General features: G+C 66.7%; 49 protein-coding genes, 3 tRNA genes and 3 rRNA genes (2 of these 55 only partly in view). 28 read left to right on the top strand and 27 right to left on the bottom strand.

The window, feature by feature from the left end; all coding sequences use genetic code 11:
* On the top strand, positions 1 to 278 hold the final stretch of the coding sequence (locus tag LPH33_RS01305) for a prephenate dehydrogenase (protein ID WP_419957095.1). Its footprint begins 685 nt before the window's first position; 278 of the gene's 963 nt are visible here — the last part of the coding sequence; its start codon lies beyond the left edge, outside the window; its stop codon occupies positions 276 to 278.
* Positions 266 to 1612, top strand: a complete 1347-nt coding sequence (locus LPH33_RS01300; RefSeq protein ID WP_160876154.1) for an amidase — start codon at positions 266 to 268, stop codon at positions 1610 to 1612. The genes LPH33_RS01305 and LPH33_RS01300 overlap by 13 nt, the downstream gene beginning before the upstream one ends.
* Here LPH33_RS01300 and LPH33_RS01295 read toward each other — a convergent pair.
* Together LPH33_RS01295 and LPH33_RS01290 are read right to left on the bottom strand one after the other, a co-directional pair.
* Positions 1609 to 2208 (bottom strand): putative glycolipid-binding domain-containing protein, encoded by a 600-nt coding sequence (locus LPH33_RS01295; RefSeq protein ID WP_081314818.1) that lies wholly within the window; start codon positions 2206 to 2208, stop codon positions 1609 to 1611. The genes LPH33_RS01300 and LPH33_RS01295 overlap by 4 nt on opposite strands.
* 87 nt (positions 2209 to 2295) lie before the next feature.
* Positions 2296 to 3315 (bottom strand): hypothetical protein, encoded by a 1020-nt coding sequence (locus tag LPH33_RS01290; RefSeq protein ID WP_160876156.1) that lies wholly within the window; start codon positions 3313 to 3315, stop codon positions 2296 to 2298.
* A gap of 112 nt (positions 3316 to 3427) precedes the next feature.
* Here LPH33_RS01290 and LPH33_RS01285 point away from each other — a divergent pair, with 112 nt between their 5' ends.
* Positions 3428 to 4588 carry a GIY-YIG nuclease family protein gene (locus LPH33_RS01285; protein WP_026061283.1) on the top strand — a complete coding sequence of 387 codons (1161 nt, stop codon included), beginning with the start codon at positions 3428 to 3430 and terminating at the stop codon, positions 4586 to 4588.
* A gap of 138 nt (positions 4589 to 4726) precedes the next feature.
* On the opposite strand, the gene rrf is transcribed toward LPH33_RS01285, so the two are convergent.
* From rrf to LPH33_RS01270, 3 genes are all read right to left on the bottom strand, one after another.
* Positions 4727 to 4843: ribosomal RNA gene (gene rrf / locus LPH33_RS01280) — 5S ribosomal RNA — on the bottom strand.
* 106 nt (positions 4844 to 4949) lie between these two features.
* A 23S ribosomal RNA gene (locus LPH33_RS01275) occupies positions 4950 to 8081 on the bottom strand.
* Positions 8082 to 8379: 298 nt separating this feature from the next.
* Positions 8380 to 9901 (bottom strand): 16S ribosomal RNA (locus tag LPH33_RS01270).
* The 16S, 23S and 5S rRNA genes sit together here, the layout of an rRNA operon.
* A 631-nt stretch (positions 9902 to 10532) precedes the next feature.
* On the opposite strand from LPH33_RS01270, the gene LPH33_RS01265 reads away from it, so the two are divergent.
* Together LPH33_RS01265 and LPH33_RS01260 are read left to right on the top strand one after the other, a co-directional pair.
* Positions 10533 to 11678, top strand: coding sequence for a DNA cytosine methyltransferase (locus tag LPH33_RS01265; protein WP_024102730.1), 1146 nt, complete (start codon positions 10533 to 10535; stop codon positions 11676 to 11678).
* A gap of 11 nt (positions 11679 to 11689) precedes the next feature.
* On the top strand, positions 11690 to 12139 hold the full coding sequence (locus tag LPH33_RS01260) for a very short patch repair endonuclease (protein ID WP_267499185.1): 450 nt from the start codon (positions 11690 to 11692) through the stop codon (positions 12137 to 12139).
* Between the two features lie 30 nt (positions 12140 to 12169).
* Here the strand turns inward: LPH33_RS01260 and LPH33_RS01255 are convergent, their stop codons facing one another.
* Positions 12170 to 13318 (bottom strand): acyl-CoA dehydrogenase family protein, encoded by a 1149-nt coding sequence (locus tag LPH33_RS01255; RefSeq protein ID WP_229566810.1) that lies wholly within the window; start codon positions 13316 to 13318, stop codon positions 12170 to 12172.
* Positions 13318 to 14550, bottom strand: coding sequence for an acyl-CoA dehydrogenase family protein (locus LPH33_RS01250; protein ID WP_059382197.1), 1233 nt, complete (start codon positions 14548 to 14550; stop codon positions 13318 to 13320). The genes LPH33_RS01255 and LPH33_RS01250 overlap by 1 nt, the downstream gene beginning before the upstream one ends.
* 356 nt (positions 14551 to 14906) lie before the next feature.
* Here LPH33_RS01250 and LPH33_RS01245 point away from each other — a divergent pair, with 356 nt between their 5' ends.
* Entirely contained in the window at positions 14907 to 15800 is an 894-nt protein-coding gene (locus LPH33_RS01245) for a TIGR03619 family F420-dependent LLM class oxidoreductase (RefSeq protein ID WP_016692677.1), read from the top strand.
* Between the two features lie 70 nt (positions 15801 to 15870).
* On the opposite strand, the gene LPH33_RS01240 is transcribed toward LPH33_RS01245, so the two are convergent.
* Both LPH33_RS01240 and LPH33_RS01235 read right to left on the bottom strand, forming a co-directional pair.
* A tRNA-Arg gene (locus LPH33_RS01240) sits at positions 15871 to 15943 on the bottom strand.
* A 37-nt stretch (positions 15944 to 15980) separates the two neighbouring features.
* Positions 15981 to 16072: transfer RNA gene (locus LPH33_RS01235), tRNA-Ser, on the bottom strand.
* A gap of 148 nt (positions 16073 to 16220) precedes the next feature.
* On the opposite strand from LPH33_RS01235, the gene hisC reads away from it, so the two are divergent.
* Complete coding sequence (hisC, locus tag LPH33_RS01230; RefSeq protein WP_160877284.1) at positions 16221 to 17300, top strand: histidinol-phosphate transaminase; 1080 nt, start codon at positions 16221 to 16223, stop codon at positions 17298 to 17300.
* Positions 17301 to 17399: 99 nt separating this feature from the next.
* On the top strand, positions 17400 to 19097 hold the full coding sequence (locus LPH33_RS01225; RefSeq protein WP_016692675.1) for a bifunctional metallophosphatase/5'-nucleotidase: 1698 nt from the start codon (positions 17400 to 17402) through the stop codon (positions 19095 to 19097).
* 21 nt (positions 19098 to 19118) lie between these two features.
* On the opposite strand, the gene LPH33_RS01220 is transcribed toward LPH33_RS01225, so the two are convergent.
* Together LPH33_RS01220 and LPH33_RS01215 are read right to left on the bottom strand one after the other, a co-directional pair.
* A complete protein-coding gene (locus LPH33_RS01220) occupies positions 19119 to 20117 on the bottom strand; it encodes an alpha/beta hydrolase (RefSeq protein WP_026061225.1) in 999 nt (332 codons plus the stop codon).
* A 173-nt stretch (positions 20118 to 20290) separates the two neighbouring features.
* A complete protein-coding gene (locus tag LPH33_RS01215; RefSeq protein WP_229566809.1) occupies positions 20291 to 22132 on the bottom strand; it encodes an NAD(P)/FAD-dependent oxidoreductase in 1842 nt (613 codons plus the stop codon).
* Between the two features lie 147 nt (positions 22133 to 22279).
* On the opposite strand from LPH33_RS01215, the gene LPH33_RS01210 reads away from it, so the two are divergent.
* From LPH33_RS01210 to LPH33_RS01190, 5 genes are all read left to right on the top strand, one after another.
* Positions 22280 to 23542 (top strand): helix-turn-helix domain-containing protein, encoded by a 1263-nt coding sequence (locus LPH33_RS01210; RefSeq protein ID WP_229566807.1) that lies wholly within the window; start codon positions 22280 to 22282, stop codon positions 23540 to 23542.
* 56 nt (positions 23543 to 23598) lie between these two features.
* Positions 23599 to 24255, top strand: a complete 657-nt coding sequence (locus LPH33_RS01205; protein WP_157788872.1) for a hypothetical protein — start codon at positions 23599 to 23601, stop codon at positions 24253 to 24255.
* 99 nt (positions 24256 to 24354) lie between these two features.
* A complete protein-coding gene (locus LPH33_RS01200; RefSeq protein WP_016692671.1) occupies positions 24355 to 24753 on the top strand; it encodes a flavodoxin domain-containing protein in 399 nt (132 codons plus the stop codon).
* A 30-nt stretch (positions 24754 to 24783) separates the two neighbouring features.
* Positions 24784 to 25527, top strand: a complete 744-nt coding sequence (locus LPH33_RS01195) for an MBL fold metallo-hydrolase (RefSeq protein ID WP_016692670.1) — start codon at positions 24784 to 24786, stop codon at positions 25525 to 25527.
* A gap of 62 nt (positions 25528 to 25589) precedes the next feature.
* Complete coding sequence (locus LPH33_RS01190) at positions 25590 to 26090, top strand: hypothetical protein (RefSeq protein WP_037190414.1); 501 nt, start codon at positions 25590 to 25592, stop codon at positions 26088 to 26090.
* 48 nt (positions 26091 to 26138) lie between these two features.
* On the opposite strand, the gene LPH33_RS01185 is transcribed toward LPH33_RS01190, so the two are convergent.
* Both LPH33_RS01185 and LPH33_RS01180 read right to left on the bottom strand, forming a co-directional pair.
* A tRNA-Ser gene (locus LPH33_RS01185) sits at positions 26139 to 26226 on the bottom strand.
* Positions 26227 to 26277: 51 nt separating this feature from the next.
* Positions 26278 to 26748 (bottom strand): MarR family winged helix-turn-helix transcriptional regulator, encoded by a 471-nt coding sequence (locus LPH33_RS01180; protein ID WP_016692668.1) that lies wholly within the window; start codon positions 26746 to 26748, stop codon positions 26278 to 26280.
* 119 nt (positions 26749 to 26867) lie between these two features.
* Between LPH33_RS01180 and LPH33_RS01175 the strand changes: the two genes are divergently transcribed.
* Positions 26868 to 27854 carry an NAD(P)H-quinone oxidoreductase gene (locus LPH33_RS01175; RefSeq protein WP_160877292.1) on the top strand — a complete coding sequence of 329 codons (987 nt, stop codon included), beginning with the start codon at positions 26868 to 26870 and terminating at the stop codon, positions 27852 to 27854.
* On the opposite strand, the gene LPH33_RS01170 is transcribed toward LPH33_RS01175, so the two are convergent.
* The gene (locus LPH33_RS01170) at positions 27851 to 29050 is read right to left on the bottom strand and encodes a cysteine desulfurase-like protein (RefSeq protein WP_016692666.1); all 1200 of its coding nucleotides are present in this window, start codon (positions 29048 to 29050) and stop codon (positions 27851 to 27853) included. The two genes, LPH33_RS01175 and LPH33_RS01170, sit on opposite strands and share 4 nt — an antisense overlap.
* Before the next feature lie 147 nt (positions 29051 to 29197).
* Here LPH33_RS01170 and LPH33_RS01165 point away from each other — a divergent pair, with 147 nt between their 5' ends.
* The 3 genes from LPH33_RS01165 (at position 29198) to LPH33_RS01155 (ending at position 31594) form a co-directional block, all read left to right on the top strand.
* Complete coding sequence (locus tag LPH33_RS01165) at positions 29198 to 29782, top strand: bacterial proteasome activator family protein (RefSeq protein WP_016692665.1); 585 nt, start codon at positions 29198 to 29200, stop codon at positions 29780 to 29782.
* A gap of 77 nt (positions 29783 to 29859) precedes the next feature.
* On the top strand, positions 29860 to 30711 hold the full coding sequence (locus LPH33_RS01160) for an ABC transporter ATP-binding protein (protein ID WP_085989369.1): 852 nt from the start codon (positions 29860 to 29862) through the stop codon (positions 30709 to 30711).
* Complete coding sequence (locus LPH33_RS01155; protein ID WP_229566806.1) at positions 30704 to 31594, top strand: glycosyltransferase; 891 nt, start codon at positions 30704 to 30706, stop codon at positions 31592 to 31594. The genes LPH33_RS01160 and LPH33_RS01155 overlap by 8 nt, the downstream gene beginning before the upstream one ends.
* 12 nt (positions 31595 to 31606) lie before the next feature.
* Here the strand turns inward: LPH33_RS01155 and LPH33_RS01150 are convergent, their stop codons facing one another.
* Both LPH33_RS01150 and LPH33_RS01145 read right to left on the bottom strand, forming a co-directional pair.
* Positions 31607 to 32095: a hypothetical protein gene (locus LPH33_RS01150; RefSeq protein WP_160877298.1), complete on the bottom strand. Its 489-nt coding sequence runs from the start codon at positions 32093 to 32095 to the stop codon at positions 31607 to 31609.
* On the bottom strand, positions 32092 to 34551 hold the full coding sequence (locus LPH33_RS01145) for a molybdopterin oxidoreductase family protein (RefSeq protein WP_229566804.1): 2460 nt from the start codon (positions 34549 to 34551) through the stop codon (positions 32092 to 32094). Before LPH33_RS01145 ends, LPH33_RS01150 begins: the two co-directional genes overlap by 4 nt.
* Positions 34552 to 34694: 143 nt before the next feature.
* Here LPH33_RS01145 and LPH33_RS01140 point away from each other — a divergent pair, with 143 nt between their 5' ends.
* Positions 34695 to 36476: an AMP-dependent synthetase/ligase gene (locus LPH33_RS01140; RefSeq protein ID WP_229566802.1), complete on the top strand. Its 1782-nt coding sequence runs from the start codon at positions 34695 to 34697 to the stop codon at positions 36474 to 36476.
* 56 nt (positions 36477 to 36532) lie between these two features.
* On the opposite strand, the gene LPH33_RS01135 is transcribed toward LPH33_RS01140, so the two are convergent.
* The 4 genes from LPH33_RS01135 to LPH33_RS01120 all read right to left on the bottom strand — a co-directional run bounded on the left by LPH33_RS01135 (position 36533) and on the right by LPH33_RS01120 (position 41508).
* The gene (locus LPH33_RS01135; RefSeq protein WP_229566801.1) at positions 36533 to 39025 is read right to left on the bottom strand and encodes a response regulator; all 2493 of its coding nucleotides are present in this window, start codon (positions 39023 to 39025) and stop codon (positions 36533 to 36535) included.
* Positions 39026 to 39184: 159 nt separating this feature from the next.
* The gene (locus tag LPH33_RS01130; protein ID WP_229566799.1) at positions 39185 to 39568 is read right to left on the bottom strand and encodes a hypothetical protein; all 384 of its coding nucleotides are present in this window, start codon (positions 39566 to 39568) and stop codon (positions 39185 to 39187) included.
* A gap of 28 nt (positions 39569 to 39596) precedes the next feature.
* The gene (locus LPH33_RS01125; protein ID WP_229566798.1) at positions 39597 to 40244 is read right to left on the bottom strand and encodes a trimeric intracellular cation channel family protein; all 648 of its coding nucleotides are present in this window, start codon (positions 40242 to 40244) and stop codon (positions 39597 to 39599) included.
* Positions 40245 to 40257: 13 nt separating this feature from the next.
* Positions 40258 to 41508 carry an amidohydrolase gene (locus LPH33_RS01120; protein ID WP_229566796.1) on the bottom strand — a complete coding sequence of 417 codons (1251 nt, stop codon included), beginning with the start codon at positions 41506 to 41508 and terminating at the stop codon, positions 40258 to 40260.
* A gap of 188 nt (positions 41509 to 41696) precedes the next feature.
* On the opposite strand from LPH33_RS01120, the gene LPH33_RS01115 reads away from it, so the two are divergent.
* Positions 41697 to 42545: an ABC transporter permease gene (locus LPH33_RS01115; protein WP_006553471.1), complete on the top strand. Its 849-nt coding sequence runs from the start codon at positions 41697 to 41699 to the stop codon at positions 42543 to 42545.
* On the opposite strand, the gene LPH33_RS01110 is transcribed toward LPH33_RS01115, so the two are convergent.
* The 3 genes from LPH33_RS01110 to rfbB form a co-directional block, all read right to left on the bottom strand.
* On the bottom strand, positions 42533 to 44038 hold the full coding sequence (locus tag LPH33_RS01110; protein WP_229566794.1) for a glycosyltransferase family 39 protein: 1506 nt from the start codon (positions 44036 to 44038) through the stop codon (positions 42533 to 42535). The genes LPH33_RS01115 and LPH33_RS01110 overlap by 13 nt on opposite strands.
* A 3-nt stretch (positions 44039 to 44041) precedes the next feature.
* On the bottom strand, positions 44042 to 45946 hold the full coding sequence (locus LPH33_RS01105) for a glycosyltransferase (RefSeq protein ID WP_039583435.1): 1905 nt from the start codon (positions 45944 to 45946) through the stop codon (positions 44042 to 44044).
* Between the two features lie 143 nt (positions 45947 to 46089).
* Positions 46090 to 47097, bottom strand: coding sequence for a dTDP-glucose 4,6-dehydratase (rfbB, locus tag LPH33_RS01100; RefSeq protein WP_229566793.1), 1008 nt, complete (start codon positions 47095 to 47097; stop codon positions 46090 to 46092).
* 69 nt (positions 47098 to 47166) lie between these two features.
* On the opposite strand from rfbB, the gene rfbA reads away from it, so the two are divergent.
* From rfbA to LPH33_RS01085, 3 genes are all read left to right on the top strand, one after another.
* Positions 47167 to 48042, top strand: coding sequence for a glucose-1-phosphate thymidylyltransferase RfbA (gene rfbA, locus LPH33_RS01095; RefSeq protein WP_160877310.1), 876 nt, complete (start codon positions 47167 to 47169; stop codon positions 48040 to 48042).
* Positions 48043 to 48645 carry a dTDP-4-dehydrorhamnose 3,5-epimerase gene (gene rfbC, locus LPH33_RS01090; RefSeq protein ID WP_229566791.1) on the top strand — a complete coding sequence of 201 codons (603 nt, stop codon included), beginning with the start codon at positions 48043 to 48045 and terminating at the stop codon, positions 48643 to 48645. It begins immediately after the preceding gene.
* A 71-nt stretch (positions 48646 to 48716) separates the two neighbouring features.
* Positions 48717 to 49160 carry a hypothetical protein gene (locus LPH33_RS01085; protein WP_059382152.1) on the top strand — a complete coding sequence of 148 codons (444 nt, stop codon included), beginning with the start codon at positions 48717 to 48719 and terminating at the stop codon, positions 49158 to 49160.
* Between the two features lie 47 nt (positions 49161 to 49207).
* On the opposite strand, the gene LPH33_RS01080 is transcribed toward LPH33_RS01085, so the two are convergent.
* Together LPH33_RS01080 and LPH33_RS01075 are read right to left on the bottom strand one after the other, a co-directional pair.
* Positions 49208 to 50083, bottom strand: a complete 876-nt coding sequence (locus LPH33_RS01080) for a DUF559 domain-containing protein (protein WP_059382151.1) — start codon at positions 50081 to 50083, stop codon at positions 49208 to 49210.
* Positions 50084 to 50177: 94 nt separating this feature from the next.
* Entirely contained in the window at positions 50178 to 50711 is a 534-nt protein-coding gene (locus LPH33_RS01075) for a GtrA family protein (protein WP_226950042.1), read from the bottom strand.
* A 19-nt stretch (positions 50712 to 50730) separates the two neighbouring features.
* Between LPH33_RS01075 and LPH33_RS01070 the strand changes: the two genes are divergently transcribed.
* Both LPH33_RS01070 and LPH33_RS01065 read left to right on the top strand, forming a co-directional pair.
* Positions 50731 to 52155, top strand: coding sequence for an FAD-binding oxidoreductase (locus LPH33_RS01070; protein WP_145691287.1), 1425 nt, complete (start codon positions 50731 to 50733; stop codon positions 52153 to 52155).
* Positions 52155 to 52916 (top strand): decaprenylphospho-beta-D-erythro-pentofuranosid-2-ulose 2-reductase, encoded by a 762-nt coding sequence (locus LPH33_RS01065; RefSeq protein ID WP_016692644.1) that lies wholly within the window; start codon positions 52155 to 52157, stop codon positions 52914 to 52916. The genes LPH33_RS01070 and LPH33_RS01065 overlap by 1 nt, the downstream gene beginning before the upstream one ends.
* A gap of 60 nt (positions 52917 to 52976) precedes the next feature.
* On the opposite strand, the gene LPH33_RS01060 is transcribed toward LPH33_RS01065, so the two are convergent.
* Positions 52977 to 53297, bottom strand: a complete 321-nt coding sequence (locus tag LPH33_RS01060) for a hypothetical protein (protein ID WP_060652252.1) — start codon at positions 53295 to 53297, stop codon at positions 52977 to 52979.
* Between the two features lie 156 nt (positions 53298 to 53453).
* Between LPH33_RS01060 and LPH33_RS01055 the strand changes: the two genes are divergently transcribed.
* Positions 53454 to 55382 (top strand): arabinofuranosyltransferase, encoded by a 1929-nt coding sequence (locus LPH33_RS01055; protein ID WP_222430086.1) that lies wholly within the window; start codon positions 53454 to 53456, stop codon positions 55380 to 55382.
* Here LPH33_RS01055 and LPH33_RS01050 read toward each other — a convergent pair.
* Positions 55357 to 55797, bottom strand: coding sequence for a DoxX family protein (locus LPH33_RS01050; RefSeq protein WP_145691286.1), 441 nt, complete (start codon positions 55795 to 55797; stop codon positions 55357 to 55359). The genes LPH33_RS01055 and LPH33_RS01050 overlap by 26 nt on opposite strands.
* A gap of 124 nt (positions 55798 to 55921) precedes the next feature.
* On the opposite strand from LPH33_RS01050, the gene LPH33_RS01045 reads away from it, so the two are divergent.
* The 3 genes in view from LPH33_RS01045 to LPH33_RS01035 are tightly spaced (each overlapping or abutting the next) and all read left to right on the top strand, a layout consistent with a single transcriptional unit that may run on beyond the window.
* Entirely contained in the window at positions 55922 to 56224 is a 303-nt protein-coding gene (locus LPH33_RS01045) for an SAV_915 family protein (RefSeq protein WP_145691285.1), read from the top strand.
* Positions 56221 to 56496 carry a hypothetical protein gene (locus tag LPH33_RS01040; protein ID WP_145691284.1) on the top strand — a complete coding sequence of 92 codons (276 nt, stop codon included), beginning with the start codon at positions 56221 to 56223 and terminating at the stop codon, positions 56494 to 56496. Before LPH33_RS01045 ends, LPH33_RS01040 begins: the two co-directional genes overlap by 4 nt.
* Positions 56493 to 57339 carry the 5' portion of a hypothetical protein gene (locus LPH33_RS01035; RefSeq protein WP_229566789.1) on the top strand. Its footprint extends 314 nt past the window's final position, so only the first 847 of its 1161 coding nucleotides appear in the window; its start codon is at positions 56493 to 56495; the stop codon falls past the right edge of the window. Before LPH33_RS01040 ends, LPH33_RS01035 begins: the two co-directional genes overlap by 4 nt.

The raw sequence follows: 57339 nt of genomic DNA, 5'->3' as shown, positions 1-57339 counted from the left end.
GGGTCGCAGCGACGGCCCCGCCTCTGGTGGACGCGATGTGCGAGGGCAACGCCGAGGCTCTGCTGGTCGCGCTGGACGAGACGCTCGAGGTGCTGAGGACGGCCCGGGAACAACTGGCCGACCGCAGCACCTCCGACCTCACCCGCGCCGGTCACGCGGCCCGGACCCGCTACGAACAGCGTCGTCGCGACCCCATCGTCGGCACGCAGCCCGGCGACGAGGGCTGGATCGAGACATTCCGCGAAGCCGGACGACGTGGTGGAGTGTGGACGCGATGAACCTCCGCGACATCGCCTCGGCGCTGACCACCGGCAAGACGACCCCGAGCGAGCACGTCCGCTCGGTTCTCGCCGGACTCGACGCCCTCGTCGGAACGCCTTGGGAGAACGCCGTCGCCGCCCGCAACGACGAGGCGGCACTCGAAGCCGCAGCGCTCGCCGACGAGCAGATCGCCGCCGGAAACTGGATCGGTCCCCTGCACGGTGTCGCGGTCGCGGTGAAGGACAACATCGACGTCGCCGGGTTCCCCACCCGCTGCGGCAGCGCGGTCCTCGCCGATGCGCCTCCGGCCCGGCGCGACGCTCGAGTCATCGAGAAGCTCCGCGAAGCCGGAGCCATCGTGGTGGCGAAGACCCATCTCCACGAGTTCGCCTACGGACCCACCGGGTTGATCAATGTGTCCGGCGCGGCCCCCCATCCCCACAACCCGGACCTGATCAGCGGTGGTTCGTCGTCGGGCTCCGCAGTGCTGGTCGCGAGGGGAATCGTGCCCGTCGCGCTGGGAACCGACACCGGCTGCAGCGTCCGCACCCCGGCGGCGCTGTGCGGGATCGTCGGATTCAAGCCCGGTTTCGGTGTTCTTCCCGAGCAGGGCGTGTTCCCGCTGTCGACGACCTTCGACCACGTCGGTCTGCTCACCGCCGACGCCCTGGACGCCTCGCTCGCATGGGGCGCGCTTCCGGGTATCGCGCACCTGCGCACTCCGGTCTCCGAACTGCGCATCGGACGCCTGCGGGGCGGCATCTGGGATCTGTCGCCCGTCTTCGACGAGGCCGTCGAGACGGCGTGCCGCACCCTCACAGATCTGGGCGCCCGCGTCGTCGACGTGGAACTGCCCGAGACCGACGAGATGCTCGAGCTGTATCCCGTGGTCACCGGCTCGGAAGCGTACGAGACACATCGCGCCTGGTTCGAAGCCGACCCCGGCCGTTACCAGCCTCCGACGGCCGCCTTGCTCGCCGCGCAACGCGCCCGGCCGGCCTACGAGTACATCCACGCCGCCCGGGCGGTGGCGCGACTGCGTCACGACGTCGTGCACCGCCTCCGCACCGTGGACAAGCTCGACGCGCTGATCACCGTCACCACCGGCGTGCGTTCGGCGCCGCTGACGAGCGATCCCGTCGAGCTGCGCGCACCGCTGCTGCAGATGTGCATCCCGTTCAGCGTCCTCGGTGTCCCGGCCGTGTCGGTGCCGGCCCCGGACGGCGGGTCGTCGCCGGTCGGACTCCAGATCGTCGGCCTCACCGGCGGCACGCACGGGCACGGCAGCCACCCCGCCGAATCGGCCGCGTTCGCCGTGGCCATGGCGGTGGAGGCGTCGGGGCAGCCCTAGATTCGGGACGCGAGTCCTCGGTACTCGAGGACGAAGCCGTCCTCGTCGACGGTCACCGACGACGAGGAGCGCGGCGACAGTACGTGGATGCCGTCGGACGCACTGCTGTAGACGACCGTGGCCTCCTCGATGCTGAGATCGATGAGGTTGACGTAGACGACGGGCACCTCCACGTCGTCGGCTCCGGCCTGCAGGTCGTGCCGGCGGATGGGCAGGGCGTTGAAGAACGGGCTGAACACCACGTCGACGTCCAACGCCCCGCCGAAGGTGGACCGCTGATGGTTGATGCCGTTGTCGGACATCCAGATGCCCTCTTCGGACCGGGTGAGGGACATGTGCCGCTCACCCGAAGCGAGGGTGGTGCGCACCGACAATCGGCGGGTGACGCCGTTCTCGTCCGTCACCAGGTCGTACGACGCGCTGAAGGCCGGATGGTCGGTGCACTCCGCACCCACGATGCGACCGGACGCCTTGATGCGGCGGCCGGAGAGCTGTACTCGTACCGACTCCATCCGAGACACATCGGCCGCACGCCACGTGAGTAGCGCGGGCCAGGTCGACGCGGAACCGGTGGCGTCAGAGGCTGGGGTGCTCACGGTCTATACGGTATGCGACGAAGCGCACACGGTGGGCAGCGGCGCCGTGATTCGTCCGCCACGGTCTCGACACAAGTGCTCACCTGCTCACGCCGTGTCGGGCAGCGCCTCGTGCCGGGACACCTGACGCAGGTGGTGTGAGAACACGGACAGCGCAGCAGCACCCACGGCGACATTGAGCAACGCCCCGAACTCCTGCACGGCGAACTCGACCACGTCGACGAAGAAGACGGTGATCAACGCGGCCGTCCGCAGAGCACGCACCGCCCACCTCCGCCGGCGCCACAGGCCCACCGATCCCACCACGCACAACAGGACGGTGACACCGGAACCGACGAGCTGGATCACGGTCACCACGTCGCTCGTCCGCGCGGCGAGATCCTCCTCGAAGGTGGCGGCCGCGTTGATGAGGATGCCGACGGAGAACACGGTGAGCAGCGCCGCCGCGACGCGGACGCTGCGCTCACCCCGCAGCGGCTCCGGCAGCCGGAGCGACACCCACGAGAAGCGCGACGGCACCTCCCGGCACCGGGCGAGCAGGAGATCGATCTGTTCGACGACTTCGGGATCGACTCCGCCCTCCCGAGCGCGTTCGAGTTGCACTCGCGCCTGGTCGCGATCGGTCGGGGTCAGGCCGTGGGTGAGCCCGTCCGTCGCCGTGAGCGCGGCGTTGGCGAGATACTCGTCGGGCGAGGGCCCGCGACGGAGATGCACCGCTCGATTGACGACGAGCAGCAGCACGACCACCACGTACATGATCGCCACCGAGGGCCGGTAGAAGTAGTCGTTGGTCTTCGTGACGAACTTGCCGACCTCGTCGAGGAACAGACCGAACCCGATGCCGCCGAGCACCACCGCGATACGGTCGGGAGCCCGGCCGATGAAGGTCATCGAGACCATCAACGCGGCGACCATGAGCAGACCGCCCCACAGCACGTGAGCGATGTGCAGGACCGACCCGCCGACCTGCGGATAGCCCGTCAGGTGCAGGTACAGACGTGTGACGAGGATGGTCGCGACCGCGATGATCAGGAGTGCTTCGACCTGCGCGGACGACGCGGTGTCCCGCAACAATCGAGAACGGGAACGGGTCCGCACCGCTGTCATGGCACGCGAGCTTATCCCGCCCGGGTTCGCCTCGGGTTCTTCCTCCGGATTCGGCGGCGCGGCGCCTGCGCGGAGCGGCTCCCCAATCTTGTGTGTGGCCTAGAGTCGCTCTATGCGCACAGTGTGGACAGTTCCTCCGAACATTGCCCAAACTCTGCTGGAATCTCCCGAGATCCAGATGTTCCTGACCAGCAACGAGTTGCCGGATACAGCGGACGATCCACGCCAGAGACTTGCGGAGTTCACCCACGCGCTCGGCGCCCTCAGCCGTCACATCGGACGCACCTTCGGCTCCGTGGACGCAGCCAACCGCGAACTGTTCGGCGGGTCCGCCGGCAAGGTCCCCGTGGCGCTGCGCCTGACGGTCCTGCGTGCTCTCGTGAACCATGTCGAGGACCGCGCTCCCAGCCCGAAACTGCTTCCGAAGAACATCTGCGATCAGCTCGGCGCCTACGTCTACGCCCTGCTCGACCCTCGTGATCGGAGCATCTTCTACGTCGGCGCCGGACGCGGAAATCGCATCTTCACCCTCGTCTGGACGGCGCTCGGAGAGACCTCGAAGCTGACCGAGGCCGGTGAGAAGACACCGCTGGCCACACCCGAGACCGAGGCGGCTCTGCGGCGCATCCGAACCGTCTACGAGTCCGGCTACGCGGTGGAGCACTTCGTCGTCGCCGACGCGCTGAACCCGAAGACCGACGCCGACCACACCGCCGCAGTGACGGCCGAAGCGGTCATCGCGGCACTGGGACTGACCGAACCGCACCGCGGCGAATGCGTACTCACCAACCTGGCGGGTGCAACAGAGGAGTCGGAAGCCGACCGCGCCGCCATCCCGATCGCCGAGCTCGTTCGTCAGTACTCGGCCTCCCCCGCTCCCGAACTGCCGACGCCGTGCGTGGTGCTGCGGGTCAACGAGGCGAAGAAGGCGTCGCCGGCGGCGGTGCGCGAACTCGCGTCGAAGCCGTGGCCGGCGGGATCGGCAGCGCGTGGGATCGACGGGCTGCCCATCATCGTCGTCGCCGACAACATCGTCCGCGCGGTCTATCGAGCCACCGGGTGGGAGGCGGCCGCTCGCACGGAGGAGAACGGCGGCACGATCCTCTACCGGTTCGTCGGGGAGGCCGACGAAGAGCTCGAAGGCAAGTTCGTCAACACTCGCGTCACGCCGGACCGGCTGGGTCTCAAGCGTTGGCCGTCGCACGGTTGGGCTCCGCGTCTGACGCGTGCTCTGCCGCGGCCGGTCGCGCGTCCGAAGGCGCCGCGCCCCTGATTCTCCGGCTGCTTCCCGGTTCGTCTGCGAACCGGGAAGCAGCTCGTGCCGGTTCTCGAAAACCGTTGGGCCGGCACATTTTCTGCATACGAAAACACGAAAGGGGACCCACAGTGTGGGTCCCCTTTCGGAACGGGTGTTCGGCGGTGTCCTACTCTCCCACACCCTGTCGAGTGCAGTACCATCGGCGCAGACAGGCTTAGCTTCCGGGTTCGGAATGGGACCGGGCGTTTCCCTGTCGCTATGGCCGCCGTAACTCTATGAAACATTTACGCATCAGGAGTATCGAAAACCCGTGTCGGGCTTCGATATCTGATGTGTGTGTTGTTTCAGATACCGCACAGTGGACGCGTAACATCTTCGTGGTAAGTCCTCGGCCTATTAGTACCGGTCACCTCCACCCATTGCTGGGCTTCCAGTTCCGGCCTATCAACCCGGTGGTCTGCCGGGGGCCTTACCCCCTCGAGGGGGTGAGAAACCTCATCTTGGAACAGGCTTCCCGCTTAGATGCTTTCAGCGGTTATCCCTTCCGAACGTAGCCAACCAGCCATGCCCCTGGCGGGACAACTGGCACACCAGAGGTTCGTCCGTCCCGGTCCTCTCGTACTAGGGACAGCCTTCCTCAAGTTTCTAACGCGCGCGGCGGATAGAGACCGAACTGTCTCACGACGTTCTAAACCCAGCTCGCGTGCCGCTTTAATGGGCGAACAGCCCAACCCTTGGGACCTACTCCAGCCCCAGGATGCGACGAGCCGACATCGAGGTGCCAAACCATCCCGTCGATATGGACTCTTGGGGAAGATCAGCCTGTTATCCCCGGGGTACCTTTTATCCGTTGAGCGACACCGCTTCCACATGCCGGTGCCGGATCACTAGTCCCGACTTTCGTCCCTGCTCGACCTGTCAGTCTCACAGTCAAGCTCCCTTGTGCACTTGCACTCGACACCTGATTGCCAACCAGGCTGAGGGAACCTTTGGGCGCCTCCGTTACATTTTGGGAGGCAACCGCCCCAGTTAAACTACCCACCAGGCACTGTCCCTGAACCAGATCATGGTCCGAGGTTAGAGGTCCAATACGATCAGAGTGGTATTTCAACAACGACTCCACAACCACTGGCGTGGCCGCTTCACAGTCTCCCACCTATCCTACACAAACCGAACCGAACACCAATACCAAGCTATAGTGAAGGTCCCGGGGTCTTTTCGTCCTGCCGCGCGTAACGAGCATCTTTACTCGTAATGCAATTTCGCCGAGTCTGTGGTCGAGACAGCAGAGAAGTCGTTACGCCATTCGTGCAGGTCGGAACTTACCCGACAAGGAATTTCGCTACCTTAGGATGGTTATAGTTACCACCGCCGTTTACTGGGGCTTAAATTCTCAGCTTCGCCACCGAAATGGCTAACCGGTCCTCTTAACCTTCCAGCACCGGGCAGGCGTCAGTCCGTATACATCGTCTTACGACTTCGCACGGACCTGTGTTTTTAGTAAACAGTCGCTTCTCTCTGGTCTCTGCGACCACCCCCAGCTCGGACCGCAAGGGCCGTCACCGGGCGTGGTCCCCCTTCTCCCGAAGTTACGGGGGCATTTTGCCGAGTTCCTTAACCACAGTTCTCTCGATCGCCTCGGTATTCTCTACCTGACCACCTGTGTCGGTTTGGGGTACGGGCCGTGTACCAACTCACTAGAGGCTTTTCTCGGCAGCATAGGATCACTGAATTCCCCTCAACGGGTACGCATCACCTCTCAGGCTGTATGAATGGCGGATTTGCCTACCATTCGCCCTACCGGCTTACACCAGGTATTCCATCACCTGGCCCAGCTACCTTCCTGCGTCACCCCATCGCTTGACTACTACAATCGGGGTCCCGTGCAGCCATCCCCACAGTTCCCGAAGGAACAGCGGAGACTTTTGGACGGTTAGCACAACTGATTCGCCATTGGGCGCGGATACACGGGTACGGGAATATCAACCCGTTGTCCATCGACTACGCCTGTCGGCCTCGCCTTAGGTCCCGACTCACCCTGGGCGGATTAACCTGGCCCAGGAACCCTTGGTCATCCGGCGGACGAGTTTCTCACTCGTCTTTCGCTACTCATGCCTGCATTCTCACTCGCGCAGCCTCCACACCTGGATCACTCCGGCGCTTCCACGGCTGCACGACGCTCCCCTACCCACCCACACCACTGCCGGAAAAGTCGTAACCCTTCCGGGGTGTTGTGTGAGTGCCGCGGCTTCGGCGGTGTACTTGAGCCCCGCTACATTGTCGGCGCAGAACCACTTGACCAGTGAGCTATTACGCACTCTTTCAAGGGTGGCTGCTTCTAAGCCAACCTCCTGGTTGTCTCAGCGATCCCACATCCTTTTCCACTTAGTACACGCTTAGGGGCCTTAGCCGGCGATCTGGGCTGTTTCCCTCTCGACTACGAAGCTTATCCCCCGCAGTCTCACTGCCGCGCTCTCACTCACCGGCATTCGGAGTTTGGCTGATTTCGGTAAGCTTGTGGGCCCCCTAGACCATCCAGTAGCTCTACCTCCGGTGAGAAACACGCGACGCTGCACCTAAATGCATTTCGGGGAGAACCAGCTATCACGGAGTTTGATTGGCCTTTCACCCCTACCCACAACTCATCCCCTCAGTTTTCAACCTAAGTGGGTTCGGGCCTCCACGACGTCTTACCATCGCTTCACCCTGGCCATGGGTAGATCACTCCGCTTCGGGTCTAGAACATGCCACTAGATGCGCCCTATTCGGACTCGCTTTCGCTACGACTACCCCACACGGGTTAACCTCGCGACATGCCACTAACTCGCAGGCTCATTCTTCAAAAGGCACGCCATCACCCCCAGCAGCAAGCTGCTCGAAGGCTCTGACGGATTGTAAGCGCACGGTTTCAGGTACTATTTCACTCCCCTCCCGGGGTACTTTTCACCTTTCCCTCACGGTACTAGTCCGCTATCGGTCACCAGGGAGTATTCAGGCTTATCGGGTGGTCCCGACAGATTCACACCGGATTTCACGGGCCCGGTGCTACTCGGGTACTTCTCACGAGAGCCGGCAAGTTTTCGTCTACGGGATTCTCACCCTCTACGACAGGCCGTTCCAGACCACTTCGACTAACCAACCGGTTTCTTACTCTCGCCCGTCATGACAGTGACGGGAAGAAAAGCCCCACAACCCCACGGATGCAACGCCTGCCAGCTATCACACACCCATGGTTTAGCCTCATCCGCTTTCGCTCGCCACTACTCACGGAATCACTGTTGTTTTCTCTTCCTGTGGGTACTGAGATGTTTCACTTCCCCACGTTCCCTCCACACACCCTATATATTCAGGTGCGGGTAACACGACATCACTCGTGCTGGGTTTCCCCATTCGGAAATCCTCGGATCACAGCTCGGTTGACAGCTCCCCGAGGCATATCGCAGCCTCCCACGTCCTTCATCGGCTCCTGGTGCCAAGGCATCCACCGTACGCTCATAAACACTTACAACAAAGATGCTCGCGTCCACTGTGCAGTTCTCAAACAACACACAACAACCCCTACCGCAAGAAACCCTGAGGTTCTTGTTTCGCGGATCATCGTCGCTGATCAAACACATTGCGTGTTCTCTCAGGACCCAACAGTGCACCGATATAGCTCCCCGGATTTCTTCAGGTGAAGAAACCTGTTCGAGAAGCGATTGTCAGCGTTCCACCCATGAGCAACCGTGTCCCACGATCGGGGACAATCGGTCTCTGGCCGCACACCACACCCGACAATTCGGGGTGTATGGGCAGATGCTCCTTAGAAAGGAGGTGATCCAGCCGCACCTTCCGGTACGGCTACCTTGTTACGACTTCGTCCCAATCGCCGATCCCACCTTCGACGGCTCCCTCCCACGAGGGGTTAGGCCACCGGCTTCGGGTGTTACCGACTTTCATGACGTGACGGGCGGTGTGTACAAGGCCCGGGAACGTATTCACCGCAGCGTTGCTGATCTGCGATTACTAGCGACTCCGACTTCACGGGGTCGAGTTGCAGACCCCGATCCGAACTGAGACCGGCTTTAAGGGATTCGCTCCACCTCACGGTATCGCAGCCCTCTGTACCGACCATTGTAGCATGTGTGAAGCCCTGGACATAAGGGGCATGATGACTTGACGTCGTCCCCACCTTCCTCCGAGTTGACCCCGGCAGTCTCCTGCGAGTCCCCACCATCACGTGCTGGCAACACAGGACAAGGGTTGCGCTCGTTGCGGGACTTAACCCAACATCTCACGACACGAGCTGACGACAGCCATGCACCACCTGTCTACCGGCCACAAGGGAAACCACATCTCTGCAGTCGTCCGGTACATGTCAAACCCAGGTAAGGTTCTTCGCGTTGCATCGAATTAATCCACATGCTCCGCCGCTTGTGCGGGCCCCCGTCAATTCCTTTGAGTTTTAGCCTTGCGGCCGTACTCCCCAGGCGGGGCGCTTAATGCGTTGGCTACGGCACGGATCCCGTGGAAGGAAACCCACACCTAGCGCCCACCGTTTACGGCGTGGACTACCAGGGTATCTAATCCTGTTCGCTACCCACGCTTTCGCTCCTCAGCGTCAGTTACTGCCCAGAGACCCGCCTTCGCCACCGGTGTTCCTCCTGATATCTGCGCATTTCACCGCTACACCAGGAATTCCAGTCTCCCCTGCAGTACTCGAGTCTGCCCGTATCGCCTGCAAGCCCGCAGTTGAGCTGCGGGATTTCACAGACGACGCGACAAACCGCCTACGAGCTCTTTACGCCCAGTAATTCCGGACAACGCTCGCACCCTACGTATTACCGCGGCTGCTGGCACGTAGTTGGCCGGTGCTTCTTCTGCAGGTACCGTCACTTGCGCTTCGTCCCTGCTGAAAGAGGTTTACAACCCGAAGGCCGTCATCCCTCACGCGGCGTCGCTGCATCAGGCTTGCGCCCATTGTGCAATATTCCCCACTGCTGCCTCCCGTAGGAGTCTGGGCCGTGTCTCAGTCCCAGTGTGGCCGGTCGCCCTCTCAGGCCGGCTACCCGTCGTCGCCTTGGTAGGCCATTACCCCACCAACAAGCTGATAGGCCGCGGGCTCATCCTGCACCGAAAAACTTTCCACCCCAGGACATGCATCCCGAGGTCATATCCGGTATTAGACCCAGTTTCCCAGGCTTATCCCAGAGTGCAGGGCAGATCACCCACGTGTTACTCACCCGTTCGCCACTAATCCACCCAGCAAGCTGGGCTTCATCGTTCGACTTGCATGTGTTAAGCACGCCGCCAGCGTTCGTCCTGAGCCAGGATCAAACTCTCCGTTGAAGACTCACAATCACCCCGAAGGGGTAATCAGTCAAAGACATCGAGTCAAATCACTAGCATAAAAACTCAAACTAGCTAAACACTGGATCACCGCAGACGGAAGAATGCGATGTCCAGCAACAACCACCCACAAAAAGTGAAGTGGTCGCACCAAATATTATTTGGCACTGACATTCATCGGCACACTGTTGAGTTCTCAAAGAACACGCGCACATCATCACGCTCCGGACTGACGTCCGACCCGCTCTGAGGCAACTGTTCCAGCCTACTTCCTCATCCTCACGAACGCAAGTCCGTGTGGTTTTCGGAACCAGGGGCGGCTCGAAACCTTACCAGAAGGTTCGTAGCCATCACATTCGCAGGCGCCTTCGTCCAACCTCGTTGTCCCGTTCCTCTCGGCCCGGGTCGGTGTCCGTGTCGCTCTGACCTGGAATAAGTTACGCGAACATCTCCCAGAACACCAAATCGCCAGGTCATCGGCGGTTTCGGTGGCCCGGCGCCCTTTGCAGGAGGGGTAGGAGGACCCCTCCATCGTGGTGCTCGTCGCGTCCGCTCACGGATCGTCCTACTTCTCGAGTAACGTTCACCGTTGAGCTGAGCGAGGAAGGGTGCCGTGACGTCGACGGGGAACATGGTGGGGTTGTTCGCCGGTATCGGCGGACTGGAGCTCGGACTCGGGCGACACGGGTGGAACACCGAACTCCTCTGCGAGATCGAGCCGGGTGCTCAGGCAGTACTACGTACGCGCTTCCCCGACGTTCCGCTTCATCCGGACGTCACGCGTCTCCGCTCTCTCCCCCGCGATACCGAACTGGTCGCCGCAGGCTTCCCGTGCCAGGACCTCTCCCAGGCCGGACGCACGGCCGGCATCACGGGATCGAAGTCCGGGCTCGTCGACGAAGTGTTCCGTCTCGTGAAGCGTAAGAACGGGCCGCGCTGGCTCGTCGTCGAGAACGTTCCCTTCATGCTGCAGCTCGGCCGCGGTGCGGCGATGCGCCACATCACCGACGCGCTCGAGGAACTCGGCTACATGTGGGCCTATCGCGTCGTCGATGCCCGCGCCTTCGGTCTCCCCCAGCGTCGGCACCGCGTCCTGATGGTCGCCTCACGCACGGACGATCCCCGCACGGTGTTGTTCGGCCAGGACGCCGGCATGCCCATGGAGGGCAATCCCGATCTGTTCCCCTGCGGCTTCTATTGGACCGAGGGTGTGCGCGGTCTCGGATGGGCAGTCAACGCCGTGCCCACGCTCAAGGGCGGTTCGACCCTCGGTATCGCCAGCCCGCCGGCGGTGCGACTGCCGTCCGGCGAGATCGTCACCCCCGGCCTGACCGACGCGGAGAGACTCCAGGGATTCGATGCCGACTGGACCGCCCCTGCCGTCGAGGCGCCCGGCGTCCGTGCCGGGCATCGGTGGCGTCTGGTCGGCAATGCCGTCAGCGTGCGGATGGCGTCGTGGGTGGGCCACCGCCTGAACAACCCCATTGCGTACAGCTCCGATCACGAGACCCCGCTGCTTCCGGGCGACACCTGGCCGACCGCCGCGTGGGGTGCCCGCGGGCAGGCGTTCCGCGTGCACGAGTCGCAGTGGCCCGTCCAGGCTCCCTACGAGGACCTCGGCGGTTTCCTCCTCGACGCCCGTCTGCTGTCGGCGCGGGCGACGGCAGGATTTCTCCGACGCGCGCGCTCCGGCAACCTGCGTTTCCTGCCCGGATTCCTCGAGGACGTCGAGAACCACCTCGAACGCATGGGTGGCTTCCCGCGAGTGGCGGCCTGAAAGACACCGTGATGGCGTCGTCGGATCGGCCCGGGACGGATCCGCGTACGAGTGCGCGGATGAGCCGGCAACGCCGACGCGACACCGTTCCCGAAGTGGCGTTGCGCAAGGAACTGCATCGCCGGGGGCGGCGGTTCTTCGTCGACCGAGCTCCCCTGCCCGGTATGCGACGCCGGGCCGACCTCGTCTTCCCTCGTCGTCGGGTCGCGGTCTACGTGGACGGATGCTTCTGGCACAGCTGCCCGCAGCACGCGACGTTCCCAAAGAACAACGCCGAGTGGTGGGCGGCCAAGCTCGCCGCCAACGTGCAGCGCGATCGGGACACCGATGCACGTCTGCAGGCCGCGGGCTGGACGGTGGTGCGGGTGTGGGAGCACGAGGATCCCGTCGTCGCCGCGACGCGCGTGGAGGATGCTCTGGCTGCTCCCCCGGAAACGGATGCAGGGCCGGCGCAGGGGTGATCCCCCGCACCGGCCCTGGCACCGATCCGATCAGCCCTTCGTGAGCTGTGCGTACCGCGCGACGTGCTGTTCGGCGGTGCCGAACTCGTATTCGATCGCGGTCAGTCGCTTGAAGTAGTGCCCGACGGCGAGCTCCTCCGTCATGCCCATGCCGCCGTGGAGCTGGACGGCGTTCTGGCCGACGAAGCGTGCCGCACGGCTGATCGTCGCCTTCGCGGCCGAGACCGCGCGTGCCCGCGTGGCATCGTCGCTGTCGAGATGGAGAACGGCCAGGTAGGCGGCAGACACCGCCTGCTCGACCTCCATGTACATGTCGACCATGCGGTGCTGGAGCGCCTGAAAGCTGCCGATGGGCTGACCGAACTGCTGACGCTGCTTGGCGTACTCGACGGTGTCGGCGAGCACCTTGCGCATGAGACCTACCGCTTCGGAGGACACGGCGGCGGTCGCCTCGTCGATGCCGCGCGAGACGGACGGCCATGCGCCACCCTCCTCGCCGAGCAGCGAGTCGGCGGGCAGTCGCAGACCCGAGAAGACGATGTCGGAGGCACGTCGATCGTCGATCGTGCGGTAGGAGTGGATCTCCACACCGGCCGGCGGGTTCGCGGGGTCGAAGTCGACGAGGAACAGCGAGATGCCGTCGGTGTCGGTGCGCTCGCCCGACGTGCGGGCGGTGACGAGCAGGTGCGTCGCGAGCGGAGCGCTGGTGACGACGGTCTTCTCCCCGTCGACGACCCACTCGTCGCCCTCGCGACGCGCGGTGGTGGACACGTCGTGGAAGACGTATCCGGAGGTGGGTTCGATCGCGGCCAACGCCGTGACGGCCTCACCGGCAGCGATCGCCTCGAGGACGGACCTGGCTCGATCGACCCCTGCGCGATCGAGCAGCCCGCCCCCGAGGACGACCGTGTCGACGTACGGCTCGATGACGAGTGCGTGCCCGAGTGCCTCGGACACCACCATCAACTCGACCGGTCCGCCGCCCATCCCCCCTACCTCTTCCGGAAGCGTGGCCCCGAGGATTCCGAGTTCCTCGGCGAATGCCCGCCACACCTCCGGTTGCCAACCTTCGCCGGTGGTCGCGACCTTCCGGCTTTGCGCCAGGTCGTAGCGACCGGCGAGGAACTTGGTGACCGAATCACGAAGGAGCTCCTGCTCCTTGCTCAAACCGAAGTCCATCAGAGCCCCAATGCTGCTTTGGCGAGAATGTTTCGCTGGATCTCGTTGCTGCCGGCGTAGATCGACCCGGCACGGTCGTTGAAGTAACGCAGCGGCGCGGCGGCCTGCCAATCCTCACCGCTGACGTAGCCGTCGACGGGCGGAACGTAATCGGCCACCGGACCACCGGGCGCGGTGATGTGCGGCTGGTAGACCCGGCCGCGCGGACCGGCCGCTTCGAGGGTCAGCTGGGTGATCGTCTGGCTGAGTTCGGTGCCCAGGATCTTGAGCATCGACGATGCAGGACCGGGGTTCTTGCCCGCGGACAACGCTGCGAGAGTGCGGTATTCGAGGATCTCGAGTACTTCGGTGCGGATACGCGCCTCGGCGAGCTTGGCGGAGAACGCCGGATCGTCGATGAGCCTGCCGCCCGACGGGCCGGGCTGTTCGGCGGCCGCCTCGGCGATCCGCTCGGCCATGACCTGCAGGGCCGGCGCTGCCGCCGCTCCCCCTCGTTCGAAGACGAGCAGGTACTTCGCGACGGTCCAGCCGTCGTCGATCTTCCCCAGCACGTTCTTCTTCGGGACACGCACACCGTCGAAGAAGACCTGGTTCTGCACTTCCTCACCGGACGTCATGACCAGGGGCCGGATCTCGATGCCGGGCGAGGTCATGTCGATGAGCAGGAAGGTGATGCCCTGCTGCTTGCGACCGGTCTTCGAGGTGCGCACGAGGGCGAACATCCAGTTCGCCTCGGTGGCGTGCGTGGTCCAGATCTTGCTGCCGGTGACGATCAGGTCGTCGCCGTCGTCGACCGCCGCCATGCTGAGCGAGGCGAGGTCGGAACCGGCCTCGGGCTCGGAGTAGCCCTGACAGAAGAAGACCTCGCCGGTGAGGATCCGGGGCAGGAAGTAGCTCTTCTGTTCTTCGGTGCCGTAGGCGACGATCGCGTGCGCGACCATGCGGATGCCCATCGGCGACAGGTTCGGGGCGCCCGCGAGGATCGACTCGCGACTGAAGATGTAGTGCTGCGTCTGCGTCCAGTCGCAGCCGCCGTACTCGACCGGCCAGGCCGGCGCCGCCCAACCACGCTCATGGAGGATGCGCTGCCACTCCATGCTCGCCTCATGGTCGGAGTACACGCTCGTCGCGAGTCGGCCGGCCCGCCGCAGTTCGGGCGTCAGCTTCTCCTCGAGAAACGATCGCACCTCGTCTCTGAAGGCGGCGTCGGCCTCTGACCACGCTAGTTCCATGTCTTCTCCCCGCAGAGTGCGACCGCCGTTGCCGGGCCGTCGTGCGAATCGTCGTTAACTTTTCGAGAGTGATACGAAATCTACTTCTGCTCCAGCGGGCTCGTCAATAGACGGATTTCACCCGCGGCACCGGCACGATCCCGGGTCGAGGACGCGGACGATCGAGCGGCCGCTCCCGAGCCGAAGGTCCATCCGAAACGGAGACGGAACGTTCACTCGTTGCGCAGGAATCGAAGACAAGGGCGTTTCGGCTGGTGACTGCGACCACACACTCCGATAGAACCTTGTTCTTGAGAATGTAAGCGTCACTCTTCTACGTCGATATCGGCGGACATCGAAATTCGGAGGGCATTCGAGTGAAGTTCTGGAGCGGGACCGCATTCATGAAGACTGCGGAGATGCCGGCCGTCGCCCGCATGCTCGACGACGCCGGATTCCACGGCCTGCTCGTCTCGGACCACCTGATCTACCCGAAGGAGATGAAGACCGTCTATCCCGGGCACGAGAGCGGCAAGCCGTTCTGGTCACCGGAGACCGAGTGGCCCGACGCCTGGGTGCTCATCGGAGCGATGGCCGCCGTGACGAAGAACCTGCACTTCGGCAACAACGTCTACATCGCGCCGTCCCGGCCGATCCTCGAGGTCGCCAAGCAGGTGGGCACCGCCGCCACGATCGCCGGTGGTCGCGTCTCCATCGGGCTGTCCGCGGGGTGGATGCGCGAGGAGTTCGAACTGCTCGGCCAGGACTTCGACAATCGCGGACCCCGGCTGAACGAGATGATCCGGGCGCTCCGCGAACTATGGAAGGGTGGATGGGTCTCGTTCCGGGGCGAGTACTACGACATCCCCGAGATGACCATCGAACCCCACCCGCCGAGCCCGGTACCGATTCTGTGCGGTGGCGAATCCGGACCGGCGCTCCGACGTGCCGCGCGCTACTGCGACGGCTGGGTCGGCACCGCCTACACGATCGACGTCGCCGAGCAGTGGATCGATCGCATCAACGGCTACCGCCGCGAGTACGGACGCGAGAACGAGCCCTTCGACTTCATCGTCGGCCTGCGCGACGAGCCGTCCGTGGAGCTGTACCGGCGGGCGGAGAAGATCGGCATCACCGGCGTCATGGTGTCGCCGTGGGCGAACTGGGAGGCCACCCACTCGGGCGACCACGATCACCTCCTCGGCACCGCCGAGCAGTACCGCGCGCCGATCGAGGACTTCGCCGAGAGGATCATCACACAGCTCACCTGAGCGGCTCTGCAGCAAGAAGGTCGAGAACGAGAAAACCCTCACCAGAAGTGCCGGTGAGGGTTTTCGTGTGTGCGCCCGAAGGGATTCGAACCCCTAACCTTCTGATCCGTAGTCAGATGCTCTATCCGTTGAGCTACGGGCGCATGTGTATTCAATTGTCGTTGGTGACGCTACACCAACTGGCGGAGGCGAGAGGATTTGAACCTCCGGTCCCCGGTAAGGGGGACAACTCATTAGCAGTGAGTCCCATTCGGCCGCTCTGGCACGCCTCCTCGGGGATTCGATGCTCTCGAACCGCCGGATCGAAACATTACACATGCCCCGAGGGGAAACGCAAAACGCCTGGTCAGAGGCGTGTAGATGGACGGTCTCCCCCATCCTGCCGACAGACGGTCCCACGACGAGGCGCATAATCGGCTCGTGACTCCACGGACCCGCCCCGACCTCGAATCGATCCCCGCCTACGTTCCGGGCCGCTCGTTCCCCGGTGCGGTGAAGCTCGCCAGCAACGAGACGACCATCGGCCCGCTCCCCAGCGTCCGGGAGGCGATCGCCGACGCTGCCGCCGGCCTCAACCGCTACCCCGACAACGGCGCGACCGAGCTCGTCGCGGCACTGTCGGAGCGACTCGGCGTCCCGACCGAGCGGATCGCCGTGGGCTGCGGATCGGTGAGCCTGTGCCAGGAGCTCGTGCAGATCACGTGCGACGCGGGCGACGAGGTGATCTTCGCGTGGCGGTCGTTCGAGGCGTACCCGATCATCGCGGCCGTCGCCGGCGCGACCGCCGTGCGCGTCCCGAACACCGCGGATCACGGTCACGACCTGAAGGCCATGCTCGCCGCGATCACCGAGCGCACGCGGCTGATCTTCGTGTGCAATCCCAACAACCCCACCGGGTCGCTGCTGGGCAAGGAGGAGCTCGCACAGTTCCTCGACGCCGTCCCCGAGCACATCGTCGTCGCCCTGGACGAGGCGTACTTCGAGTACGTCCGCCCCGAGCCCGGTGAGGATCTGCCCGACGGTCTCGAGCTCGCGGAGGGCCGCAGCAACGTCGTCGTGCTCCGCACCTTCTCCAAGGCCTACGGTCTCGCCGGGATCCGCGTCGGGTACGCCGTCGCCGACCCGTCCGTCGTGACGGCGCTGAGCAAGGTCCACACCCCGTTCTCCGTCAACTCGCTCGCCCAGACGGCTGCCGTGGCCTCGCTCGCCGCCGCGAACGAGTTGCTCGCGCGCACCGAGGGTGTCGTCGCCGAGCGGGAACGGGTCCACGCGGCACTCGTCGAGGCCGGCTACGAGGTGCCCGCGAGCGCCGCAAACTTCCTCTGGCTGCCGCTGGGTGAACGCTCCGCCGCGTTCTCCGAGGCCGCAGCGGAGGCAGGCGTGGTCCTGCGCAACTTCACCGGCGAGGGCACACGGGTGACGATCGGCGACCCGCACGAGAACGATCTGTTCCTCGACTTCGCGACCGGGCAGGGACGGGCACTCGCCGGCATCGGCTGATCCTGTGACGAGACCCAACCGTTATGGCTGGGTATCGGTGGCGTGATCCGGCCCTGACAGACTCGGGCGGTCGGATCGGGCCGGGGTCGGAGGAACTGCATGGGGGCAGGCAAGGTGCGGCGCGCCCTGTCGGCCTGCGCAGTCGTCGGCTCACTGGTCGCCTTCGGTGGTGCGGCACCCGCCGGCGCTGCACCGACCAGCACGGTCCCCTCGAACACCGTCCCGCTCCGGGTGATCGCATTCGGCGACCTGCACGGAAATCTGCTGCCCCCGCAGGGACTGCACGGCGAGGTCGTCCGGTCGGACGGCGTCTCGGTCCCCGCGGGCGGTGCGGCCTATCTCGCCGCCTACGTCCGGCAGCTCCGGGAACAGGCCGACAACTCCGTGCTCTACGCGGTGGGCGACACGTGGGGTTCGTCGCCGCTCGAGTCGGGTCTGTTCCACGACGAGCCGACCATCGCCCTGCTCGACGAACTCGACCTCACCGCCGCGACCCTCGGCAACCACGAACTCGACCGCGGCTACGCCGAATTCGAGCGGCTCCGGGACGGCGGGTGCCACCCGAAGGAAGGGTGCCTCTACACCGAGCCGTTCGAGGGTGCGAACTTCCCGATCCTCGGCGCCAACCTCACCACGTCGGACGGCACACCGGCCGCTCTCCCCTACAGCATCGACTACGTCGACGGACTGCCCGTCGGGGTCATCGGCGTCGTGCCGAGCAACACCCCCGACATCATCCGGCCCGACGCGATTGCCGGATTGCGGTTCGAGGACGAGATCGCCGCCGTCAACCGCACCGCCGACATCCTCGGCGCGCTCGGCGTCCGTTCGATCGTGGTGCTCTACAAGGGCGACATCGGAGCCATCGACGGCGACGATCCGTGCCCGAGCGGGGACGGCGGGGCGGCGGCGATCGCGACGTCCGTCTCCCCCGATGTGGACCTCATCATCACCTCCGACGGCGACCGGCACTTCAACTGCACCTACACCGACCCGGCGGGCAGGCCGCGCACCGTCGTGCAGGGCGCCTCGCACGGGCGCATCCTCTCCGTCGCCGATCTGGTCATCGACCGGCAGAGCCGGGAGGTGCTGCGCGACCGGACCGTCGTCTTCACGCAGGTCGTCACGCACGACATCGATCCGGATCCGACCACTCTCGAGTTCGTCGACCGGGCGGTCGAGAAGTCGGCGGAGGTCGCGAACCGGTCCATCGCCCGCATCGGTGCCGACGTCACGCGCAGCGAGAGCCCGAGCGGAGAGTCGGCGTTGGGCAATCTGGTGGCCGATGCGCAACTCGCAGCGACGCGGCATCTCGGGGCTCAGATCGCCCTGATGAATCCCGGCGGACTGCGCGGCGACCTCCTCGCCGGCGACGGCACCGTCTCGTATCGCGAGACCTACGCCGTGCAGCCCTTCGGGAACATGCTGCAGGTACTCGACCTCACCGGGGCCCAGCTCGACGTGCTGCTCGAGCAGCAGTTCCAGGACGGCCCGGTCGGCTCGGAGATCGAACGCATCCTGGCGCCGTCGCACAATCTGAACTACACACTCGACCGCCTGGCGCCGCGCGGCGAACGGATCCGTTCGATCACGATCGACGGCGAGGCCGTCGACCCCGAACGCGTGTACAAGGTCGTGATGAACAACTTCCTGGCCGGCGGCGGCGACGGTTTCACCGTGTGCACGGAAGCGCACGGGCTGGTCGGCGCGGGCAAGGATCTCGATGCCCTCAACAGCTATCTGGCGACCCGCTCACGCGTGGAGCCGCCGGCCGTCGACCGCATCCGCCTGCACTGAGACGGTGCCGTCGATGCGCGGTCAGCGGAGTCCGAGTGCGTCGGCGAGGGTCGGCCAGGCGGCCTTGATGTCGTCCTGCCAGTAACCCCACGAGTGCGTGCCCCACGGGCGGTAGACGACCTGCGCGGGGATGCCGAGTTCGCGGAGGCGACGGTCGTAGGTGACGGTGCACACGAAGGTGCCGATCTCGAGCGGCGCACCGACGGTGAGCACGTCCTGACCGGCACCGAGATCGTGCGGGCCGAGCAGGCCGTTGCCGGTGCTGAGGAAGACCTCCTTGCCGCGCAGTTTCTCGGCGAGCAGGTAGGAGTCGTGTTCCTCCCACCGCGCGTCCTCGGGCGGCCCCCACATGTTGTCGGGATTGCCACCCTTGTACGCGACGGTCCCGCGGACGGTGTCGCGGGAGCGGTCGCTGGAGGTGTCGTAGCAGCCGCTGAGCGCCGCGACCCCCTGGTAGAGGTCGGGGTTGCGGGTGATCAGGGACATCGCGCCGGTGGCACCCATCGACAGACCCGCGACGGCGTTGGTGCCGTTGCCGTCGAACTCGGCGTCGATCAGCGGGGGCAGTTCCTCCGTCAGGAAGGTCTCCCACTTGTTGATGCCGAGGACGGGGTCGGGGTTGTTCCAGTCGGTGTAGTAGCTCGCGGTGCCACCCACGGGAAGGACGACATTGGTGTTCTTGTCGGCGAAGAACTCCTCGATGTCGGTGCGTTGCGTCCACGTGCTCTCGCGGAACTCGGACTCCTCGCCGGCGCTGACGCCGTCGAGCAGATAGAGAGTGGGGCGCGGCCCCGCCGAGGCCGGGTGCAGCACCTGCACCGGCACGACCCGGTTCATCGAGGCGGAGTGGACGAACAGCTTCGTCTGCCTGTCGCCGACGCGCTCGACGTGGTCGATCCTGGCCGACACCGGTTGCATGTGGGGCGGTTGGGCATGGACCGGTCGGGCATGGGCGATCGCCGTGCCGCAGACCGGCGCCATCAGGGCCACTGCCACAGCCGCCGCAAGTCTCTTCACCATCGAACTCCCCGTCCCCCGACGACCTGCAGTGATCTCACAGTCACTACCTGTACCCGGTCAAGCGGACCTGCACGCGACCCTAATACTCACCCGCCGATTCGTGACGTATCGGAGAATCCACGGCCGCGTCGCCCCCGCCTGGTGGCGGGAGCGACGCGTGGGAGCCGAGTCGATCAGCGGAGGTGGTGCACCTCCTGCAGTCCGTAGACCGGGGTCGGGATGCCCTCGTAGCGCGCCTTGAGCTGCAGCGCCAGGTAGAGCGAGTAATGCCGCGACTGGTGCAGGTTGCCGCCGTGGAACCACAGGCCGTCCTGCTGCGTGGGCTTCCACATGTTGCGCTGCTCACCCTCCCAGGGACCGGGGTCCTTGGTGGTGTCGGAGCCCAGACCCCAGCACTTGCCCACCTTGTCCGCGACCTCCTGCGAGATCAGGTCGGCGACCCAGCCGTTCATCGAGCCGTAGCCGGTCGCGTAGACGACGAGATCGGCTTCGAGTTCGGTGCCGTCCTCGAGGATCACCGACGTCTCGGTGAGTTCGCGGACGTTGCCGTGGGCGAGCTTGATGTCGCCGTTCGCGACGAGTTCGGAGGCGCCGACGTCGATGTAGTAGCCGGATGCGCGACGCAGGTACTTCATGAACAGACCCGAACCGTCGTCCCCCCAGTCGTGCTGGAAGCCCGCCTTCTCGAGCCGGTCGTAGAACTCGGCGTCGCGCTCGCGGATCTTCTCGTAAATCGGGATCTGGAACTCGTGCATGATCCGGTACGGCAGGGACGCGAAGGTCAGGTCGGCCTTCTGGGTCGTGACGCCGGCGGCGAGGGCCCGCTCGGAGTACAGGTCGCCGAGACCGAGATCCATCAGCGAATCGGATCGGACGATGTGCGTCGACGAGCGCTGCACCATGGTGACGTCGGCGCCGACCTCCCACAGGGCACCGCAGATGTCGTGGGCACTGTTGTTGGCACCGATCACGACGGCCTTCTTGCCGGCGTAGGCGTCCGGGCCCGGGTGTGCGCTGGAGTGGTGCTGTTCGCCGCGGAACAGGTCCATCCCGGGGAAGTCGGGGATGTTCGGCTTACCCGACATGCCGGTCGCGATGACGAGCTGCTTCGGCCGGAGGACCACCGGTTCGCCGTCGCGCACGACGTTGATGGTCCATTCGCCCGTCGCCTCGTCGTAGCTCGCCGAGGTGCACTCCGACTTCGACCAGTACGGAACCTCCATCACCTTCGTGTACATCTCGAGCCAGTCCGCGATCTTGTCCTTGGGCGCGAAGACCGGCCAGTTGTCGGGGAACGGCATGTACGGCAGGTGGTCGTACCAGACGGGGTCGTGCAGGCACAGCGACTTGTAGCGGCCGCGCCACTGGTCGCCGGGACGGTCGTACTTGTCGAGCACGATCGCGGGCACACCGAGCTGACGCATGCGTGCGCCGAGCGCGATGCCGCCCTGACCACCACCGATGATCACGACGTAGGGCTGACGGGTGTAGCCGAGTTCGCGTTCCTCGATCTCGCGCTGCTCCGACCACGTGACGCGGTGCTTGTCCGCACCGTGCTTCGTGCCGCGGGGGCGACGCGTGCCCTTGTTCTCCTCGTGGCCCTTCAGCTCCTGCATCGTGGTCAGCAACGTGAAGGCACGGTCCTCGCCGCTCTCCTCATCGCGCTTCAGGCGCAGATGGCCGACGCCGCGACCGACCGCGGTCTCGAACGCGATCCAGGCGCTGAGCACGCCGTCGTCGTCGCTCGCAGGTTCGGTGGTGCGGAAGCCGCTCGGATCGGTGTCGGCGAGTCGCGCGTGCAGCATGTCCGAGACGCCCTCGCGTCCCTCGACGGTCTTGAGGTTCCAGGTGAAGGCGACCAGGTCGCGCCAGAAGGAATCGGTGCCGAACAGGCCCGCAGCGGCGTCGACGTCGCGCTGCGCGAGGGCGGTTTCGAAAGCCTGCAACCAGGCGTCGACGCGTTCGTCGGGCGTCGCGGCGCCGGAGGTCGTGGGCTTGTCGAGGGTGTCGGTCATGGTGAGTCCTTTCCCGTGGTGATGTGATCCAGGACACTCCCCGTGGCCGCTCCCCCACAAGCGTTGCGTCACGTTGCACGGCATCCGATGTGTGGCGCAGCACACATTTGCCACCTATGCTCCGAGGACGACGACGAAGAGGAGACCGTGACCACGTTCAGCGCGATCGCGCCCGGCACCGACCTGTCGCGCTACGCGCGGGAGCTGACGCGGATGCACGACGCGGTGATCGGCGGCGCCCGGTCACCCATGCGACCCCGCCCCCTCGTGTCCCGCTCGTGGCAGCGCGTGCTCGACGCAGGCCTCGATCCCACCGGCACCAACGAGCGCAGCCGGCTCCCCGCTGCGGAGGTCGAGCGACGTCGACGCGCATCCGCCCTCTCCGCGGTGATCGGCGATCTCGAGCAGGTCATCACGCCCGTCGCCGACGCCTCGCATCTGCTGCTGGTGGTGACCGACGCCGACGGCGTGATCCTTTGGCGCAGCGGCTCGGCAGCGATCCGTTCCCGCGCCGACGCCCTCGGTTTCCAGGAGGGCACGGTGTGGACCGAGTCGACGGTCGGCACCAACGCCATCGGCACGGCGCTCGCGGAGGCCGCGCCCGTGCAGTTGTTCTCGGGTGAGCACTTCGAGACGACCCAGCACCCCTGGTACTGCACCGCCGCGCCGATCCACGATCCGATCCGCGGCGACCTGCTGGGCATCGTCGACGTCAGCGGCCCCGCGCTGACCCTGCACCCGGCCATCATCGCCCTCGTCGACACCGCCGTCCGGCTCGCCGAAGCGCAACTGTGGCGGCGGCACGAGGTGCGGCTCGAACGGCTGCGCACCGAGGCCGCTCCGTTGCTGTCGTCGACGCGGGGACCGGTGCTGCTCGTCGACGAGGACGGCTGGGTCGCGCACGCCTCCGGTATCGCCGCCGAGCGGGTCGCGGTTCCGCGGCACGCACGCCCGCTGACCGTTCCCGGTATGGGACTGTGTGTGCCCGAGCGCCTTTCGCACGGCTGGCTGATCCGGGGTGCGGCCTCGTCGTCGCGCATGCGGATGGTGCTGCACGTGTCGTCGTCGCCCACGGTGGAGGTGTTCGGGGACGACGACTCGTGGCGCAGCATCGTCACCGCACGTCAGGCCGAGATCCTGCTGTTGCTGCACGAGCGCGGCCCGGACGGCATGACGGTCGCGGCGCTCAGCCGGGCCCTCTACGGGGACGACGACCACGCGGTATCGGTCCGCGCCGAGGTGTCGCGGCTGCGCCGCGCGATCGGGGACGTGATCGAGAGCAAGCCGTACCGACTCGCCGCGACCGTCGACCTGTCGCTGGATCTCGGTGCGGACGAACGCCTCGCCGACTCCGACTTCGTCCGCCGCTCCGGGGCGCCGGGGGTGCGGGCGCTCGGCATCTCCGGCTGAGACGTCGATCGATCGGACGACTGTGCAGGGCGGCCGTGTGATCGAGCATGGTCGTCATGCGTCGTGGACTGCTCCGGACAGGTTTGCTCGCGCTCGGCTGCGCCGCGGGCGTCACCGCACTGACCGCCTGCGGTGGTGCGAGTCCTGCGGCCGACACACCGCCGTCGACGGTCACCTCGTACGTGACGGTCACCGAGACGGTTCCGGCCACCACCCCGCGGACCACATCGGTGCCCGCGACGACCACGCCGAGTACGACCGCGTCCTCGACCACCTCGCCGGTCGCGGTCCCGCCGACCACCACCGCACCGACCACCACCGCACCGACCACCACGTCCGCAGCGCCGGCCGTTCCCGTCGTCACGTCGGTGACCGTCCTGACCGAGCGTTCCGGACTCGGTCACCTCATCGGACCCGACATGTACGAGGCGACCTCGTGGGGGAAGGCGAGCGTGATCTTCCGGTGGCGGGCGCAGACCGCGGACGGTGAACTCTGGAAGGAGACCTGCCAGGTGGTCTCGACGGTGACCGGCCCGGGCGGGTACGTCCACAACGACCGGAGCGCCGCCTGTTCGGGGCGGATGCGCGCCAACGAACTCGTGCTGGGGACCCCAGGTGTCTATATGGTCACGACCGAAGTCGTCGGACCCGAAGGACTTTCCACCGCAGTCGGTACGAAGACGTTCGAGGTCTTCCCCGACAGCACCCCGTAGGCCGGATCGACCTCCCGCAACGGCCGGGCACATGTTTCCGCCCCTCGGGGACCGGGAACGCACCAGTGAACCCGAGTCGCCGAACATGCTGGAGACACAATGACCGTTCTCGTCGTCACGGACAGTCCCGAAGGTCCGACCCAGAAGATCGCCCGGCTCGTCGCCGACGCCCTGGGAGAGCGGGACATCGACGTCACCGTCGGTGACATCTCCGACCTCGAGCGGTCGGAGGAGTTCGAGGGCGTCGTCTTCGGAGGCGAGGTCGACGCCGGCGAGTACTCGCCCGATACCGCCGAACTGTTGTCGTCGCGGGCCTCCGGGCTGAGTCAGCAGCTCGTGTGGTTGTTCGCAGTGGGCGACGAAAGCGCCGAGGACACACCGGATCTGGTGTCCGAACTCGCCGCGCTCGACTACCGGTCGTTCGGTCCGTCGGCGGGTGAGGACGAGGTGCGGTCGTGGGCCGCCTTCATCGCCGACGAGATCGACGGACACAGCTGAACCCGCACGTTCCCCGAGCGAAGGGCCGCCATGCTCCACACGGATGTCGCGCCGGGCGTGCATCGCCTCGCGCACGCCGACGTCAACGTCTACCTGATCGAGGACGACGCCGGAGTGACCATCGTCGACACGGGACTGCCCGCGACGGCCGGTCGCATCGAGGAGGCGATCTCGCACATCGGTCGCCGGATCGACGACGTGCAGGGAGTCGTCCTCACGCACGCCCACTTCGATCACGTCGGGTCGGCGAAGCGGCTGCGTGAAGGGTGGCGGGTGCCGGTGTGGGCGCATCGTGACGAGAAGTTCCTCGCCGCCCACCCCTACCGCTACCAGCACGAACGCAACCGGCTGCTCTATCCCGTCCGGTATCCCGCCTGCATCCCCGTGCTCGCCCGGATGACCGTGGCCGGTGCGTTGTGGGTGCGGGGGGTCGACGACGTGACGCTCTTCCACGACTCCGAACCCCTCGACCTGCCGGGCCGGCCCGTCCCCCTGCACACCCCCGGCCACACCTACGGGCACTGCGCGCTGCATCTCCCCGACCGCGACACCGTGATCGTCGGCGATGCCATCGTCACCCTCGATCCGTACACGGGCAGGCACGGTCCGCAGATCGTCTCGGGTGCGGCAACCGCCGACAGCGCTACCGCCCTCGCCTCCCTGGCGGCCATCGCCGGTACCGGCGCGAAACATGTCCTCGTCGGCCACGGCGAACCCTGGCACGACGGTGCTGCCGCGGCCGTGGACCGAGCGGTGGCCGCCGGACCGAGCTGACGCATCGCGATCGACTCCCGGGATCCGGGGACATGCCCGCACGGCGCGGGCACACTGGCCGCATGAATGCTCTCGATGCCACTCTTCTGACCGGCGTCGCCGATCCGAAGCTCGAGGCCTTCTCACGGTTCGACGGAAGCTGGGATCTGCAGTGGAGTCGCCCCGGGGACGAGGAGGCACCCGCGTCACTGTGGGGAGAAGTGCACTTCGGCACCGTGCTCGGCGGGCGAGCGATCCAGGACGTGTGGATCGTCCCGGCCGGTGATCAGCAGTCGACCGAGGACGAGCGTTATTCGTTCCACGGCACCACGATCCGGTTCTTCGACGACGGGATCGGCGCCTGGCGTTCCACCTGGATCGAGCCGATCCACGGGCGCGTCCGCACGTTCGTCGGACGGCCGTCCGGCGACGAGATGCACCTGATCAGCACCGACGGCGACCCGTTCCTCCGGTGGCGGTTCACGGAGGTGGGCGCCGATCACTTCGTCTGGCTCGGCGAATACTCCGTCGACGAGGGGCGCACCTGGATCCTCGAGGAGAAGATGGTCGCCACCCGGCGGTAGAAACGAGAAGAGGTTCCGACTCCCTGACGGGTGCCGGAACCTCTTCCGTGGCGGAAGCGGAGGGATTTGAACCCCCGTTGGTGTTACCCAAGCTCGCTTTCAAGGCGAGTGCATTCGGCCGCTCTGCCACGCTTCCGTGGCAGATCCTAACCGCTCGACGCAAGCAGGGCCTAACCGATTCGCGACCTCAGCGGTCGGCCAGAGTGTGCTCGACGCGCGCGAAGACCCGCGCCAGCATGTCGAGTTCGTCGGCCGACAGCAGGTCGATGAGGTAGTTGCGCACGTCGTCGACGTGGGTGGGGGCGGCCTCCGCCAGACGCCGCCGGCCCTCCTCGGTGATGGTGGCGAGCACACCGCGACCGTCGTCGGGGCACGAACTGCGCACGACCATCTTCTCCTGCTCCATCCGCCGGATCTGATGGGTGAGACGACTGCGCGAGGACAGCACGCCGTCGGCGAGGTCGCTCATGCGCAAGGCGCCGTCGGGGGCTTCGGAGAGCATGACCAGGATCCGATATTCCGCCAGCGACAGGTCGTGTCGATCGTTGAGGGACCGACCGAGGGCGCTCATGAGACGGTTGTTGCCGTCCATGTAGAGACGCCAGGCCTCCTGCTCCTTTGCGGTCAACCACTTGGGTTCGTCTCGTTCGCTGGTCACGCCGGGAGTGTAATGCCGACGGCCCGATCCGGTTACTGCACGGTAGTTTCGAGCAGGTGAGCGCGCCGCGAGCGGAGTGATCATCCCCTCACCGCGTCGCACGCGATAGCGTCGAACACATGCATGCAATCGTCGCCACCGAACCCGGTGGTCCAGAAGTTCTCCGGTGGACCGAGCAGCCCGACCCGGACCTGCCTCCCGGGCACGTACTTCTCGATGTCGCGGCGACCGCGGTCAACCGCGCCGACCTGCTGCAACGACGCGGCCTCTACCCGCCGCCCCCGGGGGCGAGCGACATCCTGGGCCTCGAATGCTCCGGAGTGATCTCCGAACTCGGTGAGGGTGTGACGGGCTGGAACATCGGCGACAAGGTCTGCGCCCTGCTCACCGGCGGCGGTTACGCCGAGAAGGTCGCGGTCCCCGCCTCCCAGCTCCTGCCCGTCCCGAAGGGCATCGACCTCGCGGTCGCCGCGTCGCTTCCCGAGATCGCGTGCACGGTGTGGTCGAACGTCGTGATGACGGCCGGCCTGAAGCGCGGCGACGTCCTGCTCGTGCACGGTGGCGGCGGTGGCATCGGCACGCACGCCATCCAGGTGGGCAAGGCGCTCGGCGCAAAGGTGGCGGTGACGGCTTCGGCCGGCAAGCTCGACCGCTGCCGCGAACTCGGCGCCGACCTGGCGATCGACTACCGCGAACAGGACTTCGTCTCCGAGGTGCGCAACGCCTTCGGTGGCGCCGACGTCGTGCTCGACAACATGGGCGCGAAGTATCTGTCCCGGAACATCGACGTCCTCGCTCCCGACGGATGGCTCGTCGTCATCGGCATGCAGGGCGGCACCAAGGGCGAACTGCACCTCGGCAAGCTGCTCGCCAAGCGCGGTCACGTCGCCGCGACCGGCCTGCGCGGCCGTCCGGACTCGGGTCCGTCGGGCAAGAGCGAGATCATCGACTCCGTGCGCGCCAATCTGTGGCCGCTCATCGAGGAGGCGAAGGTCCATCCCGTCGTGCACGCCGAGCTGCCGATCACCGAGGCCGCCCGGGCACACGAACTGCTCGACAGCCCCGAGACCGTCGGGAAGGTCGTGCTGCGGATCGAACGCAACTAGAGGTTGCGGAGCTCGCGGACGAGCTGATCGACCTCGAAGCTCGTGGTGTAGGGGGCGAGGCCGATGCTCACCGCTCCCCCTTCGTCGCTGACGCCGAGGGAGTCGAGGAGCCGGCTCGATCCGCGGGTGCTCGCCACCGTCGCGATGCGGCGGTCGGCGAGATGCGCGGCGACCTTCTCGGCCGGGACGCCGTCGACGGTGAAGCTGAGGGTGGGGACGCGGCTCGATGCGCGGCCGAGCACGATCACGCCGGTGAGGCTGTCGAGCTGCCGCATGAGGCGGTCGAACAGCACGTCCTGGTAGTTCTGCATCGAGCTGATCGAGATGTCGAGACGCTCGCGGCGCGTACCGGTGGCGTCGTCGTCCAGTGAGGCGATGAAGTCGATGGACGCGGGGATACCGGCGAGCAGACCGAACTGGTGACCGCCCACCTCGAGACGTTCGGCGCCGCGTGCGTGCGGGTTCAGCGACATCGCCGGGACTCGTTCGAGATGCGAGGGGTCGGCGAAGACGAGCGCACCGATCTGCGGTCCGCCCCATGCGGCGATGTCGACGGTGATGACGTCGGCGCCGAGATCGTCGATGTCGACGTGGGCGTAGGGGGCGGCGCCGGCGGCGTCGACGACCATGAGCCCACCGACCTCGTGGACGAGATCCGCGACGACCCGCACGTCGGGCGCGGTGCCGACGATCGACGACGCCGCGGTGAGCGCGACGAGCCGGGTGGTGGGCGTGATGAGTTCCTCGTACTGCCAGGTGGGCAGTTCGCACGTCTCGATCTCGACCTCGGCCCAGCGCACCTGCGCGCCGTAGCGGCTCGCGACCCGCAACCAGGGAGCGATGTTCGCCTCGTCGTCGAGCCGCGAGAGCACCATGCCGGTGCCGAGCCCGAGGCGGGAACTGAGCGCTTCGGCGAGCCAGGCGAGCAGCACCGCGTGGCTCGGACCCAGGACGACGCCGTCCGGGTCGGCACCCACGAGTTCCGCGACCGCGACGCGCGCCTCCTGGAGGATCGCGGCGCTGCGACGCGACGACAGGTGCCGTCCGGTCGACGACGCGGCCGAGTTGCGGAAGGCAGTGGACACGGTGCGCGACACCACGTCGGGGATCTGCATACCGGCCCGTGGATCGAGATGGATCCACCCGTCCCCGAGCGAGGGGATCAACCCCCGGATCCGGGCAACGTCGTAAGCCATGGCAGACACTCTAGGTCCCGATGTCAATCGGGACGCGCCGTACCTGCACTCGGCGTTGCCGTCTCGGTAGGCTCGATCGGGGTACCCGGCACTCCGGGACCTTCGGGCAACCGGGCACCCCCGGGGTGGGAAAGGGAGAATGGAGCCATGACGCATCCGGACAACGACCAGGTTCTCGTGATCGGACCCGACGGCCGACCCATCCGTGTCTCCCGTGAGGAGGCGGCCCGCGTGGAGGCCGACGGCCGACCGGAGGAGGAGAAGACCGAGAACGGCGGCGAATCCCTGGCCGACATGGTCGAGCAGCCGGCGAAGGTCATGCGGATCGGCACCATGATCAAACAACTCCTCGAAGAGGTGAAGGCCGCGCCGCTCGACGACGCCAGCCGCACCCGGCTCAAGGACATCCACCTGTCGTCCATCCGCGAACTCGGTCAGGGCCTCGCCCCCGACCTGCGGGAAGAACTCGAGCGGCTCGCGCTGCCCTTCGGTGAGGACGCAGTGCCCTCCGACGCCGAGCTGCGCATCGCGCAGGCCCAGCTCGTCGGCTGGCTCGAAGGTCTGTTCCACGGCATCCAGACGGCGCTGTTCGCTCAGCAGATGGCCGCTCGTGCCCAGCTCGAGCAGATGCGTCAGGGAGCCCTCCCGTCCGGTGCCGTGCACGGCGGTCACGGCCAGAACGATCAGCAGATCCCCGGCCAGACCCACCCCGGAACCGGCCAGTACCTGTAGTCCCACCGGGTACGCCCCGGGACTCGGGTATCGGCGCGACGGGTACGCTCGGGTCCCGTGTCAGCGTCTGGAGCAGCATCGTGAGTCGGGTCAGCATCGAAACGCGCGGCGCGTGCGTCGACTTTCCCATCTTCGACGCCAAGACCCGCTCCTTGAAGAAGGCCTTCCTGGGTAAGGCGGGCGGAGCGATCGGCCGCAACAACTCCGACGTCGTGGTCGTCGAGGCTCTGCGCGACATCACGATGTCGCTGAAGGAAGGCGACCGCGTCGGGCTCGTCGGCCACAACGGCGCCGGCAAGTCCACGCTGCTGCGTCTGCTCTCGGGGATCTACGAGCCCACCCGCGGCCACGCCCGGGTGAAGGGCCGCGTCGCGCCGGTGTTCGACCTCGGCGTCGGCATGGACCCGGAGATCTCCGGCTACGAGAACATCGTCATCCGCGGCATGTTCCTCGGGATGAGCCGCAAGCAGATGCTGGCCAAGGTCGACGAGATCGCCGAGTTCACCGAGCTCGGCGACTACCTCAACATGCCGTTGCGCACCTACTCGACCGGTATGCGGGTGCGCGTTGCGCTCGGTGTGGTCACCAGCATCGACCCCGAGATCCTGCTGCTCGACGAGGGCATCGGCGCGGTCGACGCGGAGTTCATGAAGAAGGCGCGCGTGCGTCTGCAGGATCTCGTCGCGCGTTCGGGCATCCTCGTGTTCGCCAGCCACTCCAACGAGTTCCTCGCCCAGCTGTGCGACCAGGCGATGTGGATCGATCACGGCCAGATCCGTGAGCAGGGCGACATCGAGCACGTGGTGCGCGCCTACGAGGGCGACGAGGCCGGCGATCACGTGCGCACGATCCTCCACGAGCTCGAGCGTGAGCGGATCGCGAAGTCCGCCCACGACACCGCGGCCTCGACGGGTTCGAACGGTGGCTGACGAACGGATCATCGGCGTCGTCGTCACGCACCGCCGTCGTGAGTTGCTGGCGGATTCGCTGAAAGTTCTTGCCTCGCAGTCCCGTCCGCTCGATCATCTCGTGGTGGTCGACAACGGCGACGAGGACGCGGTGCGCGAGCTCGTCGACGCGGTGGACCTGCCCACGAGTTATCTCGGTTCGAAGCACAATCTCGGCGGCGCGGGCGGCTTCGCCCTCGGCATCCTGTACGCACTGTCGCTGGGCGCCGACCGGGTGTGGCTCGCCGACGACGACGGCCGCCCCGAGGGACCGGACGTGCTCGCGACGCTGCTCGACTGCGCGCAGCGCAACGGCCTGGCCGAGGTGTCGCCGGTCGTGTGCGACATCGCGCAACCCGATCGCCTCGCCTTCCCGCTGCGCCGCGGTGTGGTGTGGCGGCGATGGCGGCACGAACTCGGCGACGAGGACCTGCTGCCCGGCATCGCCTCGTTGTTCAACGGCGCCCTCTTCACGGCCGCGGCGATCGACGCGGTGGGCGTGCCCGACCTGCGCCTGTTCGTCCGCGGCGACGAGGTCGAGGTGCACCGCCGTCTCGTCCGGTCGGGCCTGCCGTTCGGCACCTGTTTGCAGACGGCCTACCTGCACCCGGACGGTGCCGACGAGTTCAAGCCGATCCTCGGTGGCCGGATGCACACGCAGTATCCGGACAACGACACCAAGCGGTTCTTCACCTACCGCAACCGCGGCTACCTGCTCTCGCAGCCGGGACTGCGCCGGTTGCTGCCCCAGGAATGGGTGCGGTTCGGCTGGTACTTCCTGATCACCCGCCGCGACCTGGCCGGCCTGCGCGAGTGGATCCGGCTGCGCAGACTCGGGCGCGAGGAGAGGTTCGAACGGCCCTGACTTCGGCGCTGCTCAGTCGGTGACGACCGTCTGCGCGGCGATCTCCTTGAGTTTCGCGTTCGCCCAGCGCAGTTGACGCAGGGTCTGGGGATGGCAGCGTTTCGAGAGGGCGAGCAGTTCGCGGTCGCTCAGGGCCTGCGCCGTCTGGGCGAGGATCTCCCAGTCGAGCGAGACGCCCGCCGCCATGCGGTGCACGGTGCGCAGGTCCCGCAGCAACAGGACACTCGGGGCGTGCCGGCGTCCGAGCATCTCGCTTCCCTTCCGCCGCACCTCTGCGAGCACCTCGTGGACGCCCTGGGGCTCGTCGTCGAGATCGAGGTCGTAGTCGTGACCGACGCGGGCGAGTTCGTGCACGTGCTGCTGCGACCAGCCGGCGATGTCACGCGCCACGTGGAAGATCTCGTGGTCGACCTTGTGCCGGTCCGCGGTGCGCAGCAGCTCGGTCGCCAGGTCGTTCTCCGATCGGTGCAGTTCGCGGATCGCCAGGGACACCTTGTTCATCGCGGCCCTCCGTCGTCGAGCGTCTCGGTGATCTCGGCGTCCGGTCCACCCGAAGTGGCGGGCACGGTGCCGGAGACGGGCGCCGAGGCGGTGGTGGTCGGCGCCGCGGACGGCCCGTCGTCGGCGACGGCGACCCGTTCGACGCGCGCGGCACCCGACTTGAACAGGGGTTGCTTCGACGCCGGGTCCCAGTCGGTGAAGGTCAGTTCGTTGGCCGCGCGCCCCTCGAGCGCCGGTTCGTGACCCGCGGGGGTGTCCCAGTAGCCGTAGTGGAACGGCAGGAACAGCACCCCGGTCCGGATCCCGCTGATCCGCAGCCGCGCGGTGACGTGCCCGCGCGGGGTGTCGACCCGCAGCAGGTCGCCCTCCGACCAGCCGTGCCGTTCGGCATCGCCCGCCGACATCTCCACCCACACCTCCGGTGCCGCGCGTTGCAGTTGCGGGGCACGACCGGTCTTCGTGCGGGTGTGGAAGTGGTAGAGCGTGCGGCCGGTGGTGAGCAGATACGGATACTCGTCGGAGACCGTCTCGTGCGGGGGAAGATACTCACCCGCCTTGATGATCGCCTTGCCGAAGGGGTTCAGCGCCCGGTACTCGGTGGGTTCGACCGGCGCTCCGGTGACCATGTCGCGTCCGTAGTTCTCGCAGTAGTCCGGTGCGGCCCAGAACTTTCCGCCCTCGTAGAGACGTTCGGTCCCGTCGGGGGCGTCGGCGTTGCACGGCCACTGGATTCCGCTTCCGCCACGGAGTTTCTCGTAGGTGATGCCCGTGTAGTCACAGGGCCGCCCGGCCGTGCACTCCTTCCACGCCTCGAACGCCTCCTCGGGCGTGGACCACTTCACGAGCGGGTCGCCGTCCTTGTCCCGCAGGTCGAGCCGGCGCGCGTAGTCGGCGAAGATGTCGAGATCGGGCCTGGCCTGCCCGGGTGGTTCGACGGCCTTCTCCGACAGGTGCACGGTGCGGTCGGTGTTGGTGAACGTCCCGGTCTTCTCACCCCAGGTCGCAGCGGGCAGGACGACGTCGGCGAGTTGCGCGGTCTCCGACAGGAAGATGTCCTGCACCACGAGGAAAAGCCTGTCCTGGGAGAGGATCTCGCGCACCCGGCGCAGCTCCGGCAGGGACACGGCCGGGTTCGTCCCGCTCACGTAGAGGAAGCGGATCGAGCCGTCCTCGACATACCGCATCATCTGCATGAGGTGGGTGGGCGCGGTGTAGTGCGGGATCCGCATCGGGTCGATGTTCCACACCCGGGCGAGGTCCTCGACGTGCGCCTCGTTGGCCCAGTTCCGGAAGGCCGGCAGGTCACCGTCGGCTCCGCATTCACGGGTGTTCTGCGCGGTGGGCTGCCCGTTCATCTGGAGGACTCCGCAACCGGGCCTGCCGAGCATGCCGCGCACGAGATGGATGTTGTTCACCTGAACGGCGGCCGCGGTGGCCTGATGGGACTGAAAGAAGCCCTGCAGGACCGTCGAGAGCAGCCGCTCCGCCGTGCCGAGCAGTCGAGCGGCCTCCCGCAGATCCTCGATGGGGACGTCGCAGATCTCGGCGGCCTTCTCGAGGGAGTAGTCGGCAAGCCGGCTGCGCAGCTCGTCGAATCCGACGGTGTGGTCCTCGATGTACTTCTCGTCGATCCACCCGCGTCGCAGGATCTCGTGCAACAGCCCGTTCATGAGGACGACGTTGGTACCCGGGCGCGGAGCGAGGTGCACCGTCGCGGCCCGCGCGACCGGCGTCCGCCGCGGATCCACACAGATCACGGCCGGCGGATTCGGTCCGGCGAGCCGATCGAGGATCCGCGTCCATGTCACCGTCTGTGTCTCGGCCATGTTGTGTCCGTAGAGCGCGATGACGTCGGCATGGTCGATGTCGGTGTAGGAGCCTGGCTGGCCGTCGCACCCGAAGGACTGTTTGAGGGCGGCTGCCGCCGTCGCCGTGCACAGTCTCGTGTTGCCGTCCATGTGGTTGGTGCCGATGCCACCGTGCCCGATGAGCGCGAGGGTGTAGTACTCCTCCAGGAACAACTGCCCGGTGGTGTAGAAGCCGACCGAGCTGGGGCCGCGCTCGTCGAGCAGCTGCTTCGTGCGACCGGCGACGGCATCCATCGCGGTGTCCCAGTCGGTCTCGACGAGCTTGCCGTCGCGCCGGATCAACGGCGCGGTGAGCCGGTCCTCCGAGTGGTTCGCCTGCCAGCCGAACAGGTCCTTGGGGTCGACCCGGCCGTGGTTGACCCGGTCGACGGCGCGTCCGCGAACCCCCACCATGCGTCCGTCCTTGACGGCGATGTCGAGGCCGTCGCCGTTGGAATGCAGGATGGTCGCCGACTGCACCCACCTGTCGACATCGTCCTCGGTCAGTCCGTCGGCGAGATAGGTGTCGACGCGGGTGGGCCAGCGTTGCCCGGGTCCATAGGGTGTGCGCGAACCCCACGGATCCGCGATGCGATCCACGGTGGTCATGTCCCCGGCGGTACCCGGGGTGGGCAGGAACAAACACTTGCCTGCATCACCGCTCGATTCCGGCGCAACGATCCGGCAAATCCGACCACGGATGTACGCACTTCGTCCTACACTTTCGCCACACTCGACCTCGGGAGCCAGTGATGACCCCTCGTGCCACCTCACCGTCGACCCTCTGCGAAGCCTTCCAGACCACCGCCGCGGCGTACCCCGACAAGGTCGCGCTGCGCACCCCCGACGACTCCGTCTCCTACACCTGGCGTCAGTACGCGCAGCGCGTCGAACGCCTCGCCGCCGGGCTGGCCGGCCTCGGCGTGAGCCGCGGGGACACCGTCGGTCTCATGCTCACCAACCGGCCCGAATTCCACCTTCTCGACACCGCCGCGATCCACCTCGGCGCGGTGCCGTTCTCGATCTACAACTCGTTGACCGCCGAACAGATCTCGTACGTGCTCGGCAACGCCGGCAACCGCGTGATGATCGCCGAGGAACAGTTCGTCCCCGTTCTGCGGCAGGCGATCGGCGACACGAAGGTCGAGCACCTGGTGTGCATCGACGGCAAACCGGAAGGCACGATCTCCCTCGACGACCTCGAGGCCGCCGCCGATCCGTCCTTCGATTTCGACGCCTCGTGGAAGGCCGTGCAACCGCCCGACCTGCTGACCCTCATCTACACCTCCGGCACCACCGGGCCGCCGAAGGGTGTCGAACTCACCCACGCCAACCTGCTCGCCGAACTCGAGGCGACGAGCTCGTATCTGCCCACCGGCCCGGACGACCGGATCCTGTCGTATCTGCCCGACGCGCACATCGCCAACCGCTGGGGCTCGCACTACTCGAGCCTGTACAGCGGCATGCAGATCACCACGCTCGACGACCTCAAGCAGGCCATCACCGTGCTGCCGAGCCTGCGGCCGACGCTCTTCGGTGCCGTCCCCCAGGTCTGGTACAAGCTCAAGGCCGCGATCGACAAGACCCTCGCCGAGGAATCGAGCCCGATCAAGAAGAAACTCGCGTTGTGGGCGATCGACGTCGGACGCAAGCGTGCCCGGCTGCAGTCCGACGGCAAACCGGTCCCCCGCACCCTCGAGGTGCAGCACGCGGTGGCCGACAGGCTGGTGCTGTCCGCGATCCGCGGCAAGCTCGGCCTCGATCAGGTCCGGGCCGCTGTCACCGGTGCCGCCGCGATCTCGCCGGAGGTCCTCGAGTTCGTTCTCGCCCTGGGCATTCCGTGCTCCGAGGTGTGGGGCATGTCGGAGACCTCGTGCGTGGTCACGATGAACCGGCCGGGCGCCATCCGCATCGGCACCGTCGGGCAGGCCGTGCCGTGTGCGCAGCTCAGGATCGCCGAGGACGGCGAACTGCTCGTCTCCGGTCCACTACTGATGAAGGGCTACCGCAACGACCCCGAGAAGACTTCGGATGCAATCGATTCCGACGGCTGGTTGCACACCGGCGACATCGGTGAGATCGACGCGGACGGATACGTGCGGTTGATCGACCGGAAGAAGGAGATCATCGTCAACGCGGCGGGGAAGAACATGTCACCCGCCAATATCGAAGGCGCTCTGCGTGCCGCTTGCCCGATGCTCGGTGGCGCCGTCGCCATCGGCAACGACCGACCCTACAACGTCGCGCTGCTCGCGCTCGATCCCGATGCCCTGGCCGTTTTCGCCGAACAACACGGTCTCAGCGGCACCCACGAGGAGCTCTCCCGGCATCCGGTGGTCCTCGAGTCGATCGCGAAATCGGTCGAGGAGGCGAACAGCAAGTTGTCGCGGGTCGAGCAGATCAAGAAGTACACGGTGCTGCCGACGATCTGGGAACCCTCCGGCGACGAGCTGACCCCGACGATGAAGCTCAAGCGCAAGCCCATCGATGCGAAGTATGCCGAGGAGATCGACAAGCTGTACGCGGGGGCCTGATCCGTCACCGCGCTCACGGTCTGCAGTAGCAGCGGCGGAACCGAAGGCGCAGAGCACTACCCCGACGAATTGCTGAGCGAGGCGGTGTAGTCACCGACGATCTGCTCGGCGATCTCACGCACCTTGACGTTGCGGTGCTGGGAGAAGGCGACGAGTTTGTCGAACGCCGCGTCGGCGTCGCACTTGAACGTGGCCATCATCAGTCCGACGGCCTTGCTCAGTGTCGACCGGGTCTCCAGGGCCGTCTTCAACTGGTCGGACTCACGCTCCCGCGCGGCGAGCATCTGCTCACGCAGCCACGACAATTCGAGATTCACGCGCACACGGGCGATGAGCTCGTCGGGATGGAACGGTTTGGTGATGTAATCGTCGGCGCCGGTACGCAGACCGCCGATCGTGGCCTCCGCGCCGGCCCGTGCCGTCAGGAGGATGACCGGCAAACGGGAGGTCGCCGGGTCGCGGCGGATCTCCCCGAGCAGCTCCACCCCGTCCCGACCGGGGAGCATGATGTCGCTGAGGACGAGATGCGGCGGTCGCGATCGGATCCGCTCGAGGGCGGCATCGCTGTCCCCCACCGCATCCACGTGCCAGCTCTGGCGACGCAACAACTGCGTCAGATAGTCACGCATGTCCGCGTTGTCCTCGATCACGAGGATCCGTGGCAACGATTCCACATCCTCTCCCTGCATGGACGATTCGTTCTCGTCGAAAGCGACCCTGTCCCACTGTTGCGCTTCGCCGATGTACATGGCGCTCAGATCCCCCGGGACGGTTCCCGCCGGCGACTCCGACGTCTGGTCGAGGACGCGGGGAACGGACACGGTGAAGGTGCTGCCGTGCCCGAGCTCACTGGACACGGTCACACTTCCGCCGAGCGTGTGGACCCAGTCCGAGACGAGGGACAGACCCAGCCCGATGCCCTCCTGACTGCGTCCCCCGACGCTCTCGACGCGATGGAACCGTTCGAAGATGCGACCGAGCTCCGATTCCGGAATGCCGAGACCGGTGTCGGCGACCTTCAGGACCAGCAGATCGTCCTCGACGTCCAGATCCACATCGATCGATCCCGAGGGGGTGTACTTGATCGCGTTCGAGAGCAGGTTCAGCACGATATGGGCCCACGTCTGGGGATCGAGCCGGGTCTGCTCGGCCGCCGCGTCGGCGATCCGGCTGCGCAGGTCCAGGCCCGCACGCTGAGCCGCGTCGGTGAACAGGTCCACACATTCGGCCGTGAGCGCCGCCGGATCGGTCGGCCTCAGGGGCTTTCGCGACGGGTCGGTCTCGGCACGCGTCGCTTCGAGCAACGCGTCGACGAGTCGCCGCAACCGGATCGCGGCGCGCTGAGAGACCTCCAGCGACTGTCGCTGCGCGTCCGTCAGCGTCGTGGCCTCGTCGAGCATGCTCTGCAACGGGCCGAGGAGCAGTGTGAGCGGTGTGCGGAACTCGTGGCTGATCGATTCGAGGAACCGGGTCTTGGCAGCGTCGAGCGCCGCGAACGCATCGGCCCGGCGACGCTCGGCATCCATCGCCGACGCATCACGCAGCAGTCCCGAGATCTTGGTGGCGACGAGTTCGACGAAGGTGGAGTACGCGGCGTCGAACACCCGGTACGGACTCAGTCCGACGGCGAGGACACCGAGCGGGAAGTCGTGTCCCGACGCCGTCAACGGCACGAGGAGGATGGTGCCGATCGGATGGTCTCCGAGGGTTCGCTGCGGGTCGAGCAGATCCGGGGAACGCTCGGCGACGCCGGAGACGACGAAGGGTTCGGAGGCCCTCGCGGCCTTCGACAGCAGCTGGTCCTCATCCGGTCCGAGCAGGGAACCAGAGAAGCCGGGCTTCGTCCCGATTGCGGCGAGCTGCTTCCAGTTCGGTTGCGGATCATCGGGATCCACCACCCGACTGTCGAGGAACAGTGCAGCCAGCGGAATATCCTGATGACTGGGCGCGAGCGCGTCCAACGCGTTCCGGCACGTCTCGATCACCGACATTCCCGAATCGGTGATCGCCACCGTGCCGAGACGGCTCAGGGCCTCCAGACGACGCTCGCCGAGCACCCGCGAGGTGACATCGGTGGTCGCGACGAACACCCCTGCCACCTCGCCGGACTCGTCGCGGATCGGGCTGTAGGAGAAGGTCCAGTAGGTCTCCTCCTCGTAGCCGTGGCGCTGCATGAACAGCAGTTCCTCTTCGGCGAAGGTCGCCGTACCCGCCATCGCCCGTTCGACGCGGGCTCCGACCTCGTCCCACACCTCGTGCCAGCACTCGGGTGCCGGCTGGGCGACCGCCGCGGGGTACTTGTCACCGAGGACGGGGATGATCGCGTCGTTGAAGAGTTGCACCAGCTGCGGTCCCCACCACAGGAGCATCGGCACCTCGGACGGCAGCACCGTCCGCACCGCCATGCGCAGCTCTGCGGGCCACGACTCCACCGGCCCCAGGGGCGTAGCCGACCAATCGGTCTTCCGAAAGCGTTCCTGGCTTTCTCCCGGTCCCGCGAACAGGCGCTCCGCCGACCACGCTTCTCCCGACTCGGCTGTCGCCCTCATGCCCCGTCACTCCCATCTCCGGTACTTCCCGCCGCCATTCTCCCCTCATATCGCGCAGTGCGACGCCACAAAGAGGACATACAACCTCCTTTCCTCAGGTGGGCGGTGGTGGCGGTTCGTCGGGGGAGGGAGAGAACGGCGTGGCCGGCAGCCGACCGGCTATTTCGGGCACGTCCCGGCGTAGCGATCCAGACCGAGGCCGCCGTTTCGCTTCTTGCTGCGTCCGGTCGGTCCGCCCTTCGGCGAGCGCACCCAGGTGCCGGACGAGTCGAGTCCGGGCATGCGTTCGCTTCCGAACCTGCTGTACCGGGTCTCACCGTCGACGGTCAGCACACCGTCCTGCACGTCGATGTGCGCGACGGTCGCCCAGTACGAGTTCTTCCCGTTGCCGACGTACACGAGGATCTCGTCGGCGTGGTGGGCGCAGATACAGCCGGCGGCGGAACTGTACGAGTGGCCGGGCGACTCGGGCCAGATGGTTGCGGACGGCGACGGAGACTGACGCGCGGCCGATCGAGTCCGGCGTTGTTTGCGAGAACGCATCGAAAATCGACAACAACACCGGTTTCGGTCAGGCCGGTTTCGGTGGGTCGGGGTCGCCGAATCCCCGAGGACGTGGCGCGTCGAGATCGTAACGGACCCCGACCATTCGGATGACGAAGCACAACGCCGCAGCCCCGAGCGCTGCGGGCGGCGTGGGCACCTCGAGACTCTCGCAGACGACGAGGACGGTCGCGGCCACCAGCGCAGGAATGGCATACAACTCGCTGTTCAACACGACCGGAACCCGCCGGATCAACACGTCGCGCACCGTGCCGCCCCCGACCCCGGTGATCGCGCCCAGGATGATCGCCTGCACCGGACCCAACCCGAGATCGAGGGCCTTACCCGCACCGGTGACGGCGAACAGACTCAAGCCTGCGGCGTCGAACACGGTGATCGGCTTGGACAATCGCTCCAGCTTGCGGCCGAAGAGAGCGAGAAGGCTTCCGGCAGCGGCCACCGCGAGATAGCGCCAGTCGCTGAACGTCGCGGGCGGAAGGTCGTCGATCAGGATGTCGCGGATGATCCCGCCACCGAGCGCGGTCACCATCCCGAGCGTCACCACGCCGACGATGTCGATCCTCGCGACCCGCACGGCGGTGAAGGCGCCGTTGACAGCGAAGGCGAAGGTGCCGAGCAGATCGAGTACGAGCAGCAACGTGCTCTGGGTAGTCACGCGTCTCCGTCCGTCATGCAGTCCCCAGGAACGCCCGCGCAGCGACAGTCAGAGCAGCCGTCCCGGCGTCGAGGGTGGGCTGCAGCAGCGGAGCGAACTTCGACGAGTGGTTGACCGGCACGTCGTCGGCGATGCGCCCCTCGACTTCGGCCTGACGGTAGAGCTCGGGATCGGTGCCACCTATCCCCCAGTACGTGTACGGAATGCCGAGCGCGCGGGGAATGACGCTGAAGTCCTCACTGGCCGTCTGCAACGGAAGTTCACCCGCGCCGTCCCCGAAGTGCTCGGCGAACGCCGCCGCGACCCGCTCGGTGACCACGGGGTCGTTGTCCGTCATCGGGTACTGGTCGAACAGTTCGAACTCGGGTGGTCGCGGCGAACGGGAGGCGTCGCACTCGGCGACGACGATCCGCTTCACAGCGGTGAGGATCGCATGACGGGTGTCCTCGTCGTAGTCGTAGGTGCGGAGGTTGAGCAGGATCGTCGCCGTGTCCGGAATGACGTTGCTCTTCGTCCCGGCCTGAATACTGCCGACGGTCAGTACCGCAGGCTCGCCGGGCCGGGTCTCCCGCGCGATGATCGTCTGCAACCGGACGACGATCATCGCGGCGAGGACCACCGGGTCGACGGAGGCCTGCGGCATCGACCCGTGCGCGCCGCGGCCGTGAACGGTGATGCGCATGCTGTCCGCGGCCGAGAGGGTCGGCCCGCTGCGCGTGCCCACGAGCCCGGCCGGGAAGGCCAGGACGTGCTGGCACAATGCCACGTCGACCTTCCCGACGATCCCGGCGAGCCCGTCGTCGACCATGCGCCGAGCGCCGTCGGCGACCTCCTCCCCCGGCTGGAACACCGCGACCAGCCGCCCACACCACTCGCCGGCGCGGGACAACAGCTCCACCGCCCCGACGAGACATGCGACGTGCATGTCGTGCCCGCAGGCGTGCATGACAGGCGTCGCGTTGCCGTCCGCGCCGGTCGCGGTCACGGAACTGGCGTAGTCCAGACCGGTCTCCTCCCGAACCGGCAGGGCATCCATATCGGCGCGCAGCAGCACTCCGGGCCCGTCACCTCGCTGTAGGACCCCGACGACCCCCGTGCCACCCACACCGGTGTGCACCTCGCACCCGGCGGCCCGTAACCGCGCGGCGACCTCCGCTGCAGTGCGCGACTCCTGGTGCGACAACTCCGGGTGGGCGTGCAGGTCGCGGTAGAAGTTCTCCTGGTCCGCGCGGATCTCGTCCAAGCCCTGCAGAGCAAGCGTCATGACGTCTCCTCGGTGGTCGGATCGGTGGTACCACGGTCCGGATACCGCACCGGACCGCAATCGACACGGGCGTGCGGTTCTCGTCGAGAATATCGTGCAAGATCGACAGGACCTGCGCATCCGTCGGGAGTCCCGATCACCCCGCGCCCCGGCAGGCCGCATTTGCGCCGCGGGTAGGCTCGGGACCCGTGTCTGATGCCCTCACCGTCGACGACGAACCCATCGAGTCGTCCTCACGCTCGTTCCGGCGCGCGTTCCAGGATCTGCGCGAAGGCTTCAACCACCGCGAACTGTGGTTGCTGCTCGGCTGGCAGGACATCAAGCAGCGCTACCGCCGGTCGGTGCTCGGTCCGTTCTGGATCACGATCGCCACGGGTGTGTCGGCGATCGCGATGGGTGTGCTCTACGGCACGCTGTTCAACCTCGACGTCCCGGAGTTCCTGCCGTACGTCGCGCTCGGCTTCATCATCTGGAACCTGATCCAGGGGTCGATCCTCGAGGGCGCGGACGTGTTCATGTCCAACGAGGGCCTGATCAAGCAGTTGCCGACGCCGTTGAGTGTGCACGTCTACCGGCTGGTGTGGCGGCAGATGATCCTGTTCGCGCACAACATCGTCATCTACATCGGTATCTTCATCTTCTTCCCACGTCAGCTGTACTGGACGGCCTTCCTCGCCATCCCGGCGCTGGCGTTGATCGCGATCAACGCGGTGTGGGTGTCGCTGGTCTTCGGCATCCTCGCCACGCGCTACCGCGACATCGCGCCGCTGCTCGGCAGCATCGTCCAGCTGTTGTTCTTCATGACGCCGATCATCTGGACGGAGAAGACGCTCGAGGGCACCGGCAACGAGGGTCGGGCGCGGATCGCGGAGATCAACCCGCTCTACCACTTCCTCGACATCGTGCGGACCCCGCTGCTCGGCGGCGACCAGCAGCTCTACCACTGGGTCATCGTCCTGATCATCACCGTCGTCGGCTGGGGTATCGCTCTGCTCGCGCTGCGCAACTACCGCTCGCGCGTCGCCTACTGGGTCTGAGCCGGTTCGAGCCGGACCAGCTGCGAACGGTGGATCGGCTCCCGGTCGGTGATCCGGAAACCGACGGCCTCGAGCTCCCGGTAGGTGTCGGTCTCGGTGAACCGGTGGGGGTCGAACCGCCACCACACGTTGTTCGGGTGCCACACCCGGAAGCCGGTCTCGCGCTCACCGTCGGCGATCACCCACAGCACCTCGCATCGGGCCGCAGCGCGTCGGGCGAGTTCCGGCGGCGGGGCGTCGGTCGACCACAGGTTCACGCGGTCGACGGCGTCGTATCCGAGCCCCACGTCGTCGAGTCCCTCCACCGCGTCGGGCCGGGCGTCGACGACAGCGCGCAGTGAGGTGGGTGCCCACGAGACGCGCGGTTCGAAGGCGACACAGTCGCCGGGTTCGGAGCGTTCGACCAGCCGGTCGGCGATCACGCTGTAGTCCATCCCGCCCGGCTTGCCGAACGGCTGTCGCTGCTGCACGTAGGCCGGCGCGACACTGACGGCGACCGCCGTCAGCACGATCAGCATCGACCACCAGCGCGTGGCAACGCGGGCTGCGGCCCAGCCCACCAACAGCACCATCGCGGGCACCGTGAACGACAGATAGCGCTCGAGGTACATGTTGTCCTCGAGCAGCGAGTAGCCGAGCAACAGCACCATCGGCACGGCGAAGCCCGGTACCGCGAGCCAGAGCAAGGTGCGCTCCCCCGGCTCCACACCACGACGGACCGCGACGATCACCCCACCCACGGTGATCGCGGCGCACAATGCCGCCGTCCACGGGGCCTGCGGGAACCACTGGTCGAGAGCGATCGTGCGGACGATCGTCGAGTCGAGCGGGGGAATCCACGCGACCTGCTTGGCCTGCGAGTACGCGAGCAGCACGAACGGCGTCGACAAGGCCGCGCCCACCCCTGCGGACAGCAGGAACGCGCCGCGTCCACGACCACGGACCAGCACAGTGAGGAGATGCGCGACGACGACCGTCGCGGAGTACACGAACATCACCGTCGCGACCGGCAGGACGACGGCGTACAGCACCCACCAGCGTCTACGGCCGCTCGTGCATCCGAGCGCGACCAGCAGCGACAACACCGCGACCAGCCCCACAGCGAAGGCATAGGATCGCGCTTCGGTTGCTGCCCAGGTCACCCGCGGCGACAGCGCGAACAGCACCCCGGCGGCGATCCCCACGCGACGACCCGCCAGCACCTGGCCGGTCGCGGTGACAGCGGCGGCACCCACCCCGAGCGCGAGGACACCCGGAAGGCGGGCGGTGAACTCGTCGACGCCCACGAGGGAGAACCAGTGGTGCAGCAGAAGGTTGTGCAGGCCGTGGACGGCGTCGATCCGGGTGTGGACGCGGAGCATCCCCTCGACGGACCGGTCGGCACTCGAGATGGTCGCGGCCTCGTCCCACCACAGCGAGGGCACCCACGAGAACGCCCCTGCGACGAGCACGGTCGCAACCCCGACGAGCACGGGAAGCGACCATGCCCGCACGGTCTACCCGTCGATGCCGTACAGGCGCGCCCAGTTCTCGCGGCTCGTGAGCTTGGGCAGCGCTTCCTGCCAGACCGTCTTCATCCGGGGAGCTTCCTTGCGGAGCTGCCAGCACACCTTCGCGGCGTGCTTCGCGAGTTCGACGGCGGTGTCCTTGTCGCGGTGACGCACCCGCACGGCGTTCTGCGAGGCGTCGGTGACGACGGCCTTGTCGAACAACGACACGTGCCACCACGACGCGAAGTGCGCGGGCACGGTGACCGTCCGGCGGTCGACCTTGCCGGCGAACTGCTGCACGGCACGCTTGAGCAGCACCAGGCCCTCGCGCTTCTTGTCGGGCTCGAACTGCCACACCGACATCTGCGTGTGCGGGTCGGATTCGGCACCCACCTGCGCGGCCGGCAGCGGCTTCGTCTCGGGATAGCGGTCGCGCAGTTCGCGCAATTCCTTCAGCACCGACTGGCCGCCGTCGTAGAGGAAGTCCGGTCCGGCGAGGAAGTCCTCCGCGGCCTTGATGAAGGTCGCGGCGAGCCCGTACTGCATCGAGACGATGAGCTCACTGATCTTGCGGAACAGGTACTTCGACATGTCGTTGCCGTCGAAGCGCCCGTAGATGGACGAGACGATCAGACCGTTGCGGATGCTGAAGTAGCGCGCCCAGTCGTCGTAGTCCTTGAGGTAGAAGTCGGCGTGCCACACACCCGCATTGGGCAGGGTGACCGTCGGGTGCCCCGCGTAGCGGGCGCGGATGCCGTATTCGATGTCGTCCCACTGGAAGAACAACGGGATGGGCAGGCCGCAGTCGGCGATGATCTCGGCGGGCAGCAGGCAGGTCCACCAGCCGTTCCAGCCGGCGTCGAAACGCATGTCCTGCTTCTTCTTCACGAGATCGATGCCCATGCGCGCACCCGGAGTCAGTGCGCCGGCGGTGATCTCGTCGAGCACCTCGCGCTCGGCCGAGACGTGCAGGACCTGCGGGTTGCTCAACGACAGCATCTGGGCGCCGACGATGGTCGGCTGCACCGTCATGTTCGCGAAAGCGTTGAGACGCAACACCGATTCGGGTTCGCACAGGATGTCGTCGTCCATGACGATGACGTTGGCGTGCTCGGCCTTGGCGGAGCCGGTGATCTCGTACATGCCACGCGAGAAGCCACCCGCACCACCGAGATTCGGCTGGGTCAGGTAGATGAGCTTGTCGCCGAGCTTGTCGGCGACCTCGGCGAACGCCGAACGCGAGCGCACCTGATCGGTGCCCTGGTCGACGATGCACACCGCTTCGATGTCGGCCATCGCCCCGTCGTCCGAGGCGAGGGTGCCGACGGTGACGGTGCAGTCGTCGGCGCGGTTGAACGTGCAGATGACGACCGCGGCGGGTCGCAGGCGCTCGGGCGCGGCGACCGTCCAGCGCGCGTCGGAGACGAGCACCGATCCGTTGCTGGCGTCGACGGCAAACCACATCGCACCGCCGTCGACGAACCGCTCGATCGGCAGCTCGAGGTCGAGCTCGCCCGAACCCGACACCGTCTCGACCGTCACGATCCGCTCGCGCCCGCGGGCGTCGGAGGCCCACACGGTGAACTTCGCGGTACCGGAGCAGCCGTAGGTGAGCTGCAGGTTCACGGTCTTCACGTCGGTCCAGCGCTGCCAGAACGTCGCGGGGAAGCGCCCGAAGTAGGTGTTGGTGTGGGCGGTCGCGCCGTCGGCGAGCTGCAGCCCGTAACGGTCGGACGCCGCGTCGCCCTTGGTGTGGACGTACATCTTCTCCGGCACGCGCGGCGACAGGGATGCGAAGACGCCGCGCTGGACGATCAGCCGGTCGCGACGCACCGGCTCGGTGAGAACCTCGTCCAGCGTGTCCGCGTCATGTCCGATCGTGCTTGTGTCGCCGGCAGCTGCCTGCTCCATCGGGCTACTCCCCGCTCGTGGTCGATCCGCTGTTTTCGATGCGACAGTAGCAGCGGAAACAGGAGCTCCACGGTTGTGTGCGTCGTGCACCAGTGTTTCGACCCATTCGCGAATTGTGCCGGGATCACCCCGAACGGCGCAGGTTATCCGCCCAGAACGCGCTCGGTCCGGCTGTAGCCGGCCTCGGTGACGTGCTTCTGTGGCGTCCACCACTGCTCGTTGGCCCGGTACCAGTCGATGGTCGCGGCCAGGCCTTCACGGAAGTCGCGGTAGCGGGGCTGCCAGCCCAGTTCGGTGCGCAGGCGGGTCGCGTCGATGGCGTACCGCAGGTCGTGGCCGGGGCGGTCGGTGACGAAATCGAACTCGGTCCTGTCCTTGCCGCACAGTTCGAGGACGGTTTCGACGACGGTGCGGTTGTCGGTCTCCCCGTCGGCGCCGATCAGATAGGTCTCGCCGAGCTGTCCGTGTTCGATGATCGTCCACACCGCGCTGTTGTGGTCGTCGACGTGGATCCAGTCGCGCACGTTCGTGCCGGTGCCGTAGAGCTTGGGGCGCACACCGGTGAGCACGTTGGTGATCTGGCGGGGGATGAACTTCTCCACGTGCTGATAGGGGCCGTAGTTGTTCGAGCAGTTCGAGATGGTCGCGCGGACGCCGAACGAGCGCACCCAGGCGCGTACCAGCAGATCCGAGCCGGCCTTGGTCGACGAGTAGGGGCTCGACGGGTTGTAGGCGGTGGCCTCGGTGAAGCGGGCGGGGTCGTCGAGGGCGAGGTCGCCGTAGACCTCGTCGGTGGAGATGTGGTGATAGCGCACGTCGTACCTGCGGACGGCCTCGAGCAGGGTGAAGGTGCCCACGAGATTGGTGTGCACGAACGGCGCGGGGTTGGACAGCGAGTTGTCGTTGTGGGATTCGGCGGCGAAGTGCACCACCAGATCGGTGTCGGCGACGAGCCGGTCGACGAGGTCGGCGTCGGCGATGTCACCTTCGACGAAGGTGATCTTCTCGGCGACGGGGTCGAGGGAGGCACGGTTGCCGGCGTAGGTGAGCTTGTCGAGCACGGTGACCTGCGTGTCGGGTCGTTCCGCGACGGTCTGATGGACGAAGTTCGCGCCGATGAAACCGGCACCACCGGTGACGAGCAGCCTCATGCTTACCCACCCTACTTCCCAGGTGAGTGGCACGAACCGCCGCCACGACTCCATGCCAGACTGTCCGACATGCGCGGAATCATCCTGGCAGGCGGTACCGGCTCGCGTCTGCATCCGATTACCAGGGGCGTGAGCAAGCAGCTCGTGCCCGTCTACGACAAGCCGATGATCTACTACCCGCTCTCGACGCTCATGCTCGCCGGGATCCGCGACATCCTCATGATCACCACCCCGCACGACGCCGAGCAGTTCCGCTGGTTGCTCGGCGACGGTTCGCAGTTCGGGGTGAACATCACCTACGCGATCCAACCCTCACCCGACGGTCTGGCGCAGGCCTTCGTGCTCGGCGCCGACCACATCGGGACCGATCCGGTCGCATTGATCCTCGGCGACAACATCTTCTACGGCCCGGGCCTCGGCACCCAGCTCAAGCGCTTCGCGTACATCGACGGCGGTGCGGTGTTCGCGTACCGCGTGTCCGACCCGTCGGCCTACGGGGTGATCGAGTTCGACTCCACCGGTCGCGCCCTGTCGCTCGAGGAGAAGCCCGACGACCCGAAGTCGAACTTCGCGGTGCCGGGGCTGTACTTCTACGACAACGACGTCGTCGGGATCGCCCGTTCATTGAAGCCGTCGGCGCGCGGCGAGCTGGAGATCACCGACGTCAACCGCACTTATCTGGAAGCGGGGAAACTGCAGGTCGAGGTGTTGCCGCGCGGCACCGCGTGGCTCGACACCGGCACCTTCGACTCACTGCTCGACGCGTCGAACTACGTGCGCACCATCGAACAACGCCAGGGTCTGAAGATCGGCGCGCCCGAGGAGGTCGCGTGGCGTCTCGGGTTCATCGACGACGAGCAGTTGCGCGCCGCGGCCGAGCCGCTGGTGAAGTCGGGCTACGGCAGTTACCTGCTGGATCTGCTCGAACGAGGAAAGGACCGCTAGGTGCAGTACCGCGAATTGACGATCGCCGGGGCGTGGGAGGTCACGCCGAAACAGTTCGGCGACGACCGGGGCGTGTTCCTCGAATGGTTCAAGCAGGAGAGTTTCACCGACGCCGCCGGCCGGCCCCTGGAGTTGGCGCAGGCGAACTGCTCGGTCTCCGCCGCCGGGGTGCTGCGCGGCATCCACTACGCGGATGTCCCTCCGGGACAGGCGAAGTACGTCACGTGCGTGTCGGGGTCTGTGCTCGACGTCGTCGTCGACCTTCGGGTCGGGTCGCCGACCTTCGGCAAGTGGGATTCGGTGCTGCTGGACACGAAGGACCGTCGCGCGATCTTCCTGTCCGAGGGCCTCGGCCACGGTTTCCTTGCCCTCGAGGACAACTCGACCGTCGTCTACCTGTGCTCGACGGGCTACAACCCCGACCGGGAGCACGAGGTACACCCCCTCGATCCGGAGATCGGGATCGACTGGCCCACAACGGGTGCCGACGGCACCCCGCTGACCTACGAACTGTCGGCGAAGGACCAGGCGGCCCCCACCCTGGCCGACGCCCGCGAAACGGGCCGTCTCCCGCACGCACAGGGCTCAGTCGCCGATCCGTAACATCTTGGGACTCTTGCCGATAGCCAGAGCAGTGCTTCCGCACCGACCTACCGAAGAGACAGGATCCGACCGTGAAGTTGAATACCACCCTCGGACGGGTAGCGGGCGTCGGCGTCGCAGCCGCCGTTACCGCCGGCCTCGCTGTTGCCGGACCTTCCACCGCTTCCGCGGACTCGAACTGGACCACGTTCACCAATACGGTGGGTCTGCACCTCGACACGGGTTCGAGCGGGTATGCCGGCAACGCAACCCCGTTCATCGATGCGCCGGTCGTGCTCCGAACCGACCCCGCCTCTCCCGAACTGCCGTTCTGGATCGGGGGAATCGGATCACCGTTCTGCCCCTGCACCGTGCACTGGCACAACGAGACCACAGGTGAGCGCGGCAAGGTACGTGCCAACAGCACTCTGCTCCCCTCGGAAACGGGTGCCGGGGAGATCTCGGCATACGTCACCATCGACGGCAACGTCAGCGTCACCGCCGTTCGTGGCGTCGCCAACTGGACCGCCCGATAGCAGATCTGGTTGTTCCGACGGCGTTCAGCGCGGTCGGAACAACCGGATCATCGGGTGCGGCCGAGTGCCGCACGGATCCGGCGTACGACGCCGTCCGGGTCCTGCGTCAACATGTGCCAGGTGAATCGCAGGACGTGCCATCCTGCGTTGATCAGGACGTTCTGTCTTTCGATGTCGTGGCGGTGACGGTCTGCGTCGCGATGCCACGCCCATCCGTCGATCTCTATCGCCACCCGTTCGGCCTCGAACGCGACGTCGATCTCGTAGCCACAGCTCATCACGTGTGCACGCCAGCCGGTGAGCCCTGCCCGACGTAGCAGCCGATGGAAGATGCGTTCGGCCTGGGAGTGCCCGCCGTTCCGGGCGGTGCACAACAATGTCTCCGCAGCGCGCGACCCACGACGTCCCGGATTCCGGCGGTGGGACCGCTCCATCAAAGCCAATGACGTGTGTCGTTGAAGTGCTCTGTCCATGAGGACGGAACCCTCCTTCAGCTCGACCGCTGCCTCCAACACCGTGAGAGGTACACCTGTGACCCGCAGCCCGCGCACGGTCACGATGTCGTCGGCGGGCAGGTCCCTGCGACGGAGGTGCACATTCCCGTTCCTCACGATGGCCCGCCCGTGTGGGACGGTGACGAAGTAACGGGCGGGAGGCCTGTCGAGGATGCCGTGCCACCACGCGGCGCTCGGACCCCATGCCGTCGCCGCACGTCCCGCGCTGTAGACCGCGGTGCGCAAATGCACCGACGGAGTACGCTCCCGGTCGGCGCGCAGGTAGATACCGGGCGCCAGGGAGACCCATTCGCCGGATCGCACGTAATGGTCGATGATCGCGATGCTCAGTCCGCATCTCACAGCCTGATCTCGGGTGACGACACCGTCCTGCCGGGCCATGATCGCGTGCGCTCGGGAGCGTGACATATCCGGTTCGACGCCACAGGCTCCCGAACGGTTCCCCACCTGTGCGATTTGGTTGGATCAACCGCGCATACCGCCGTCGAACCAACCAAATCGGTCAGTGGAGGCGGAAAATCACGACCCGCTGGACGACGAAGTTGATCACCGTCGCGGTGCCCTGGGCGACGACGAAGGCGAAGGGCGTGACCCACCACTCGTCGCCGAGCGCTTCGTTGAGTACGCGGTTGATGCCGACCTGTGCGGCGAACGTCACTGCGTACAGGACCACCACGGCCGCGAAACGGACCCGGCTCGGCGGGGCCTTGAAGGTCCAGCGGCGGTTGATCAGATAGGCGGTGGTGGTGCCGGCCACGAACGACAGGGCCTTCGCCACGTCGCGGGTGACGCCCAGTGCCATGAGCAGGACGTACAGGCCGTAGTCGACGATCGCCGAGAACCCGCCGGTCAGGACGAACCGTGTGAGCTGCGTCTTCAGGTCCAGCGCCTCGTCGGCCGTCGAATCGGTCAACGGCAGTTCGGGAGCCAGCGGGGCGTGGTGCTCCGGCAGCGGCTGCACATGGTCGTGGGATTCCGGCACGCAGACGAGGGTAACGCCCGTGAGGAACAGCATCTTGCCGGGTGACCAGGACACACGGGTAGCCTTTACCCCGATGTCCACGACAGCTACGGAGCAGGCGAGCGAGCCGCTCCCCACCCAGACCCGCACCCTGACCGGCTGGGGGCGCACCGCGCCGACCACCGCAGAGGTGCTGTCCACCCCCGACGTCGAAGTGATCGCCGAGGCGGTCGCGCGGGTCGCGGAAGACAACGAGTCGAAGCCGTCGCACCTGCGTCGCGGTGTCATCGCACGCGGGCTCGGGCGCTCCTACGGCGACCCGGCGCAGAACGCCGGCGGGCTCGTCATCGACATGACGGCGCTGAACAAGATCCACAGCATCGACCGCGACTCGCGGCGCGTGGTGGTGGACGGCGGCGTCGACCTCGACCAGCTCATGCGCGCCGCCCTGCCGTTCGGCCTGTGGGTTCCGGTGCTGCCGGGCACCCGCCAGGTGACGATCGGTGGTGCGATCGGCTCCGACATCCACGGCAAGAACCATCACAGCGCGGGCAGCTTCGGCAACCACGTGAAGTCGATCGACCTGCTCACGGCCGACGGCCAGGTCCGCACGTGCACGCCCACCGGACGCAATTCCAAGCTGTTCTGGGCGACCGTCGGTGGCATGGGTCTGACGGGCATCATCCTCCGCGCGACCATCGAGATGACCCCCACCGAGACGGCGTACTTCATCGCCGACAGTCGCCGCACCGAATCGCTCGACGAGACGATCGCCCTGCACAGCGACGGCTCGGAAGCGAACTACGACTACTCCAGCGCGTGGTTCGACGCCATCTCGCCGGAACCCAAGCTCGGCCGCGCTGCGGTCTCACGAGGCAACCTCGCGAAGCTCGACCAGCTGCCGAAGAAGCTGCAGAAGGACCCGCTGAAGTTCGACGCGCCGACGCTGCTGACGCTGCCCGACGTGTTCCCCAACGGGCTCGCCAACAAGTTCAACTTCTCGGTGATCGGTGAGCTGTACTACCGGAAGACGAAGAACGCCGACAACCAGGTCCAGAATCTGACGGCGTTCTACCACCCTCTCGACCTGTTCGGGGAGTGGAACCGCGGCTACGGACCCAACGGGTTCCTGCAGTACCAGTTCGTGGTGCCGCCGGAAGCGGTCGACGAGTTCAAGAAGATCATCCGCGACATCCAGGCCTCGGGACACCACTCGTTCCTCAACGTGTTCAAGCTGTTCGGTGAAGGGAACAAGGCTCCGCTCAGCTTCCCCATCCCGGGCTGGAACATCTGCGTCGACTTCCGGATCAAGCCGGGCCTGAACGAGTTCGTGCGCGAACTCGACAAGCGGGTCCTCGAGTTCGGTGGCCGCCTCTACACCGCGAAGGATTCGCGGACCGACGCGGAGACCTTCCACGCCATGTACCCGCGGATCGACGAGTGGCTGAAGGTGCGCCGCTCCGTCGACCCCACGAACGTCTTCGCCTCCGATATGTCCAGAAGGTTGGAACTCCACTGATGATCAACGCCGTCGGCAACCCCCAGACCCTGCTGCTGCTCGGTGGCACCTCCGAGATCGGCCTGGCCATCGTCGAGGAGTACCTGCGCAAGGCACCGGCCCGCGTGATCCTCGCGGCCCTGCCCGGCGACCCGCGTCGTGAGGACGCCGTCGCCCAGGCGAAGGCCGCGGGTGCGACGCAGGTCGACCTGATCGACTTCGACGCGCTCGACACCGCGAGTCACCCGGCCGTCATCGACCAGGCATGGAAGGACGGCGACGTCGACATCGCGATCGTCGCCTTCGGTCTGGACGCCGACGCCGAGGAGCTGTGGCAGAACCAGAGCAAGGCCGTGCGGGTCGCTGAGGTCAACTACACGGCCGCGGTCTCCGTGGGTGTGCTGGTGGGCGACAGGATGAAGGCGCAGGGCTTCGGCCGCATCATCGCGATGTCGTCGGTCGCCGGCGAGCGCGTGAAGCGCGCCAACTTCGTCTACGGCTCCACCAAGGCCGGCCTCGACGGTTTCTATCTCGGTCTCGGTGAGGCGCTGCGTCCGTTCGGTCCGCGCGTGACCGTCGTGCGCCCCGGCCAGGTGCGCACGCAGTTCAGCGCGCACGTCGACGAGGCCCCGCTCACCGTGAACAAGGAGGACGTCGCGAAGCTCGCGGTCGCGGCCTCCGATCGCGGCAAGGAGATCGTCTGGGCGCCGGGCACCTTCCGGTTCGTGATGATCGTGCTACGTCACCTGCCGCGGGCGATCTTCCGCAAGCTGCCGATCTGACAGACGTGCACCCTCTGCCCCGCCGGACCCGTTCCGGCGGGGCAGTCGTCTTTTCGGGGTCTACCGGACGTAGCCGGTTCCGCTGTGGATCATCCCGGGCGGCCCGTAGCACCAGTGGTTGATCGACCCTTCGTTCACGAAGACGCCGTTCACGGTGCCGTCCTGTCCCGCCTCGTTCGTCGCGTAGCCGACACCCGGCGCCCCGACGACGATGCACTGGTAGGGATCGACGCCGTGGTGGTCGTACAACCGGCCGTCGATGGGACCGCCGGGCGCACCCGGTTCGATCACCGGATACGCCGAGGCCTGCGCCGCCCCGAAGACGAGGAGAGGTGCCGTCGCGAGTGTTGCAAGGGCCGCACGAACCGCTTTACCTGTCATGATCTGAGCCTTTCGTTCGGATTCCCCGGGCCGTACCGATGGCCCGGTTTCCCGACGCAACTTCCAGGATGAAGGTCCCGACCCGTGGACGGCGGCGTTTTTGCGGCGCGGATCGGGCCGCCACTCGTCTCGCGGACGCATCTCTATGCTCGTGGGGTGCTCGCCGACACTCCTGTAGCAGTAGCCCCGTTACGCCGTGCCGTCTCGACGCTCGTGCAGTTCGTCTGCGCAGCGCTCGTCGCAGCACTCGTCGCGGCGGTGGGGCTGTTCGCCTTCGACCGCGTGCAGTGGCCGGCGTTCAATTCGTCGAACGTGACGCAGGCCGTCACCACCGTCATGCAGTTCGCGGCGCTCGCCGTGCTCGGCCTGTCGATCTATCTGCTGCGTCGTCGTAGATGGGTGACGGGGGCGCGGGTGTTGTCGTGGGCGGCGCTGTCCGGCCTGGTCACCGCGACCCTCGGGATGCCGCTGGCCGCGACCCGCCTCTATCTGCACGGCATCTCCGTCGATCAGGAGTTCCGCACCCAGTTCCTCACGCGGCTGACGGACAGCGCGGCGTTGCGCGACATGAACTACGCCGATCTGCCGTCGTTCTATCCGGCCGGGTGGTTCTGGATCGGTGGCCGTGTCGCGAACGTTCTGGGCATGGACGGCTGGGAAGCGTTCAAGCCGTATGCGATCGGTTCGCTGGCGGTCGCGGCGGTCGTCGCCCTGGTGTTGTGGTCCGAACTGGTCCGCTCCGACCTGGCGGTGCTCGCTGCCACCGCGACGACGCTCGTCGTACTGGCCTACGGTTCGCCGGAACCCTACGGAGCGGTGATCGCCGTGCTGGTCGCGCCGGCGTTGGTGCTGGCCTGGGGCGGTTTCCTGCCCGCTACGCGCGGTGGCCGGGTGCGACAGGGCTGGGGCGCCGTCGTGGGGACGGGCCTGTTCCTCGGTCTCGCAGCGACCTTCTACACCCTCTATCTCGGTATCGCGGCGTTCGCGGTGACGGTGATGGCCGTCGTCGCGGCGTACATCGCGCGTCGCGCCACCGGGTCGTGGCGGGCTGTCCTTCCGGTGCTCGTGCGTCTCGTGGTGATCGCGGTGATCGCGGTGATCGTCGCGTTGATCGTGTGGGCGCCGTTCGTGTTCGACGTGCTGGGCGGTAATCCTCCGTCCGAGTCCGGTACCGCAACGCACTATCTCCCCGATGCCGGTGCGCGACTGCCGTTGCCGATGTTCCACATGTCCTTGATCGGACTGTTGTCGTTGCTGGGCACCGTGTGGCTCGTGGGCCGCGCGTCGTCGTCGCATCGGGCGCAGGCGCTCGGGCTCGGGGTGATCGCGGTCTACCTGTGGTACCTCGCGTCGATGGCGTTGACCGCCGTGGGCAACACCCTGCTCGCGTTCCGTCTCGAGGTGATCCTGCTCGTACTGCTCGCTGCGGCAGGCGCATTCGCCTTCGTCGACTTCTCGCGGTGGATCAGCCTGGCGACCAGCGAGAATCCGCGCGTGCGCAGGGTTCTCGTGGCGGTGGGCGCTCTCGGTGCGCTGGCGTTCACCCAGAACATCCCGCAGGTGCTCGGGGGTGAGATCACCGTCGCCTACACCGACACCGACGGGGCCGGTGAACGCGCCGACCAGCGACCCGCCGGTGCCGCGTCCTACTACGCCGAGGTGGACGACGTCCTGCTGTCCCAGTTGGGCGGCGAGCGTGACGACCATGTGGTCCTCACGGCCGACACGTCCTTCCTCGCCTACTACCCGTACTTCGGCTTCCAGGCCCTGACCTCGCACTACGCCAACCCGCTGGCGGAATTCTCCGCGCGTGCCGCAGCGATCGAGGAGTGGTCGGAACTCTCCTCCGCCGACGAACTGCTCGCCGCGTGGGAGGAGTTGCCGTGGCGAGCCCCCGACGCCGTCGTCTTCCGACAGGGCGCCGAGGGCTACACGCTGCGTCTGGCCGAGGACGTCTACCCGAACGATCCCAATGTGCGGCGGTACACGGTGACCTTCCCCAAGGAACTGTTCGACGATCCCCGATTCACCGTGACCGAGGTGGGACCGTTCGTCGTCGTCACCGCGACAGGCGAATCGGCATGATGCGTCGAACCCCGATGTCCCGCAACCACAATCCACCCCAGACGAAGATGCCGGTGTAGATCGGGAAGAGGGTCGTGCTGACGATCGGCTGCTCGGTGAGCAGATTCGTCGCGACGGCACCACCGAGGTAACCGGTGAGCAGAACGGCACCGAGGATCGCGGTGGGCGGCAGGACGTAGGCGATCAGGCAGATCAGCAGGACCACGCCGAACACGCGGTTGAGGCTCGGATCGAATCCGAGGTCGGCCATGGCCTCCTGCACCTGCGAGACGTTGGCGATATGGATGATCGAGTCCCACAGCAGGAACAGGACGACGAGGCCGCTGACGATCAGGCCTGCGATGCGAGCGGTGCGTGAGGGTGCCGCGGCGGTGTCGTTGCGGGTGCCGGTGGCGGATGGGGTGAAGGTGTTCATGACGACCTCCTGGTAGGTAGCGGTGCTGTCGCAGATACCGACCGGGCAGGAGCCGGAAACTCATCGCCGCTGCGGTAAGGTCTCGACGAGTCGTACGGGGGGTACGACGGAATCGGGGGATTCGATGAGCGACGTTCTGTATGTGCCGATCCGACGCCGCGACAGCTCCGGGCAGGTCCGGCTCGAGATGCGTACCCTGTCCGACGACCGGTTGGCGTTGCCCGCCTACACCTCACTCGAGGAACTGGTCCGCTGCTGTGGACCGCAGCAGCCGTGGGTGGGCGTCGACAGCAGAGGACTACAGGAGATCCATCGGACCACCCGGTACGACGTGGTCCTGCTCGACGGCCGACAACCACCTCCGCCCCCGGTCGAGGACGAAGACCGTCCGTTCGAGGATCCGCTCGGAAGGAGGGGATCCCGGTGACCATCGACATCGGCGACCTCAACGCCGTCGCGAAACTCCTGGCGACCGGAGCGATGGGAATCGACGAGCTCGGATCCGATCCCGCACCGATACCCGACGCGGGTGCCGCCACCCCGCTGCTCGTCGACGCTCTCGGGTCGATTGCTTCCGTGCTGGACGCGGCGGTCCGGTCGCTGGCCAGTGCAGCAGACGCCACCCAGGACAGTCTGCGCGCCTACCAGGACGCCGAGTCGCACACTGCTCAGGAGATCGCGAAGGCCGGTGAGGGATGAGTCTCGACACCCGAGTCTTCGGCGACCCCACCTCCTGCTACGCATGTGCGGATTCGCTCGCTGCCCTCGCCACGGGCGTGAACGACCGGCTGAAGTCGGCCCGCGACGGCCGTACAGAGTCCGAATTCGAGTTCAGAAGCCCTGCGGGAGATGCGTTCCGCACGACGCTCGACCGCATCATCACAGGGACGACCGAGGCTGCAGACCAGATCGACGTGATCGCCGCTGCCCTCCGCGCATTCGCCGACGGACTCGCCACCGCCCGGTCACGCATGTCGCAGGCCGAGGCGACAGCGGCGGAAGCCGGCATTCCCGTGGAGTTCGGCGTCGGGATCGGTGAGCCACTCGACGCCGATCCGAACTCGTACGACATTGCGTTCCAGACACTTCGGGCGAAGCAGATCGCGGCCTACGAGACGGCTGCGGGGCTCGTTGCGGACGGTCGCGCAGTCGAAACCGCAGCGCACAACGCACTCGCAGATGCCTTGCGCGGGCCGACGACGATTCTGAAGGACGCAGAAGCGCAGTGGGGATGGCTGGTTCTACACACAGTCGGTGGGTATCTGGCGACGGCGGTTTCCGAATTGTCGAAATGGGGAAAGAACGCCGCCGATCGAGGCGCGAACCTGGCCCGGTTGCGTGAACTTGCTGCCGAGGCGGCACGGTTGGGTGACCCGTACCCGGAAGCGACTGCGGCCAGGGCTGTTCGGTCCTTCCAAGGGGGAGCGGACGATGCAGCGCGATTCGCCGCAGAGAACTCTCGACTGCTTGCGGGGCTAGGTGACAACAAGTTTGTCCGAATGCTCGGCAGCAACCTCGGCGACCCTTTCCCTAGAGGCTCCA

It is taken from the genome of Rhodococcus sp. RDE2, from assembly GCF_020885655.1.
Lineage (GTDB): Bacteria > Actinomycetota > Actinomycetes > Mycobacteriales > Mycobacteriaceae > Rhodococcus > Rhodococcus pyridinivorans.
The sequence above is the reverse complement of the archived record's forward strand: the minus strand, read 5'-3'. Positions and strand labels throughout refer to the sequence as shown.

What these genes read in the sequence shown, in the direction of transcription:
- LPH33_RS01290 (WP_160876156.1), bottom strand. Translation starts at nt 3,315, where the DNA reads ATGACAGCGGTGCGGACCCGTTCCCGTTCTCGATTGTTGCGGGACACC.
- LPH33_RS01285 (WP_026061283.1), top strand. Translation starts at nt 3,428, where the DNA reads ATGCGCACAGTGTGGACAGTTCCTCCGAACATTGCCCAAACTCTGCTG.
- LPH33_RS01265 (WP_024102730.1), top strand. Translation starts at nt 10,533, where the DNA reads ATGGTGGGGTTGTTCGCCGGTATCGGCGGACTGGAGCTCGGACTCGGG.
- LPH33_RS01260 (WP_267499185.1), top strand. Translation starts at nt 11,690, where the DNA reads ATGGCGTCGTCGGATCGGCCCGGGACGGATCCGCGTACGAGTGCGCGG.
- LPH33_RS01255 (WP_229566810.1), bottom strand. Translation starts at nt 13,318, where the DNA reads ATGGACTTCGGTTTGAGCAAGGAGCAGGAGCTCCTTCGTGATTCGGTC.
- LPH33_RS01250 (WP_059382197.1), bottom strand. Translation starts at nt 14,550, where the DNA reads ATGGAACTAGCGTGGTCAGAGGCCGACGCCGCCTTCAGAGACGAGGTG.
- LPH33_RS01225 (WP_016692675.1), top strand. Translation starts at nt 17,400, where the DNA reads ATGGGGGCAGGCAAGGTGCGGCGCGCCCTGTCGGCCTGCGCAGTCGTC.
- LPH33_RS01220 (WP_026061225.1), bottom strand. Translation starts at nt 20,117, where the DNA reads ATGGTGAAGAGACTTGCGGCGGCTGTGGCAGTGGCCCTGATGGCGCCG.
- LPH33_RS01215 (WP_229566809.1), bottom strand. Translation starts at nt 22,132, where the DNA reads ATGACCGACACCCTCGACAAGCCCACGACCTCCGGCGCCGCGACGCCC.
- LPH33_RS01205 (WP_157788872.1), top strand. Translation starts at nt 23,599, where the DNA reads ATGCGTCGTGGACTGCTCCGGACAGGTTTGCTCGCGCTCGGCTGCGCC.
- LPH33_RS01200 (WP_016692671.1), top strand. Translation starts at nt 24,355, where the DNA reads ATGACCGTTCTCGTCGTCACGGACAGTCCCGAAGGTCCGACCCAGAAG.
- LPH33_RS01195 (WP_016692670.1), top strand. Translation starts at nt 24,784, where the DNA reads ATGCTCCACACGGATGTCGCGCCGGGCGTGCATCGCCTCGCGCACGCC.
- LPH33_RS01190 (WP_037190414.1), top strand. Translation starts at nt 25,590, where the DNA reads ATGAATGCTCTCGATGCCACTCTTCTGACCGGCGTCGCCGATCCGAAG.
- LPH33_RS01175 (WP_160877292.1), top strand. Translation starts at nt 26,868, where the DNA reads ATGCATGCAATCGTCGCCACCGAACCCGGTGGTCCAGAAGTTCTCCGG.
- LPH33_RS01170 (WP_016692666.1), bottom strand. Translation starts at nt 29,050, where the DNA reads ATGGCTTACGACGTTGCCCGGATCCGGGGGTTGATCCCCTCGCTCGGG.
- LPH33_RS01165 (WP_016692665.1), top strand. Translation starts at nt 29,198, where the DNA reads ATGACGCATCCGGACAACGACCAGGTTCTCGTGATCGGACCCGACGGC.
- LPH33_RS01150 (WP_160877298.1), bottom strand. Translation starts at nt 32,095, where the DNA reads ATGAACAAGGTGTCCCTGGCGATCCGCGAACTGCACCGATCGGAGAAC.
- LPH33_RS01145 (WP_229566804.1), bottom strand. Translation starts at nt 34,551, where the DNA reads ATGACCACCGTGGATCGCATCGCGGATCCGTGGGGTTCGCGCACACCC.
- LPH33_RS01140 (WP_229566802.1), top strand. Translation starts at nt 34,695, where the DNA reads ATGACCCCTCGTGCCACCTCACCGTCGACCCTCTGCGAAGCCTTCCAG.
- LPH33_RS01135 (WP_229566801.1), bottom strand. Translation starts at nt 39,025, where the DNA reads ATGAGGGCGACAGCCGAGTCGGGAGAAGCGTGGTCGGCGGAGCGCCTG.
- LPH33_RS01130 (WP_229566799.1), bottom strand. Translation starts at nt 39,568, where the DNA reads ATGCGTTCTCGCAAACAACGCCGGACTCGATCGGCCGCGCGTCAGTCT.
- LPH33_RS01120 (WP_229566796.1), bottom strand. Translation starts at nt 41,508, where the DNA reads ATGACGCTTGCTCTGCAGGGCTTGGACGAGATCCGCGCGGACCAGGAG.
- LPH33_RS01105 (WP_039583435.1), bottom strand. Translation starts at nt 45,946, where the DNA reads ATGGAGCAGGCAGCTGCCGGCGACACAAGCACGATCGGACATGACGCG.
- rfbB (WP_229566793.1), bottom strand. Translation starts at nt 47,097, where the DNA reads ATGAGGCTGCTCGTCACCGGTGGTGCCGGTTTCATCGGCGCGAACTTC.
- rfbA (WP_160877310.1), top strand. Translation starts at nt 47,167, where the DNA reads ATGCGCGGAATCATCCTGGCAGGCGGTACCGGCTCGCGTCTGCATCCG.
- LPH33_RS01080 (WP_059382151.1), bottom strand. Translation starts at nt 50,083, where the DNA reads ATGTCACGCTCCCGAGCGCACGCGATCATGGCCCGGCAGGACGGTGTC.
- LPH33_RS01070 (WP_145691287.1), top strand. Translation starts at nt 50,731, where the DNA reads ATGTCCACGACAGCTACGGAGCAGGCGAGCGAGCCGCTCCCCACCCAG.
- LPH33_RS01065 (WP_016692644.1), top strand. Translation starts at nt 52,155, where the DNA reads ATGATCAACGCCGTCGGCAACCCCCAGACCCTGCTGCTGCTCGGTGGC.
- LPH33_RS01060 (WP_060652252.1), bottom strand. Translation starts at nt 53,297, where the DNA reads ATGACAGGTAAAGCGGTTCGTGCGGCCCTTGCAACACTCGCGACGGCA.
- LPH33_RS01050 (WP_145691286.1), bottom strand. Translation starts at nt 55,797, where the DNA reads ATGAACACCTTCACCCCATCCGCCACCGGCACCCGCAACGACACCGCC.
- LPH33_RS01045 (WP_145691285.1), top strand. Translation starts at nt 55,922, where the DNA reads ATGAGCGACGTTCTGTATGTGCCGATCCGACGCCGCGACAGCTCCGGG.